This window comes from Cryptosporangium phraense, from assembly GCF_006912135.1.
GTDB classification, from domain to species: domain Bacteria; phylum Actinomycetota; class Actinomycetes; order Mycobacteriales; family Cryptosporangiaceae; genus Cryptosporangium; species Cryptosporangium phraense.
Genome location: NZ_VIRS01000045.1, coordinates 1 through 53,710, shown reverse-complemented (window position 1 = coordinate 53,710; position 53,710 = coordinate 1). Strand labels below are relative to the sequence as shown.

At 71.2% G+C, this 53,710-nt stretch carries 49 protein-coding genes and 2 pseudogenes; 25 read left to right on the top strand and 26 right to left on the bottom strand.

Annotated elements, in window-relative coordinates:
* Positions 1-87 precede the first annotated feature (87 nt).
* Genes FL583_RS36080 through FL583_RS36065 form a run of 4 tightly spaced genes read right to left on the bottom strand, consistent with a single transcriptional unit; the run spans position 88 to position 4,797 of the window.
* The gene (locus FL583_RS36080) at positions 88-1,092 is read right to left on the bottom strand and encodes an XdhC family protein (protein ID WP_142709393.1); all 1,005 of its coding nucleotides are present in this window, start codon (positions 1,090-1,092) and stop codon (positions 88-90) included.
* Positions 1,092-3,476, bottom strand: a complete 2,385-nt coding sequence (locus FL583_RS36075; protein WP_142709399.1) for an aerobic carbon-monoxide dehydrogenase large subunit — start codon at positions 3,474-3,476, stop codon at positions 1,092-1,094. Before FL583_RS36075 ends, FL583_RS36080 begins: the two co-directional genes overlap by 1 nt.
* Complete coding sequence (locus FL583_RS36070; RefSeq protein ID WP_142709392.1) at positions 3,473-3,928, bottom strand: (2Fe-2S)-binding protein; 456 nt, start codon at positions 3,926-3,928, stop codon at positions 3,473-3,475. The genes FL583_RS36075 and FL583_RS36070 overlap by 4 nt, the downstream gene beginning before the upstream one ends.
* A 2-nt stretch (positions 3,929-3,930) precedes the next feature.
* Positions 3,931-4,797: an FAD binding domain-containing protein gene (locus FL583_RS36065; RefSeq protein ID WP_142709391.1), complete on the bottom strand. Its 867-nt coding sequence runs from the start codon at positions 4,795-4,797 to the stop codon at positions 3,931-3,933.
* Positions 4,798-4,901: 104 nt separating this feature from the next.
* On the opposite strand from FL583_RS36065, the gene FL583_RS36060 reads away from it, so the two are divergent.
* Positions 4,902-5,864 (top strand): LysR family transcriptional regulator, encoded by a 963-nt coding sequence (locus FL583_RS36060; protein ID WP_142709390.1) that lies wholly within the window; start codon positions 4,902-4,904, stop codon positions 5,862-5,864.
* On the opposite strand, the pseudogene FL583_RS36055 reads toward FL583_RS36060, so the two are convergent.
* Positions 5,861-6,184: pseudogene (locus tag FL583_RS36055) on the bottom strand (SgcJ/EcaC family oxidoreductase); the annotation flags it as partial. The gene FL583_RS36060 and the pseudogene FL583_RS36055 overlap by 4 nt on opposite strands.
* 29 nt (positions 6,185-6,213) lie before the next feature.
* Between FL583_RS36055 and FL583_RS43235 the strand changes: the two are divergent.
* Positions 6,214-6,510, top strand: a pseudogene (locus FL583_RS43235) (MarR family winged helix-turn-helix transcriptional regulator); the annotation flags it as partial.
* Here FL583_RS43235 and FL583_RS36045 read toward each other — a convergent pair.
* Both FL583_RS36045 and FL583_RS36040 read right to left on the bottom strand, forming a co-directional pair.
* Entirely contained in the window at positions 6,439-7,203 is a 765-nt protein-coding gene (locus FL583_RS36045) for an ABC transporter permease (protein WP_142709388.1), read from the bottom strand. The pseudogene FL583_RS43235 and the gene FL583_RS36045 overlap by 72 nt on opposite strands.
* Positions 7,200-8,036: an ATP-binding cassette domain-containing protein gene (locus FL583_RS36040; protein WP_142709387.1), complete on the bottom strand. Its 837-nt coding sequence runs from the start codon at positions 8,034-8,036 to the stop codon at positions 7,200-7,202. Before FL583_RS36040 ends, FL583_RS36045 begins: the two co-directional genes overlap by 4 nt.
* 66 nt (positions 8,037-8,102) lie before the next feature.
* Here FL583_RS36040 and FL583_RS36035 point away from each other — a divergent pair, with 66 nt between their 5' ends.
* Positions 8,103-8,657, top strand: a complete 555-nt coding sequence (locus FL583_RS36035) for a TetR/AcrR family transcriptional regulator C-terminal domain-containing protein (protein ID WP_240746930.1) — start codon at positions 8,103-8,105, stop codon at positions 8,655-8,657.
* 33 nt (positions 8,658-8,690) lie between these two features.
* On the opposite strand, the gene FL583_RS36030 is transcribed toward FL583_RS36035, so the two are convergent.
* A complete protein-coding gene (locus tag FL583_RS36030) occupies positions 8,691-9,245 on the bottom strand; it encodes a DUF3558 family protein (RefSeq protein ID WP_142709385.1) in 555 nt (184 codons plus the stop codon).
* Between the two features lie 164 nt (positions 9,246-9,409).
* Positions 9,410-10,261: a dioxygenase family protein gene (locus tag FL583_RS36025; protein WP_142709397.1), complete on the bottom strand. Its 852-nt coding sequence runs from the start codon at positions 10,259-10,261 to the stop codon at positions 9,410-9,412.
* A 75-nt stretch (positions 10,262-10,336) separates the two neighbouring features.
* Between FL583_RS36025 and FL583_RS36020 the strand changes: the two genes are divergently transcribed.
* Positions 10,337-10,837, top strand: a complete 501-nt coding sequence (locus FL583_RS36020) for a MarR family winged helix-turn-helix transcriptional regulator (protein ID WP_142709384.1) — start codon at positions 10,337-10,339, stop codon at positions 10,835-10,837.
* On the opposite strand, the gene FL583_RS36015 is transcribed toward FL583_RS36020, so the two are convergent.
* The 5 genes from FL583_RS36015 to FL583_RS35995 form a co-directional block, all read right to left on the bottom strand.
* Positions 10,779-12,902: a heavy metal translocating P-type ATPase gene (locus FL583_RS36015; protein ID WP_240746928.1), complete on the bottom strand. Its 2,124-nt coding sequence runs from the start codon at positions 12,900-12,902 to the stop codon at positions 10,779-10,781. The genes FL583_RS36020 and FL583_RS36015 overlap by 59 nt on opposite strands.
* Entirely contained in the window at positions 12,895-13,101 is a 207-nt protein-coding gene (locus FL583_RS36010) for a heavy-metal-associated domain-containing protein (RefSeq protein ID WP_142709383.1), read from the bottom strand. Before FL583_RS36010 ends, FL583_RS36015 begins: the two co-directional genes overlap by 8 nt.
* Before the next feature lie 16 nt (positions 13,102-13,117).
* Positions 13,118-13,402: a metal-sensitive transcriptional regulator gene (locus tag FL583_RS36005; RefSeq protein ID WP_142709382.1), complete on the bottom strand. Its 285-nt coding sequence runs from the start codon at positions 13,400-13,402 to the stop codon at positions 13,118-13,120.
* A 43-nt stretch (positions 13,403-13,445) separates the two neighbouring features.
* Positions 13,446-14,354, bottom strand: a complete 909-nt coding sequence (locus tag FL583_RS36000; protein ID WP_205752760.1) for a peptidase associated/transthyretin-like domain-containing protein — start codon at positions 14,352-14,354, stop codon at positions 13,446-13,448.
* 107 nt (positions 14,355-14,461) lie between these two features.
* Positions 14,462-15,064 (bottom strand): molybdopterin-dependent oxidoreductase, encoded by a 603-nt coding sequence (locus tag FL583_RS35995; RefSeq protein WP_240746927.1) that lies wholly within the window; start codon positions 15,062-15,064, stop codon positions 14,462-14,464.
* Positions 15,065-15,138: 74 nt separating this feature from the next.
* Here FL583_RS35995 and FL583_RS35990 point away from each other — a divergent pair, with 74 nt between their 5' ends.
* Genes FL583_RS35990 through FL583_RS35980 form a run of 3 tightly spaced genes read left to right on the top strand, consistent with a single transcriptional unit; the run spans position 15,139 to position 18,068 of the window.
* Positions 15,139-15,435, top strand: a complete 297-nt coding sequence (locus FL583_RS35990; protein ID WP_142709380.1) for a hypothetical protein — start codon at positions 15,139-15,141, stop codon at positions 15,433-15,435.
* Positions 15,432-15,947, top strand: coding sequence for a GAF domain-containing protein (locus FL583_RS35985; protein ID WP_142709379.1), 516 nt, complete (start codon positions 15,432-15,434; stop codon positions 15,945-15,947). The genes FL583_RS35990 and FL583_RS35985 overlap by 4 nt, the downstream gene beginning before the upstream one ends.
* A gap of 27 nt (positions 15,948-15,974) precedes the next feature.
* Positions 15,975-18,068, top strand: a complete 2,094-nt coding sequence (locus tag FL583_RS35980) for a sensor histidine kinase (RefSeq protein WP_142709378.1) — start codon at positions 15,975-15,977, stop codon at positions 18,066-18,068.
* On the opposite strand, the gene FL583_RS35975 is transcribed toward FL583_RS35980, so the two are convergent.
* A complete protein-coding gene (locus FL583_RS35975; protein WP_142709377.1) occupies positions 18,028-19,194 on the bottom strand; it encodes a saccharopine dehydrogenase family protein in 1,167 nt (388 codons plus the stop codon). The two genes, FL583_RS35980 and FL583_RS35975, sit on opposite strands and share 41 nt — an antisense overlap.
* A 55-nt stretch (positions 19,195-19,249) precedes the next feature.
* The gene (locus tag FL583_RS35970) at positions 19,250-21,076 is read right to left on the bottom strand and encodes an MDR family MFS transporter (RefSeq protein WP_142709395.1); all 1,827 of its coding nucleotides are present in this window, start codon (positions 21,074-21,076) and stop codon (positions 19,250-19,252) included.
* A gap of 132 nt (positions 21,077-21,208) precedes the next feature.
* Here FL583_RS35970 and FL583_RS40580 point away from each other — a divergent pair, with 132 nt between their 5' ends.
* The 6 genes from FL583_RS40580 (at position 21,209) to FL583_RS35945 (ending at position 26,797) form a co-directional block, all read left to right on the top strand.
* The gene (locus FL583_RS40580) at positions 21,209-21,349 is read left to right on the top strand and encodes a hypothetical protein (protein WP_170324050.1); all 141 of its coding nucleotides are present in this window, start codon (positions 21,209-21,211) and stop codon (positions 21,347-21,349) included.
* A gap of 123 nt (positions 21,350-21,472) precedes the next feature.
* Positions 21,473-22,576, top strand: a complete 1,104-nt coding sequence (locus FL583_RS35965; protein ID WP_142709376.1) for a sugar ABC transporter substrate-binding protein — start codon at positions 21,473-21,475, stop codon at positions 22,574-22,576.
* A gap of 75 nt (positions 22,577-22,651) precedes the next feature.
* Positions 22,652-23,434 (top strand): ATP-binding cassette domain-containing protein, encoded by a 783-nt coding sequence (locus tag FL583_RS35960; RefSeq protein ID WP_142709375.1) that lies wholly within the window; start codon positions 22,652-22,654, stop codon positions 23,432-23,434.
* A 10-nt stretch (positions 23,435-23,444) separates the two neighbouring features.
* The gene (locus FL583_RS35955; RefSeq protein WP_142709374.1) at positions 23,445-24,893 is read left to right on the top strand and encodes a sugar ABC transporter permease; all 1,449 of its coding nucleotides are present in this window, start codon (positions 23,445-23,447) and stop codon (positions 24,891-24,893) included.
* A 7-nt stretch (positions 24,894-24,900) separates the two neighbouring features.
* Entirely contained in the window at positions 24,901-26,073 is a 1,173-nt protein-coding gene (locus FL583_RS35950; RefSeq protein ID WP_142709373.1) for an ROK family transcriptional regulator, read from the top strand.
* Positions 26,074-26,080: 7 nt separating this feature from the next.
* The gene (locus tag FL583_RS35945; protein ID WP_142709372.1) at positions 26,081-26,797 is read left to right on the top strand and encodes a GNAT family N-acetyltransferase; all 717 of its coding nucleotides are present in this window, start codon (positions 26,081-26,083) and stop codon (positions 26,795-26,797) included.
* Here FL583_RS35945 and FL583_RS35940 read toward each other — a convergent pair.
* On the bottom strand, positions 26,760-27,743 hold the full coding sequence (locus FL583_RS35940) for a sugar phosphate isomerase/epimerase family protein (RefSeq protein WP_205752758.1): 984 nt from the start codon (positions 27,741-27,743) through the stop codon (positions 26,760-26,762). The two genes, FL583_RS35945 and FL583_RS35940, sit on opposite strands and share 38 nt — an antisense overlap.
* A 168-nt stretch (positions 27,744-27,911) precedes the next feature.
* Between FL583_RS35940 and FL583_RS35935 the strand changes: the two genes are divergently transcribed.
* The 11 genes from FL583_RS35935 to FL583_RS35885 all read left to right on the top strand — a co-directional run bounded on the left by FL583_RS35935 (position 27,912) and on the right by FL583_RS35885 (position 41,367).
* The gene (locus FL583_RS35935; RefSeq protein ID WP_142709370.1) at positions 27,912-28,790 is read left to right on the top strand and encodes a transketolase; all 879 of its coding nucleotides are present in this window, start codon (positions 27,912-27,914) and stop codon (positions 28,788-28,790) included.
* Positions 28,787-29,734 (top strand): transketolase family protein, encoded by a 948-nt coding sequence (locus FL583_RS35930; protein WP_142709369.1) that lies wholly within the window; start codon positions 28,787-28,789, stop codon positions 29,732-29,734. Before FL583_RS35935 ends, FL583_RS35930 begins: the two co-directional genes overlap by 4 nt.
* Positions 29,718-31,292, top strand: a complete 1,575-nt coding sequence (locus FL583_RS35925; protein ID WP_142709368.1) for an FGGY-family carbohydrate kinase — start codon at positions 29,718-29,720, stop codon at positions 31,290-31,292. Before FL583_RS35930 ends, FL583_RS35925 begins: the two co-directional genes overlap by 17 nt.
* Positions 31,289-32,026, top strand: coding sequence for a DUF2291 family protein (locus tag FL583_RS35920; RefSeq protein ID WP_142709367.1), 738 nt, complete (start codon positions 31,289-31,291; stop codon positions 32,024-32,026). The genes FL583_RS35925 and FL583_RS35920 overlap by 4 nt, the downstream gene beginning before the upstream one ends.
* On the top strand, positions 32,023-33,555 hold the full coding sequence (locus FL583_RS35915; RefSeq protein ID WP_142709366.1) for a sugar ABC transporter ATP-binding protein: 1,533 nt from the start codon (positions 32,023-32,025) through the stop codon (positions 33,553-33,555). The genes FL583_RS35920 and FL583_RS35915 overlap by 4 nt, the downstream gene beginning before the upstream one ends.
* Positions 33,552-34,658 (top strand): ABC transporter permease, encoded by a 1,107-nt coding sequence (locus tag FL583_RS35910; RefSeq protein WP_142709365.1) that lies wholly within the window; start codon positions 33,552-33,554, stop codon positions 34,656-34,658. Before FL583_RS35915 ends, FL583_RS35910 begins: the two co-directional genes overlap by 4 nt.
* 48 nt (positions 34,659-34,706) lie before the next feature.
* The gene (locus FL583_RS35905) at positions 34,707-35,693 is read left to right on the top strand and encodes a D-ribose ABC transporter substrate-binding protein (RefSeq protein WP_142709364.1); all 987 of its coding nucleotides are present in this window, start codon (positions 34,707-34,709) and stop codon (positions 35,691-35,693) included.
* A gap of 82 nt (positions 35,694-35,775) precedes the next feature.
* On the top strand, positions 35,776-36,744 hold the full coding sequence (locus FL583_RS35900) for a sugar-binding transcriptional regulator (protein ID WP_142709363.1): 969 nt from the start codon (positions 35,776-35,778) through the stop codon (positions 36,742-36,744).
* A 61-nt stretch (positions 36,745-36,805) separates the two neighbouring features.
* Positions 36,806-37,999, top strand: a complete 1,194-nt coding sequence (locus FL583_RS35895) for a hypothetical protein (RefSeq protein ID WP_142709362.1) — start codon at positions 36,806-36,808, stop codon at positions 37,997-37,999.
* An 86-nt stretch (positions 38,000-38,085) separates the two neighbouring features.
* Complete coding sequence (locus FL583_RS35890) at positions 38,086-38,505, top strand: ATP-binding protein (RefSeq protein WP_142709361.1); 420 nt, start codon at positions 38,086-38,088, stop codon at positions 38,503-38,505.
* A 141-nt stretch (positions 38,506-38,646) separates the two neighbouring features.
* The gene (locus FL583_RS35885; RefSeq protein WP_142709360.1) at positions 38,647-41,367 is read left to right on the top strand and encodes a response regulator; all 2,721 of its coding nucleotides are present in this window, start codon (positions 38,647-38,649) and stop codon (positions 41,365-41,367) included.
* Here the strand turns inward: FL583_RS35885 and FL583_RS35880 are convergent.
* From FL583_RS35880 to FL583_RS35840, 9 genes are all read right to left on the bottom strand, one after another.
* The gene (locus FL583_RS35880; protein ID WP_142709359.1) at positions 41,364-41,720 is read right to left on the bottom strand and encodes a hypothetical protein; all 357 of its coding nucleotides are present in this window, start codon (positions 41,718-41,720) and stop codon (positions 41,364-41,366) included. The genes FL583_RS35885 and FL583_RS35880 overlap by 4 nt on opposite strands.
* 16 nt (positions 41,721-41,736) lie before the next feature.
* Positions 41,737-42,366 (bottom strand): nitroreductase family protein, encoded by a 630-nt coding sequence (locus FL583_RS35875; protein WP_142709358.1) that lies wholly within the window; start codon positions 42,364-42,366, stop codon positions 41,737-41,739.
* Entirely contained in the window at positions 42,367-43,449 is a 1,083-nt protein-coding gene (gene galT / locus FL583_RS35870) for a galactose-1-phosphate uridylyltransferase (protein WP_142709357.1), read from the bottom strand.
* Positions 43,450-43,528: 79 nt separating this feature from the next.
* Positions 43,529-44,350 carry a DeoR/GlpR family DNA-binding transcription regulator gene (locus FL583_RS35865; protein ID WP_142709356.1) on the bottom strand — a complete coding sequence of 274 codons (822 nt, stop codon included), beginning with the start codon at positions 44,348-44,350 and terminating at the stop codon, positions 43,529-43,531.
* On the bottom strand, positions 44,340-45,449 hold the full coding sequence (gene galK / locus FL583_RS35860) for a galactokinase (RefSeq protein ID WP_142709355.1): 1,110 nt from the start codon (positions 45,447-45,449) through the stop codon (positions 44,340-44,342). Before galK ends, FL583_RS35865 begins: the two co-directional genes overlap by 11 nt.
* A 16-nt stretch (positions 45,450-45,465) precedes the next feature.
* Complete coding sequence (locus FL583_RS35855; protein ID WP_142709354.1) at positions 45,466-47,481, bottom strand: beta-galactosidase; 2,016 nt, start codon at positions 47,479-47,481, stop codon at positions 45,466-45,468.
* Positions 47,478-48,410, bottom strand: a complete 933-nt coding sequence (locus FL583_RS35850) for a carbohydrate ABC transporter permease (RefSeq protein ID WP_205752757.1) — start codon at positions 48,408-48,410, stop codon at positions 47,478-47,480. The genes FL583_RS35855 and FL583_RS35850 overlap by 4 nt, the downstream gene beginning before the upstream one ends.
* A complete protein-coding gene (locus FL583_RS35845) occupies positions 48,407-49,360 on the bottom strand; it encodes a carbohydrate ABC transporter permease (protein WP_142709353.1) in 954 nt (317 codons plus the stop codon). The genes FL583_RS35850 and FL583_RS35845 overlap by 4 nt, the downstream gene beginning before the upstream one ends.
* A 10-nt stretch (positions 49,361-49,370) precedes the next feature.
* The gene (locus FL583_RS35840) at positions 49,371-50,687 is read right to left on the bottom strand and encodes an ABC transporter substrate-binding protein (RefSeq protein ID WP_142709352.1); all 1,317 of its coding nucleotides are present in this window, start codon (positions 50,685-50,687) and stop codon (positions 49,371-49,373) included.
* Between the two features lie 376 nt (positions 50,688-51,063).
* Between FL583_RS35840 and FL583_RS35835 the strand changes: the two genes are divergently transcribed.
* Positions 51,064-52,593: an AMP-binding protein gene (locus FL583_RS35835; protein WP_142709351.1), complete on the top strand. Its 1,530-nt coding sequence runs from the start codon at positions 51,064-51,066 to the stop codon at positions 52,591-52,593.
* Positions 52,594-53,710 lie beyond the last annotated feature (1,117 nt).

The window sequence follows — 53,710 nt, the reverse complement described above, 5'->3', positions numbered from 1 at the left end:
TGCCCGGCCCCGCCGCGTCCGGCTCTGCGGCCCGCGGCAGAGCCGCGCCCGGCCGCGCGGCCGCGTCCGGCCCCGGCGACGGGGACGTCACTCGCGGCCCGCGAGGTAGCGGCGGCGGCAGCCCTCGGCGCAGAAGTAGACGACCCCGCCGTCCGAGCCCGGCGCCTGGATCGCATCCTCGGTCATCGCGACCGTCATCCCGCAGATCGGATCGATCGCCACCTCCGGGCCGTCGTGCCGATACGCCGACCCCGGATGCGAGTCGATCACCGCGATCGGCCGGACCCCCGGCGGGATCACCGGCCCGCTGTCAGCCGGGCGGTCGGTCACGGAGGTCGGCTTCCGGGTGCCGGCCCGGTCGGATACCCCACCCACGGTGGTTCGCCGCTCATCGTCGATAGTGGAACGGAGAGCAACGATCTCGGCGAGGATCGAGAGCGCGGCCTCGGGGGCGGTCCGGCCGCCGAGGTCGAGTCCCGCGGGGTAGTGGACGCGCGCGCGGTCGGCGTCGGTGACCTCGAGCGAGGCGACGACCGCCGCACCGCGGCGGCGGCTCGCCACCAGTCCGACGTAGGGGACCCCGGCGCGGAGGGCCTCCTCGAGGACGGGCTCCTCGCCGTGGCCGTGGGACGCGACCACGACCGCGTCCGCCCCGGCGACCGCACCGCCCGACTCCACCAGGAAGCCCAGCGGCGCGCCCAGCGCGGCCAGCGCGGACCCGATCGGCGTGTCGCCCAGCACGACCAGACGTGGCTGCGGACGCTGGGGCTCCAGGAAGATCTCCAGGCTCCCGCCCGACAGGCACGGGTTCGCGACCGTGACCGCACCTTCTTCGACGACGGTCGACGGGGCGCCGGCCGAGATCCGGAGCAGCAGCGGGTCGCCGGTCCCCAGCGCGGCCAGCGCGTGCACGCGCACCGACGACTCCGCGCACGAGCCGCCGACGAAGCCCTCGATGACCCCGTCGGCGAGCACGAGCGCGGTGTCACCGGCGTGCGCGCTGGCGGGCTTGCCCGCGCGCACGACGGTGGCCTTCACGAACGGTTCGCGCGCCTGCACCAGCTCGGCGACGCGGTCGGTCAACGCAGCCATCAGATCGGCGGGGTGGCCCGGCCCTGCATGGCCGCCCACACTCGGTCGGGGGTGCACGGCATGTCGAGGTGGGTCACTCCGAACGGGGCGAGCGCGTCGACGACGGCGTTCACCACGGCCGGCGGGGAGCCGACGGTCGCGGACTCGCCGATGCCCTTGGCGCCGATCGGATGGTGCGGCGACGGGGTGACCGTGTAGTCGGTCTCCCAGTCCGGCACCTCCATCGCGGTGGGGATCAGGTAGTCCATGAACGAACCGCCGAGGCAGTTTCCCGACTCGTCGAAGCCGATGAACTCCATCAGCGCCATGCCGACGCCGTCGGTCAGGCCGCCGTGGACCTGGCCTTCGATGATCATCGGGTTGATCCGGGTGCCGCAGTCGTCGACGGCGATGAACCGGCGGACCTTGACGTGCCCGGTACCGGGATCGACGTCGACGACGCAGATGTAGGCGCCGTAGGGGAACGTCAGGTTCGGCGGGTTGTACGTGACCTCGGCGTCGAGGTTGCCGTCGATGCCGTCGGGCAGGTCGACGGTGCCGTGGGCGCCCATCGCGATCTCGGCGATCGTCTTGCCGGACGACGGGTCACCGGCGACGAACCAGCGGCCCTTCTCCCACTCCAGGTCTTCCGGGCGGACCTCGAGCATGGCCGCGGCGATCAGCTTGGCCTTCTCGCGGACCTTGCGGGTGGCCAGCGCGACCGCGCCGCCGCTGACCGGGGTCGAGCGGCTGCCGTAGGTGCCGAGGCCGAACGGGGTCTGGTCGGTGTCGCCGTGCACGACCTCGATGTCCTCGGGTGGGATGCCGATCTCCTCGGCGACGATCTGGGCGAACGTCGTCTCGTGGCCCTGGCCCTGGGTCTGGACGGAGAGGCGGACGACGGCTTTGCCGGTCGGATGGACGCGGACCTCGGCGCCGTCGGCCATGCCCAGGCCGAGGATGTCCATGTGACGGCGGGGCCCGGCGCCGACGGTCTCGGTGAAGAACGAGATGCCGATGCCCATGAGCTCGCCGTTCTGGCGTTTTTCGGCCTGCTCTTGACGCAGGTCGTCGTAGCCCGCTCGTTCCAACGCCAGGCGCATCGTCTTCTCGTACTCGCCCGAGTCGTACTCCCACCCGGTCTTGTTCGCGTACGGGAACTGGTCGGGCTGGATGAAGTTCTTGATCCTGAGCTGCGCCGGGTCGTGGCCCAGCTTCGCGGCCAGCACGTCGACCATGCGCTCGATCAGGTACACCGCCTCGGTGACCCGGAACGAGCACGCGTAGGCCACCCCGCCCGGCGCTTTGTTCGTGTAGACGCCGGTGACCTTGCAGTACGCGGCCTGCAGGTCGTAGGAGCCGGTGAAGATGTGGAAGAACCCGGCGGGGTACTTCGTCGGCTGGGCGGTGGCGTTGAACGCGCCGTGGTCGGCGATCACGTTGGTGCGCACGGCCAGGATGCGGCCGTCGCTCGTCGCGGCGATCTCGCCCTTCATGATGTAGTCGCGGGCGAACGACGTCGACATCAGGTTCTCCGACCGGTCCTCGACCCACTTGACCGGCTTGCCGGTCACGATCGAGCCGACCACGGCCAGGATGTACCCGGGGTAGATGCCGACCTTGTTGCCGAACCCGCCGCCGATGTCCGGGCTGATCACCCGGATCTTGTGCTCGGGCAGGCCGGCGACCAGCGCGAACAGCGTCCGGTGGGCGTGCGGGGCCTGGGTGGTCTCGTACAGCGTCAGCTTGCCGTCGATCGGGTCGTAGTCGGCGACCGCGCCGCAGGTCTCCATCGGGGCCGGGTGCACGCGCGGGTAGATGACCTCTTCGGTCACCACGACGTCGGCCCGGGCGAAGACCGCGTCGGTCTCGGCCGCGTCGCCGGCCTCCCAGTCGAAGATGTGGTTGTTCGTCTTGTCGGCCAGATCGTCCCGGATCACCGGGGCGTCGGAATCGAGGGCTTTGCGGACGTCGATGACCGGTTCGAGCACGTCGTAGTCGACGTCGATGAGCTCGAGCGCGTCGCGGGCCGCGTAGCGGTCCTCGGCGACGACGAACGCCACCTCCTGGCCCTGGAACCGGACCTTGTCGGTGGCCAGCACGGCCTGCACGTCGTAGGAGAGCGTCGGGGCCCAGGCCAGGTTGAGACCCTCGAGGTCCTTGCCGGTGATGACCGCGAGGACCTTCGGGTGGGCCAGCGCCTCGGTCGTGTCGATCGAGACGATCTTCGCGTGCGCGACCGGAGAGCGCAGGATCGCGCCGTGCAGCATCCCCGGCAGCACGATGTCGTCGACGTACCGGCCCTTGCCACGGACGAAGCGCGGGTCCTCCTTGCGCTGGAGGCGTCCGAAGCCGATCGGGCGGTTCTCGTCGGTGGCGGCGGGGTTGGTCTCGGTCACGGTCATTGTGCTGCCGCCCATCGGATCGATCGGACGATCGTCGCGTACCCCGTGCAGCGACAGATCTGGCCGGAGATCGCGGTCCGGATCTCGGTCTCGCTCGGGTCGGGGTTGCGGTCGAGGAGCGCTCGCGCGCTCATCATCATGCCCGGGGTGCAGAACCCGCACTGCAGGCCGTGCTCGGCCATGAAGCCTTTCTGGACGACGTCCAGCTCGCCGTTCTGGGCCAGTCCTTCGACGGTGCGGATCTCCCGACCGGCGGCCATCGCGGCCAGGACCGTGCAGGACTTGACCGGCTCGCCGTCCATCAAGAGGACGCAGGTGCCGCAGTTGCTGGTGTCGCAGCCCCAGTGCGTGCCGGTGAGCTTGAGCGTGTCGCGGACGAAGTGCACGAGCAACGTGCGGGGCTCGGCCTCGGCGGTGACCTCGGTGCCGTTGACCGTCATCGTGATCTGCATGGTTACCTGGCCCGTTCGACGGCGCGGCGGAGCACGCGTTTGGTGAGTTCGGCGGCGAGGTGGCGCTTGTAGTCGACCGGTCCGCGCTGGTCGGCGACCGGGTCGCAGTCCTGCTTGGCCAGTTCGGCGGCCGCGGTGAACGCTTCCTCGCTCGGGGGCGCGTTCCGGAGCGCGTCCTCGGCCCGGGTGGCGGTCCGTCCGTCCAGCCCGACCGACGTCAGCCCGATGGCGACGTCGGCGATCGTGCCGTCGTCGGCGAGCGTCACCGAGGCGCCGGCGGCGGCGACGGCCCAGTCGCCGACCCGGCGCTCGACCTTCTCGTACGCGCTGCCGGTGCGGGGCCTGATCGGGAACCGGATCTCGGTGAGCAGCTCGTCCTGCTCGACCGCGGTCTCGTACGGGCCGCGGTGCAGCTCCTCCATGGACACGACCCGCTCGCCGTCCAGGGACCGGATGACCACCTGGGCCCGGAGCACCTCGCAGACCGTGGAGAGGTCCTCGGCCGGGTCGGCCTGGCACAGCGACCCGCCGATCGTGCCCCGGTTGCGGACGACCGGGTCGGCGATCACGCGCTCGGCGTCGGTGACGATCGGCAGCTTCCCGGCGATCAGGTCGGAGCCGAGCAGGGTGGCGTGCCGGGTGAGCGCGCCGACCCGGAGGACGTCGCCGTCCTCGACCAGGTAGTCGAGCTCGAACAGGTCGTTGATGTCGATGAGCCACTCGGGCCGGGCCAGCCGCAGCTTCATCATCGGCAGCAGGCTGTGCCCACCGGCGATCACCCGGGACTCCGGGCCGTGTCGCTGTAACAGGGTCAGCGCGTCCTCGACGCTCTCCGCACGGGCGTAGTCAAAGGGAGCCGGAACTTGCACCAGCGGGCCTCCACATCGGCGGGATGTGATTGTGCGGCTGACCTTGTTACGGGCGTTCACGAGTGTCAAGGTCGTCATAAGCGAACGGTTAAGAGGTGTCACCGATGACCCTGAGCCAGCTGAGAACCTTCGCCCTGGTCGTGCGGCTGGGGTCGCTGCGCGCGGCCGCGAAGGAGCTGGGGATCAGCGAACCCGCGGTCTCGGCCGCGGTCGCGGCGCTGCGGGCCGAGCTCGGCGACCCGCTGTTCGTGCGGGCCGGTGGCGGGATCGAGTTCACGCCCGGCGGGCGGCGGCTGGCGGCGCACGCCGAGGAGATCGTCGGGCTGGCCGACCAGGCCCGCCGCGAGGTCGCGGAGACCGTGCTGGCCAGCACGTCGCTGCGGGTGGCGGCCGCGGCCGACTTCTCCGAGCACGCGGCCGACGCGTTGCTCAACGCGTTCACGCGACGGTTGCCGGACTGCCAGGTCGACCTGACGCTGGCCGAGGGCTCCGAGCTGGCCGACCTCCTGGTTCGCCGGACCGCGGACGTCGTGCTGGGCCCGCGTCCGACGGGCGGGGAGCCGGGGCCGCGCCCGGTCGGCGGGGAGCTGGACGTCGTGCCGTTCCTGCGGTACCAGCGCATCCTGGTCGCGGCGCCGGAGTTCCCGGTCGTGGTGCGCGAGGTCTTCCGGCACGTCTGGCTCACCGGGCCGGCCGGGCTGGAGGAACTGTCGGAGGAAGGGCGGTGGATCGCCCGCCAGCCGGTCTGGCCCGACCTGGTGCGGTTCCCGTCCGAGACCGACGCGGTGGCCGCGGCCCGGGCCGGCGACGGGCTGATGCTCGCGCTCGGGCACGTCGTGCGGGCGGACCTGCGGTCGGGGGCGCTGGTGCGGATCCCGGTGCCCGGCACGCCGGTGCAGGGGCTCTGGTACGCGACGGTGCTGGGTCGGGGGCGGGCCAGCGCGGCCGCCCGGGCGCTCCAGGAGTTCGTGACGACGCCGACCGCGACCGCCGCGATGCTCGCGCCGCCCGGGGTCGCCCCGCTGGTGCCGAGGCGTCCGCCCGTGCACGTCGCCCTGTGGAGCTAGCGCACCGCCGGGCCGGGTGCGAGTTTCGCGTCGCTCCGCGGCGCCAAATTGGCGTCGCTCCGCGACGCGATCCACTCGAAGAGCGGTTTGCGCTTGGTGTTCTGGAACGCGGTGAACTGCCAGCGCCCGTCGCGCTTCACCGCGACGAAGGTCTGGACCTTGTCGGGCTTCGTGCTGCCTCGCTTCGACGTCTGGACTGTCCCGACGCTGGTTACGACCGCGACGTCGGCGGTGACGAACCGGATGTCGGTGATCCGCCCGAGCAGCCGGCTGCCCTTCAGGTACTTCTTCCAGAGGACGTCGTGCACCTCGGCGATCGTCCGCCGGCCCCGCTACTGGGTGCCTCCTCGATCGGCTGGAGAAGCGCGGGTTCATCGAGCGGTATCGCGAGCCGGGGGACCGGCGGAAGGTGTTCGTGCGGTCCACCGGGCGTCACGAGGAGCAGCTCGCCGAGATCTACCGCCCGCTGGCCGAGGCGACCGACGCGGTGCTGGGCTCGTTCGACACGTCGTCGCTCGAGTCCGTGCGGGACCTCCTGGGGAAGCTCGCCGAAGTGAGCGAGTCGTTCGTCCGCTCATCGGGGGCGGGCGAAGCGGAGCGTGCCCAGGGGAGCGAAGACCGCCAGGATGACGCCCGCCCACGGTAGGGACGCGGCCACCGGGTGGTGCAGGGGCCAGGCGGAGGCCGGAGGGGCCGGGTTGCCGCACAGCTCCCGGACGGCCTGACCCAGGGCGCTGACCGGGTTCCAGTCGGCGATCGTGCGCAGCCAGGCCGGCATGCCGTCGGTCGGCACCATCAGATTCGACACCATCGAGACCGGCAGGACGACGATCGCGAGCTGCCCGGCCGCCTCCTGGCTGCGCAGCACGAGCCCGAGGTAGAGGCCGACCCAGGTCATCGCGAACTGCGTCAGCAATAACAAGCCCAAAGCCTCGAAAACGTCCAACGGCCCGGTCTCGATGCGCCAACCGACCAGAAGCCCCACCGCCCCCATCAACACGAAGTTGACGAACCCGTAGAGGCTGGTCGCGATCGCCTGCCCGAGTGGGATCGCGCTCCGGGTGATCGGCATCGAGCGGTACCGGTCGACGACGCCGAGCCGGTTGTCGCGGGACATCGTCACCAGCGCCGGGATGATGTTCACCGCGATCAGGACGAACAGGCCGGGCAGCAGGTATTCGCGGTAGTCGCCGCCCGGCACCGTGATCGCGCTGCCGACGATGTAGCCGAACGCGAGGACGAGGACGAGTGGCCCGGCGAGCGTGATCGCGATCCCGGACGGGTCGTGCCGCAGCCGGAGCAGCACGCGCAGGGCGGCGGCGGACGCGTCGGTGATCATGCTGGTTGCTCCGTCCGGTCGAGGAACACTTCGTCGAGGGTGGGGCGCCGTACCCGGACGTCCTCGACCCGGACGCCGTCGGCGTCCAGCGCCCGGACGACCTCGGGCAGGGAGACCGCGCGGGCGCCCACCGGCGCGGTGACGTGGTGATCGGTCACCTCGGGGGGCGCCGTGGCCCAGCGGGCGAGCACGGCCAGGGCGGCGTCGACATCGGACGGATCGGCGACCGCGACGTCGACCCGCGCGCCGAGCGTGTCCTTGAGCGCGTCGGGGCTGCCCTCGGCGACGACCCGGCCGCCGTCGATGATCACGACCTGGTCGGCGAGCCGGTCGGCCTCCTCGAGGTACTGCGTGGTGAGGAGGACGGTCGCGTCCGAGGGGGCGACGACGTCCCAGATCGCCCGCCGGCTGCGCGGGTCGAGGCCGGTGGTGGGCTCGTCCAGGACGAGCAGCGCGGGTTCGACGAGGAAGGCCGCGACCAGGTCGAGCCGTCGCCGCATCCCTCCGGACCAGGTCTTGACCAGCCGGTTCCCGGCTTCCGCGAGGCCGAACCGCGCCAGCAGGTCGTCGGCCGGCCGCCGGGCGGCCCGCCGGCCGAGGCGCAGCATCAGGCCGAGGATCACGAGGTTCTCGACCCCGGTGAGGTCGTCGTCGACCGCCGCGTGCTGCCCGGCCAGCCCGATCAATTCGCGGACGCTCCGCGGCCGGGCGACGACGTCGAAGCCCCCGACGGTGGCGTGGCCGGCGTCGGGGCGGGTGAGCGTGGTGAGGACGCGGACGGCGGTGGTCTTGCCCGCGCCGTTCGGGCCGAGGAGCGCGCGGCGCCGGAGCACAGCCGGGAGCGGATCGCGGCCGCGGCCGCTGCGCTGGCCGACGCCTCCGGGCTGCCCGCGGTGTCGATGCGGAAGGTCGCGACGGCGCTCGGCGCCGGCACCGCGTCGCTGTACCGGTACGTGACGACGCGGGACGAACTGGTCGCGCTGATGGTCGACGCGGTGAACGGTGAGCTCGGATACCCGCGGCCGACGACCGGCGACTGGCGGGCGGACGTCCTGGCGATCGGCGCCGATCTGCGGGCGTTGTACCGGCGGCACCCGTGGCTGCTCGACATCCAGCCGGGTGCGACCGGGATCGGCCCTAACGGCGTCGCCTACCTGGAGCAGGGGCTGGCCGCGCTGAGCCCGCTCGACCGGCCCGCCGGTACGAAACTCGAGGCGGTCGCGATGCTGTCCGGCGCCGTGAGCCTGTTCGCCCGGGACGAGGCCTCGGGGGCGTCCGGGGCGACGCCGGACGGGCGGGCGGCCACCGCGCGGTACCTGGCCGCGGTCGTGACCCCGGAGACGTACCCGCACCTGGCCGAGGCGCTGAGTTCACCGCCGCGGGACGCTCCGGCCGAGGACTTGTTCGAGCGGATGCTCGGGAATCTGCTGGCGGGTCTGCTGGGCGTCCGCTAGGGGCGGCCCGCACCGGGCCGCCCCGCGCCGGGTTCAGAGCTGGCTGATGACCTTCTCGGCCACGGCCTTCTCGACCGCGAGGTTCTCGGCGTCGTTGCCGCCACTGGTCGCGTAGACGTCGATCTGCAGGTTGCCCTTCAGGACGTACAGGTGCCCGCCTGCGGTGAAGGCCTTGTCGCCGACGCCGTCGTAGTCCTGCGCGGCCGGGTCGCGGACGTCGAAGTCACCGGGCGAGCTCGGGGAGAGGAACACCGCGAGCACGCCGGCCTCCAGCTGCCACTGGCAGTACCGGGTGCTGCCGGCCTCGGAGTTCGATCTGTCGATCTGGGTGATCTCTTTCTTCGTCAGCGAATTGACGTCGGCCGGCGTCAGCAGCTTGCACGGGTTCGGGGTCTCGCCGTCGCCGGCCGCGGTGCCGGTCTCGGTCGTCGCGGCCGAGCTGGGCTGCTTGGCGGCGCTGGCCGACGTGGGCGTGGGCGAGGCCGAGGCGTCGTCGGTCGAGATCGTGATCGTGCCGCATCCGGTGAGGGCGAACAGCCCGGCGGCGGCGACGGTGGCGAGCGTGCGGCGGAGGGTCCTGGCGGTCATCGTGCGTGCTCCTCGAATCGGTGACGGCCTTTGCGGATCCTCCGGCCGTGCTTCACAGGTTCCAGGAACAGACGTTGGGGGACGATCAGTGACGCGACGTCCAGACTGTTCGTCCGACGACAGAACTACCTGAACGTCGCTCCGTTATCAGTGTCACCACTGAATCACGCTGCCTGAAAGGACCGTTTGGCCAGGCCGAGGAAGAAGCCGTCGACGGTCGTCGTCACCGGGGCCTCGGGGTCGGTGGCCGCGCCGAGAGTCACGAACAGCGGCGTGAAGTGTTCCACGGTCGGGTGCGCGTACGGCATCCCCGGCGCGCGGCCGAGGTAGTTCGACAGCTCCTCGACGTCGCCGCGGGCCAGTGCGTCGGCCGCCCAGGCGTCGAACTCGGCCGACCAGCCGGGCGCCGCGGCGTCCAGACTGAACTCGCGGAGGTACCGCAGGCCATGGGTCATGAAGCCGGACCCGATCACCAGGACGCCCTGCTCGCGCAGCGGGCGGAGGCGCTCGCCGAGCGCGAGCAGGCGGGCCGGGTCGTGGGTCGGGATGCTCATCTGCAGCACCGGGATGTCGGCGTCCGGGTACATGACCTTCAGCGGCACCCAGGCACCGTGGTCGAGCCCGCGCTCGCGGTGCTCGTAGACGGTCTCGGTGTCGGGCAGGACCTTGAGCAGGTCGGCGGCGAGCGACGACGAGTCGGGGGTGTCGTAGCGCATCCGGTAGTAGCGCGGGTCGAAGCCGCCGAAGTCGTAGACCGGCGTGGTGTTGGCCTGCGTGCTGCTGACCGAGAGCGGCGCCATCTCCCAGTGCGCGGAGACGATCAGGATCGCGGTCGGCTTGGGCAGCGCGCGGGCCCAGGCGAACAGCTGGTCCATCCAGGTCGAGTCCTCGAACAGCGGCGGTGCGCCGTGGCTGAGGTAGAGCGAGGGGAGTGCGCCGTCGTCGGGCGTCCAGAGGCGGTGCGGCTCGGCCTGGGCGGTTTTCTGGACGTGGAGATCGAACGGGTGCACGGGGATCCCTCCGATTAGTTGACCGCTCAATAAAATACGGTATGAAACTTGAAGCGTCAACTTTTGGCGTACACTCGAACCATGACCGGCTCTCCTTCGCCCTGGCTGGACGCCGACCAGCAGCGCAGCTGGTTGCGGCTCGCGGGGCTGATGATCAAGCTCCCGGCCGCGCTCGACGCTCAGTTGCAGCGCGACGCCGGAATCAGCCATTTCGATTACATGGTGTTGTCGCGGCTGTCCGAAGCGCCCGACCGGGTGCTGCGGATGAGCCAGCTGGCCGAGTTCGCCAACGGGTCGCTCTCGCGGCTGTCACACGTGGTGAAGCGGCTCGAGCAGCGAGGCTGGGTCGAGCGGCGGCCGTGCCCGGAGGACGGCCGCGCGACCAACGCCGTGCTCACCGAGGCGGGCTGGGAGAAGGTCGTGGCGACCGCGCCCGGGCACGTCGCGACCGTCCGGTCGCTGGTCGTGGAACCGCTGACGACCGAGCAGCTCGAGGAGTTCGGGGACCTGGTGGGAGTGCTGCTCAGCCAGGTCGACCCGGAGTGGGGGTCGCCCGGAAGCCTCTCAGGCGGAGGCTGTTGAGCACCACGGCCACCGACGACAGCGCCATCGCGGCGCCCGCGATCATCGGGTTGAGCAGGCCCAGGCCGGCCAGCGGCAGCGCGGCGACGTTGTAGGCGAAGGCCCAGAACAGGTTGCCGCGGATGATCCCGAGCGTCGCGCGGGAGAGCCGGATCGCGGTCGGGGCCTTGGCCAGGTCGCCGCTGACCAGCGTGAGGTCGGCGGCGGCGATCGCGGCGTCGGTGCCGGTGCCCATGGCCAGGCCGAGGTCGGCCTGGGCCAGCGCGGCCGCGTCGTTGACGCCGTCGCCGGCGACCGCGACGATCCGGCCATCGGCCTGGAGCTTCTTGACGACGTCGACCTTGTCGGTGGGCAGCGCCCCGGCGATCGTGTGCTCGGGGTCGATGCCGACCAGGTCGGCGACGTGCCGGGCGGCACCCGGGCCGTCGCCGGTGACCAGCCACGGCGTGAGCCCGAGCTTCCGCAGCGCGCGCACCGCGTCCGGGCCGGACTCCCGGGGAGCGTCCGCGACGTCGAGCAGCGCCCAGGTCTCCCCGTCGACGACGACCGCCACCGTGGTGGTGCCGTTGGTCGGACCGGCCTCCGCCGGGCGGCCGACGTAGACGGTGTGGCCGTCGACCGTGCCCCGGGCGCCGTGGCCCGGCAGCGCCACGAAGTCCGTGACCGGCGGCGGGTCGTCCACCGCGGCGGCGATCGCGGCCGCGATCGGGTGCTCCGAGGCGCGCTCGACGCCGGCGGCCAGGCGCAGGGCTTCGTTGCCTCTGGTGACGGCCTGTACTGCCACCAGCGTCATGACCCCGGTCGTCAGCGTGCCGGTCTTGTCGAGGACGATCGTGTCGACCCGGCGCGTCGACTCCAGTACCTCCGGGCCGCGGATCAGGATCCCGAGCTGGGCCCCGCGGCCGGTACCGACCAGCAGCGCGGTCGGCGTCGCCAGGCCCAGCGCACACGGGCAGGCGATGATCAGCACGGCCACGGCCGCGGTGAACGCCGCCGTCGCCCCGGCCCCGGACGCCAGCCACCCGGCCAGCGTCGCCACCGCCAGCACCAGCACGACCGGCACGAAGATCGCCGAGATCTCGTCCGCGAGCCGCTGCACCGGCGCCTTGCCGTTCTGCGCCTCGGCGACGAGCTGGGCCATCCGGGCCAGCTGCGTCTCCCGCCCGACGCGGGTGGCGCGCACGGTCAGCCGCCCGGACGCGTTCACGCACCCGCCGACGACCGCGTCGCCCGGCCCGACCTCGGCCGGCACCGACTCCCCGGTCATCCGCGAGACGTCGACCGCCGAGCGCCCGTCCGCCACGACCCCGTCGGCGGCGATCGTCTCGCCCGGCCGGACGACGAAGACGTCGCCGACGGTTAGCTCCGACACCGGCACCCGCGATTCCCGCCCGTCCCGGAGCACGGCGACGTCCTTGGCCCCGAGCGCGAGCAGCTCACGCAGGGCCGAGCCCGCGGTGCGCTTGGCCCGGGCCTCGGCGTACCGCCCGGCCAGCAGGAACGCGGTGACGCCGGCCGCGGTCTCGAGGTAGATCGGGTCCCCGGCCGGGCCGGTGAACGAGAACGGATGCCTCATGCCGAGCTCGCCCGCCGACCCGAACACCAGCGCCCACACCGACCACAGGTACGCGGCCAGCGTCCCCAGCGAGATCAGCGTGTCCATCGTGGTGGCGCCGTGACGCAGGTTCTTCAGCGCGGCCGCGTGGAACGGCCAGCCGGAGTACGCGACGACCGGCGTGGCCAGGGCCAGCGACACCCACTGCCAGCCGTCGAACTGCCAGCCCGGCACCATGGCCAGCAGAATCACCGGCAGCCCGAGTACCACGGCGGCGACCAGGCGCCACGGGAAGGAGTCCGGCTCCGGCGCCTCGGCCGTGTAGCCGGCCGCCTCGACCTGCGCGACCAGGTCCGGCACCGACACCGCGTCCGGATACGTCACGGCCGCGGTCTCGGTGGCGTAGTTGACGGTCGCGCTGACGCCGTCGAGCTTGTTCAGCTTGCGCTCGACCCGGGCGGCACACGACCCGCAGGTCATACCCCCGATGTCGAGCGTGATCTCAGGCAAGCACGTACCCGGCCTCGTCGACGGCGGCGCGCAGCGCCTCCAGGTCGACCGGCGCCTCGCTGGTGACGGTCACCGCACCCGCGGCCAGATCGACGTCGACGCCGGTGACGCCGGCGACCCCGCTCACCTCGGACTCCACCGCGTTGACGCAGTGCTGGCAGGTCATCCCGGTCACCGGGTAGGTCTGCGTGACGGCCATGATGTTCCCCCTCTGACTAAGACCGGACGAGCCGCGCGATCGCCTCGGACGCCTCGCGCACCTTGGTCTCGGCCTCCGGGCCGCCCTCGCGGGCCGCGTCGACCACGCAGTGCGCGAGGTGCTCGTCGAGCAGCCCGAGCGCGACCGACTGCAACGCCTTCGTCGCGGCCGAGACCTGGGTGAGGATGTCGATGCAGTACTCCTCCTGCTCGACCATCCGTTGCAGCCCGCGGATCTGGCCCTCGATGCGACGCAGTCGCTTGAGGTAGGCGTCCTTGTCGCCGATGTACGCGTGCGCCACGGTTGCCTCCCGGGTCGGCTGCTCCGGCCGATACTGTACCCCCCTAGGGTAGGGAGCCTCCACCGGCCGCGGCCGGCACCCGCAGGAGATCGACGCCGAGGGTGATCGCGGCGATCTGCGCGTCGCCGAACGTCCGGACGGTGAGCTGCGCGGACGCGTCGAACTGCTCGTCGTCGGCGTTGCGGAGCGCGCCCGGGCGGTAGGGCGCCGACGCGTAGATCCGCGCGCTCGCCGCGTCGTCGAGGAACACCTGGGTGGCCAGCACCGTCCGCCGGTCGAGGTGCACCTTGACGTGGACGTGGGGCGCGCGTCCGACGTACCAGCCCGGGTAGATCGTCGCGAACCGCACGACGCCCTGGGCGTCGGCGATCTGCGCGCCGCGCAGGAACGTCCCGTCGTCGGTCGGCTGGGCCTCCGCGTCGCCCCGGCTGTACGAGCCGTCGGACGTCCGGGTCGCGTAGCCCATCGGGTCACCGGTCGGGTCGGCCGCGGGCGGCTCCGGGCCGAGGTCGTTCGGCCAGCCCGGAGGAGGGGCAGGCACAGCGACGCCGCCGGGCGTCTCGAAGCCGGAGTACCGCCCGGCCGCGTCGCAGTGCCACACCTCGACGACCGCGTCCGGCACCGGCCGGTCCGTGCACCCGGCCCCGTCGACGACCCGGAACACCAGCCGCAGCGGCGTCCCCGGCCGGTTCTCCCGGAGGTCGGTGCGCAGCCGGTCGACGTCGAACCAGTACGGGCCCTGGGCCGCCTGGACGGTCGGGCGGCAGACCCGGGACTCCCCGAGCAGCGCCAGCGCGGCCGCGTCGATCGACGTCGGTAGCTCGGCCCCGGCGCCACCCCGGCCGCCCTCCGGCCGGGACGACAACCCGGCCAGCGCGATGCCGGTCGCGCTGAGTCCCAGCGGGGCGCCGAGCGCCAGCGCCCGTCGTCTGCTCCACCGGCGCTGTTCCATGGTCGACCCCCACCCGGCGCGTCTCCGGTTAAAGGCCTCAATAGGGCCGATATCGCGCCTCGCCCGGGAAGTCTGGCGTATGGGTCGCCGTTCGCGCCGCCCCGAGCTCAGTCGCCGTCGTAGCGCTGCTCGCGCCAGGGATCGCCGTAGTTGTGGTAGCCGACCCGCTCCCAGAAGCCCTTCTTCTCGGTGGTGAGCAGCTCCACCCGGCGGACCCACTTCGCCGACTTCCAGAAGTACAGGTGCGGGACGAGCAGCCGGGCCGGGCCGCCGTGCTCCGGGTCGAGCGGCTTGCCGTCGAACGAGAAGACGATCCAGGCCTTGCCGCCGCGCAGGTCGGCCAGCGGCAGGTTCGTCGTGTAACCGCCGTAGCTGTGCACGAGCGCGTACGGCGCCGCGGTCTCGACGCCGTCCAGCAGCGTGTCGAACGAGACGCCTTCCCAGCTCGTGCCGAACTTCGACCACTTGGTGACGCAGTGGATGTCGACGGTCGGCGTCGCGTGCGGCAGCGCCTGCAGTTCGGCCCACGACCAGGTACGGCGGGTGCCGTCCTCGGTCGTCAGCGAGAACTCCCAGGCGTCCGGAAGGACGCGGGGCGTCGGACCGGCGGAGAGCACCGGGAAGCCGTCGGTCGGGTACTGGCCGGGCGGGAGCAGGCCAGTCGCGACCGGTCGGCGCCGGCCGTGGAATCCGGGGGAGAAGTTCGCCACCCCCACAGTCTGGACTGCTCAGATCGCGGCCGGAACGGCCGATCGGACCCCAGGAATCCCGGAGAGGCACTCCCATGACCACGAACGCCACCATGATCGCCGGCCTGGCCCGGCCCGATCTCGCGGAGGCGCACCGTGCCGTGCAGCGGATCTACGGCCCGCAGAGCGACGGCGTGTGGGCCGACCTGCTGTCGAGCGCGGGCCTCGACGGCGAGGAGACCGGGCCGGGCGCGATCGAACGCATGCTCGACGCGATGCGGGCCGGCGCGCCGGTGACCGCGCTCTGCGGCGAGGCGCTGGCGATCCGGGTCGCCAGCCACGACCGCCTCGCCCAGGCCCAGGCCCTGATCCAGGACGGCGCAGCGTCGTGAAGCAGCTGACCGAGGCCGACCGGGACGCGCTGGCCGCGTTCGACCGGCTGCAGGCGGTCGCGAACTACGACCTGACCGACCCGGCGCTGATCGCCGAGCTGGACGTGATCGCGGCCCGGACCGCCGAGAAGCTGGGCCAGCCGGTCGCGCTGACGAACCTGATGCTCGACTCGGCCGCGATGGTGCGCGGCAGCTACGGCGTGAGCCAGTACGGCGACGCGGTGAACGTGCCGATCGAGTGGTCGTTCTGCGTGCGCACGGTCCAGACCGGCGAGCTCAAGGTCATCCCGGACCTGACGCTCGACCCGGAGGAGCACGACAACCCGTTCGTCGTCCACCAGGGCGTCCGCAGCTACGCCGGGGCGCCGTTGAGCACGCCGGACGGCCAGGTCATCGGCACCCACTGCGTGTTCGGGATGCGGCCGCGCGAGTTCTCCGAGGCCGAGCTCGCGACGCTGACCGAGGCGGCCGGGCAGATCGTGACCACGCTGGAGCGGTATAGACGTAATTAGCACCTTTGGCGTGGTTAAGTTCCGGTAGTGAGGAACGGAACCTGGACCGGAGTGCGGGATCTCCTGCTGCCGGCCGCGATCTGGCTCGTCCTGTGCGTGGTCGGGGCCGGGGCGCTGTCCTGGGCCCAGCAGTCCAGCCGTACCGACCTGCTCGAGCGGTTCGACGCCCGGGTGTCGCTGGGCAGCCAGTTCGTGTCCAGCTACGTCCAGGACGTGCTGGCTCGGGAACGCACCCAGGCCGAGCGGTTCCTCTCCGGGAAGACGGTCAGCGACGAGGACTTCCGCCGGTCGGTGACGACGTTCGGCTACCCGGCGGCCGTCCTCGTCGACTCCCGGGGCCGGGTGCTGCACGTCGAGCCCCGGAACCCGGCGCTGATCGGGAAGAACCTGCTCGGCGGCTACGCCCACCTGCGCACCGCGGTCCTCAACGGGACGCCGGCCGTCTCTGCCGTCGTGCCCTCGGCCAGCCGTCACGTCGCGGTGACCGCGTTCGCGATGCCGTACGAGACGGCCTACGGACGGCGGGTGTTCTCCGGTGCCGTCGAGGTGGCTCGCAGCCCGCTCTCGTCCTATCTCACGAAGGCGCTCTCGATCCCCGGCAACCGGGTCTACCTGGTCGACGGCGCGGGCCGGACGGTGGCCGCCAACCGCGCGGTGACCAGCCGGACCGGCGCGTTGAGCACCGCCGAGCCGGCGCTCGCGGCGAAGCTCCGCGCGTCCGGCCGGGTCGCCGGGACGTACACGTCCGGCGGGGCGGGCTGGACGTTCAGCGCCTATCCGGTCAGCGGCACCGGCTGGCGGCTGATCGCGACCGTGCCCGATTCCGCGCTCTACGCCCCGCTCTCCGGCGCGACCACGGCCGGCCGGGTCGGGCTGGCCACCGCGGCCACCGTCGGCCTGATCGCGGTCGCGGTCGCGGCCCGCGGGGCCCGCAGCCGCCGCGAGCTGCGCCTGTCCGAACAGCGGTTCCGCACGGTCTTCGACCGGTCGCTGGTCGGCATGGCGATCGTCGATCTCACCGGCCGGTTCCGCCAGGCCAACCAGGCGTTCTGCACCATGCTCGGCTATTCGCCGGACGCGTTGCTGCAGCTCACGTCCGCCGACGTGACCCACCCGGACGACCGCTCGGCCACCGACGACCCGGTCCGCGAGGCGCTGGCCGGCACCACGCCCGGCTTCACGCTGGAGAAGCGGTACCTGCGGGCCGACGGGCACGTCGTCCACGGGGCGACGACCGCCACGCTGCTCCGCGACCTGGAGAACCAACCGGCCCAGTTCACCGTCCAGGTCGTCGACATCACCGAGCGGAAGCGGCTGGAGGCCGAGGAGGCCGCGGCCCGCACCCAGCTCGCCGAGCACGCCGACGAGCTCGAGCGCACGAACGACGACCTCACCGACGCCCGCGACCGGATGGCCGACTTCGTCGCGATGCTCTCGCACGACGTCCGGCAGCCGATCACCGGCATCCTCGGGTACGCCGAGACGCTGGCCGACGACTGGGAGCACCTGCCCGAGCCGCGGAAGAAGCAGTACCTGCTCGGGATCGCCGGCGCCGGGCACCGGCTGAACGGGCTGGTCGAGGACATCCTCACGGTCGCGCAGCTGGACGCCGGGGTGCTGACCCCGAAGGCCGTGCCGGTCGAGCTGCGAGCCGCCCTGCACGACGCGGTGCTCACGCTGCCGCCGGACGAGGCCCTGGACGTGACGGTGTCGGTTCCGGACGGCACGTACGTCCGCGCCGACCCCGGGCACCTCCAACAGATCGTGACGAACCTGCTGGGCAACGCGGTGAAGTACGGCGCGCCGCCGTTCGACCTGACCGCGGCGGCCCGCGGGGCGATCGTCGAGCTCTGTGTGTGCGACCACGGCGAGGGCGTGCCGCCGGAGTTCGTCCCTCAGCTGTTCGACCGGTTCAGCCGGGCCGAGACCGGGGTCGCGACGACGAAGCGGGGCACCGGGCTGGGCCTGTACATCGTCCGGACGCTGGCCGACGCCGGGCGGATCGGGCTGGGCTACCGCCCCAACCGCCCGACCGGCGCCTGTTTCGTGGTCGAGCTGGCCGCGTCCTCGCCGGACGCGGTCACGACGGCAGCGTCCGCCGTCCGAGAACGCGGAACGTGATGCCGGCCGCGTCCAGCCGGGCGATCAGCGCGTCGCCCATCGCGACCGCGGTCGTCAGCTGGCCGGCGGCCGGCGGGAGGTCGTCGAGCGCGAGGGACAGCGTCGCCTCGCCGAGCATGATCGCGGTGGACGCGTAGCCCGGGTCGCGGTCGCTGTACACCTCGGTGAGCACGCCCTGACCACCGCCGACGCCGGTGCAGCGGACCGACATCCAGCCCGCCTCGCGCTGCTCCGGGGTCGGTCCGGAGCCGGACGGGAAGCGGCGCAGGATGCCGTTGCGGACGGGCCGGATCTGCGCGGCGGCGGCCACCGCCCCGGCGCCGACCACGGCGGCCGCGGCCGCGGCCGGTGACGGCATCACCGCGTACTGCCCGTAGCGGAATTCGGGGCCGTAGCGGTCGAGTGCGGCCGCCGACCGGGCCACGATCTGCGGGTCGAGCGTCGGCAGCGGCACCGTCCACGGGCCGAGCGGATGGGTGCGGGGGAGCGGCCCGGTGAACCCGATCCGCCGTCCGTCCGGCGTCCCCTCGCGGCGACGGCGCTCGCGGTGGGCGCGCCGGGCCGGTAGCGCGTCGGCCACCGCGCCGATCAGCGAGTGCACGGTGCCCGCCGACGCCTGCCCGGCGACCCGGTAGAAGCTCTCGACCTGCAGCGGGACGCCCTCGGGCAGGTGCTGGACGGTGAAGTACGCGCCCAGGTCGGCCGGGATCGAGTCGAACCCGCAGGCGTGGACGAGCTTGGCGCCCGAGCCGACCGCGGTGTCGTGGTGGCGCAGGTACATCTCGTCGACGAAGCGCGGTTCGCCGGTGAGGTCGGTGTAGTGGGTGCCGGACTCGGCGCACGCGGCCACGAGCGGCTCACCGAACTTCACGTACGGGCCGACGGTGCTGGCCACCACCCGCGTCGACTCGGCGACCTCGCGCACTGATCGGGCGTCGGTCGCGTCCGCGTGGAGGACGTCGGGAGCGGATTCGAGGCGGTCGCGGACCGCGGCGAGTTTGGCCGCGTTGCGGCCGGCCAGCGCCCAGCGGAGCCCGGGTGGCGCGTGCCCGGCCAGGTACTCGGCCGTCAGGCCGCCGGTGAAGCCGGTGGCTCCGAACAGGACCAGGTCGTACGGGCGCACCATCGGCGCAGGTTAACAAAAGGCCGACCCCACGGGGTCGGCCTTTTGTTAACCGGGATTAGCTACGGTCGTGCTCCGCCTTGCGGCGGGCGCCACGGCGGGTGGCCTCGTGCCGACCGGCCTCGTGCCGGCCGGGGTGGTGCCGCGTCCGCCGCGGAGCGGCACCGGCCGGGACCGCGTCGGCCGGGACCGCCTCGGTCTCGGGCGCGGTCAGGACCGCGGCCGGGACCGGCTGACGGTCGGCTTCCTCGTCGGCCGGCTGGACCGCGACCCCGTCGATGGCGACGCGGGCCGAACCGGTGTCGACCGCCCGGTCGATCGGCTCGGCCGCCGCGTCCGGGCCGCCCACGGCCGACGCCGACACCGACGGCGACGCCGGGGTCGCGGCCGGGGTGTCGCCGGTCGTCGTGCGGAGCGCGACCTCGCGAATGAACAGCACCGCGACGAACGCCAGCAGCGCAAACGGAGCCGCCACCAGGAAGACGTCACCCGCGCCGTGGCCGTAGGCGTCCATCACCACGGTCCGGACCGGGGCCGGCAGCGTGTCCAGGTCGGGCAGCGCGTCGCCACCGCCGGAGCCGGCCTTGACGCCGATCGCGGCCAGGCCGGAGGCCAGGTAGTCCGAGACCCGGTGTCCGAGCACCGCACCCAGGGCCGACACGCCCACCGCGCCACCGAGGCTGCGGAAGAACGCGACGGTCGAGGACGACGTCCCGAGCTCGCTGGTCTTGACCGTGTTCTGCACGGCCAGCACCAGGTTCTGCATCGTCATACCGAGCCCGACACCGATCAGCGCCATGAAGAGCGCGAGCCGCCAGTACGGCGTCTCGGCGCGGGCGGTGCCCATCAGCGCGAAGCCCGCGGTGGTCAGGAACGCACCGGCGACCAGGAACCGCTTCCACCGGCCGGTCGTGGTGATGATCCGTCCGGAGATCGTCGACGAGAGGAACAGACCGCCGATCATCGGCAGCGTCAGCAGGCCGGACACCGTCGGCGACTCGCCCCGGGCGATCTGGAAGTACTGCGACAGGAACACCGTGGCCCCGAACAGCGCCACCCCGACGAACAGCGACGCGACCGTGGCCAGCGCGACCGTCCGGTTGCGGAACAGCGCCAGCGGGATGATCGGCTCCGACGCCCGCGTCTCGGCGAACACGAACAGCAGGCCCAGCACCAGCGCGCCCGGCACCATGACCGCGGTCGGCCAGGACAGCCAGTCGAACTGGTTACCGCCCAGCGAGACCCAGATCAGCAACAGCGAGACCGCGGCCGTGATCAGCGTCGCGCCGAGGTAGTCGATCTTGACCTTCCGCCGGATCACCGGCAGCTTCAGCGTCCGCTGCAGGACGACGAGCGCGATCGCGGCGATCGGAACGCCGACGTAGAAGCACCAGCGCCAGCCCAGCCAGGACGTGTCGACGATGACGCCACCGATCAGCGGTCCGCTGACGGTCGCGACCGCGAACACCGCACCGAGGTAGCCGGAGTACCGGCCGCGCTCGCGGGGCGCGATCATCGCGGCCATGATCACCTGGGTCAGCGCGGTGAGGCCGCCGACGCCGATGCCCTGGAACGTGCGGGCGGCGATCAGTTCGCCGATGTTCTGCGAGAGGCCGGCGACCGCCGACCCGGCCACGTAGATCACGATCGCGATCTGGACCAGCAGCTTCTTGCTGGTCAGGTCGGCGAGCTTGCCCCAGATCGGGGTGGTGGCGGTCGTGGCCAGCAGCGTGCTGGTGACCACCCAGGTGTACGCCGACTCGCCGCCCTCGAGGTCGGTCAGGATCGTCGGCAGCGCGTTGGACACGATCGTGGACGACAGGATCGCCACGAACATGCCGAGCAGGAGCCCGGTCAGGGCCTCCAGGATCTGACGGTGCGACATCGGCTCCGCGGTCGGTGGCGCACCGGCGGCGGATCGCGCCTCGGTAGCAGTCGTCATCTTCATCCTTAGTGAGTGCTTGACGAGTACAACCTTATCTCGGAGGTTGTTTGATGCAACTTTATAAGTTGTGACGTGTCCGACGTATTCCGGCTCGACAGCCGGTTGGGGGACTGGGATACTGCCGACCCGGCTGACCGGGCCCCGCTCGATCGGGCCATCGACGCCCTGGCCGATCGGCTCATCAATGAGGATGCGGTCACGGCGAAACACTGACGCGGTAACGCTTCCGTAACAGGGCTTCCGCAGGTGAGGCACGTCTCGATATGTTCCCGCCCACAACAATTAACCGCGGTCCGCCCTGGACCCGGTCCCTTCAACGGGGAAGGCGGGAAGACCATGCGCATTCGTGCGCTCACGATGGTCGCGCTCAGCGCCGTCACGGCCCTCACGCTGGCGGCGTGCGGAAATAGTGACTCTGGCTCGGACAACAAGAGCTCCGACTCCGGCTCGTCCGCCACCAAGGGCAAGGTCGGCGTGATCCTGCCGGACACGCAGTCCTCCGCCCGGTGGGAGAGCTTCGACAAGCCTCTGCTGACCAAGGCGTTCAAGGAGGCCGGCGTCGAGGCCGACATCCAGAACGCGCTCGGCGACAAGAGCAAGTTCGTCTCGATCGCCGACGGCATGATCCAGGAGGGCGTCTCGGTCCTCGCGATCGTCAACCTGGACTCCGCCACCGGCGCCCAGGTCGAGTCGAAGGCCAAGGCCGCCGGCGTCAAGACGATCGACTACGACCGGCTGACCCTCGGCGGGCAGGCCGACTACTACGTGTCGTTCGACAACGTGCAGGTCGGCAAGCTGCAGGGCCAGGGCCTGGTCGACGGCCTCACCGCGGCCAAGAAGACCAACCCGTCGATCATCGAGCTGAACGGCTCGCCGACGGACAACAACGCCACGCTGTTCAAGCAGGGCTACGACTCCGTGCTCGACCCGAAGTACAAGGCGGGCTGGAAGAAGGCCGGCGACCAGAGCGTCCCGGACTGGGACAACGCGAAGGCCGTCACGATCTTCGAGCAGCTGCTCACCGCGGCCGGCGGTAAGGTCGACGGCGTTCTCGCGGCCAACGACGGTCTCGGCAACTCGGCGATCACCGTGCTGAAGAAGAACGGCCTGAAGGTGCCGGTCACCGGTCAGGACGCGACCGTCGGCGGTCTGCAGAACATCCTCGCCGGCGACCAGTACATGACCGTCTACAAGCCGATCGCGGACGAGGCCAACGGTCTGGTCAAGCTGGCCGTCGCGCTCCTCAAGGGCGAGAAGGCCGAGACCACCGGTACGGTCGAGGACACCGAGGGCAAGCGCCAGGTCCCGGCGCTGCTGCTCCCGCCGAAGGCCATCACCAAGGACACGGTCAAGGACGTCGTCGCCGACGGCTTCGTGACCAAGGCCGACCTGTGCAAGGACAAGTACGCCGCGCTCTGCACCGCTGCCGGCATCTCCTGACGCAAGTCCTTTCAGCCGGTGGACGGCCCGCTACGGCGGGTCGTCCACCGGCGTTCCGCCGCTGAAGGAGCTGCGATGGCTGACAAGCCACTCCTGGAACTGCGCAAGATCAACAAGAGCTTCGGCCCGGTCCAGGTCCTGCACGACATCGACTTCGCCGTCTACCCCGGCGAGGTCACCGCACTGGTCGGCGACAACGGCGCCGGCAAGTCGACGATGATCAAATGCATCGCCGGAATCCACCACATCGACTCGGGTGAGTTCCTGTTCGACGGCCAGCAGGTCACGCTGAACTCTCCGCGTGACGCGGCCGCGCTGGGCATCGAGATCGTCTATCAGGACCTCGCGCTGGCCGACAACCTCGACATCGTCGAGAACATGTTCCTGGGCCGCGAGTCCAAGAACAAGCTGCGCTGGCTCGACGAGGGCGAGATGGAGAAGAAGGCGCGCGAGACGCTCGCCAGCCTCTCGGTCCGCACGGTCAAGTCGGTACGCCAGCCGGTCAGCAGCCTCTCCGGAGGCCAGCGCCAGACCGTCGCGATCGCCAAGGCCGTGCTCTGGAACTCGCGGATCGTGATCCTCGACGAGCCGACCGCCGCGCTGGGCGTCGCCCAGACCCGGCAGGTGCTCGACCTGGTCCGCCGCCTGGCCGACCGCGGGCTCGGCGTCGTGCTGATCTCGCACAACATGAACGACGTGATCGAGGTCTCCGACCGGATCGACGCCCTCTACCTCGGCCGCATCGCCGCCGAGGTCAAGGCCAAGGACGCCACCGTGGCTCAGGTCGTGGAGCTGATCACCACCGGCCGCTCGGGTGACCTCGGTCTCTCCCGCGCCACCGCGGACGCGAACCTCTGAGGGACTGGGAATGACTACTGACAAGGGTTACAGCGTCGCGACCGACGACTCGGCGCTGGGCAGCACCAAGGAAGCGGACGCGGCGGCCTTCTCCTCGGACGCCGGCCCGAGCAACCTGAGCGAGGCGTTCCGCGCCTTCGTCCAGCGGGTGAAGGGCGGCGACGCCGGCGCACTGCCGGCCGTGCTGGGCGCGGTGGTGCTGGTCATCATCTTCGCCAGCGCCAGCGACGTCTTCCTGAGCAAGGGCAACTTCGCCAACCTGCTCCAGCAGGCCGCGCAGATCTCGGTCCTGGGCATGGGCATGGTCTTCGTGCTCCTGATCGGCGAGATCGACCTGTCCGCCGGTACGGCGGGCGGTGTCTGTGCCGCCGGCATGGCGCTCGCGCTGAACCGGGGCGGCGACCTGCAGGCGGCCCTCGGCACCGGCGTGTTCGTCACGCTGATGCTGATCATGGTGGCCACCGTCGTGATGGCGGCGTTCGCCCGGCTGTGGATCCCGGTGGCGATCATCGCCGTCGGTATCGTCATCGCGGTCGCGCAGCTCGGCTCGAACCAGCTGCTCGCGATGTTCCTCTCGGTCGCGATCGGCACCTCGATCGGCACGCTGATCGGCTTCCTCGTCGCGCGGATCGGCATCCCGTCGTTCATCGTGACGCTGGCGCTGTTCCTGGCCTGGCAGGGCGCACTGCTGAAGTTCATCGGCACCGGGGCCGCGATCCCGACCCGCAGCTACGACGTGATCGACAAGATCGACAACGCGTACATGCCGGTCATCGTCGCGTGGGTGCTGTGGGCGGCCGCCGTGCTGATCTACCTGGGCACGAGCACGTACCGCTCGATCAGCCGCCGGCGCGAAGGGCTGTCGGCCGAGCCGCTGATCCTGGTGTTCGTCCGGGGCGGAGCGATCGCGCTGATCACCGGTATCGCGGTCTACGTCCTCAACCAGGACCGTTCCCGCACGGTGTTCGCGAAGATCCAGGGCGTGCCGTGGGCGGTGCTCGTCGTCGCCGTGGTGTTCGTGTTCTGGACGCTGATCCTCACCAAGACCCAGTACGGCCGCTTCCTCTACGCGGTCGGTGGCAACCGTGAGGCGGCCAAGCGGGCCGGTGTGGACACCAAGCGCATCCGGATGTCCGCGTTCATCATCTGCTCGGGCATGGCCGGTCTGGCCGGCATCATCGGTGCGTCGTACCTGGGCGGTGTTCCGTCCGACTTCGGTAAGAACACCGACGTCCTGTACGCGGTGGGCGCGGCCGTCATCGGCGGTACGTCGCTCTTCGGCGGACGGGGCAAGGTCCGGGACGCGATCATCGGCGCGATCGTGATCGCGATGATCCCGAACGGCCTGAACCTGATCAAGAACATCAGCTCGGCGTACGTCTTCCTCGTCACCGGTCTGGTGCTGCTGGTGGCCGCCGGTGCCGACGCGCTGTCCCGCAGGGCTCCGCAGGAGGACTGATCCTCCGGTGTCCCGAGCCACGGTCGTGCGTCCGGAGGAGATCCGGCGACACAACCTCAGCCAGGTCCTCCAGCAGATCCACGTGCACGGAGAGATGAGCCGGGCGGAGCTCACCGCTTCGCTCGGCCTCAACCGGAGCACGATCGGCGATCTGGTGGCGGACCTGGTGCGGCGCGGCATGGTCGACGAGCACGTCCCGGCCGGTGGTGACAAGGCCGGGCGTCCGTCGCACGTGGTGGCTCCCCGCCGGGACGGTCCGTACGTCCTCGCCGTCGAGGTCGAGGTCGAGCGGATGGTGACGGCGGCGGTCGGCCTCGGCGGCCGGGTGCACGTCCGCCGGGAGACTCCATTAGCCTCCCCGCTGTCGCCCTCCGGCGCCTGCACGCAGATCGCCCGCGACGCGCGGTGGCTCGCCGCCCGCATGCCGGGGGACGCTCGGCTGGTGGGCGTCGGCGTGTCGGTGCCGGGGACGGTCAGCCGTCTGGACGGGCTGGTCGTGCACGCCCCGAACCTCGGCTGGCGGAGCGTCCCGTTCGGGGCGACGTTGCGGCAGCGGCTCGGGTCGGACGTTCGGATCGGTAACAACGCGAACCTCGGCGCGGTCGCCGAGCACCAGCGCGGGGCGGCCCGTCAGCTCCGTGACGTCGTCTACGTGACCGGCTCGGTCGGCGTCGGCGGCGGGGTGATCGTCGACGGGGCCGAGATTCTCGGGGCCGGCGGATACGCCGGCGAGATCGGGCACATCATGCTCGACCCCGACGGGCCGGCCTGCCACTGCGGCAGCAACGGGTGCCTCGAGACGTTCCTGGGCGAGCACGCGCTGCTGCGGGCGGCCGGGTGCGCCGGGTCGCCGGGCTCGGGCGCGGTCGCGTCGGTGTTCTCGGACGCGAGGCTGGGACGGCAACCCGCGGCCGGTGCGGTGGCGCAGCTGGCCGTGGTGCTGGGGCGGGCGCTCGGGATCCTGATAAACGTCTTCAACCCCGAGGCGATCATCGTCCACGACATGCTCGAGGAAATCGTTCGCCTGCAGCGGCCGGCGGTCGAGGCGGAGATCGCCCGCCGCTCCAAGCCCGAGTCCCGCGGGACGCTGCGGCTCCTGACGCCCGAGCTGGGCCGGGACAGCGCCCTCATCGGCGCGAGTGAACTGGCGTTCCAGGCCGTGGTCAGCGGAATCGAATAGCTCGCCGGTGGCCGCCGACGTCCTTCTCGGCCGTGCCGAGAGCCTCTGGACCGGCCTGGCCGATGCGCCGGTCGCGTTCCGCGACGGGGCGTTCGACGTGGCCGTGTCACCCGGCTCGGGGCTCTGCCCGCGGGGCTGGGCCGGCGTCGTCCGGCTCGGGAACGCAGCGATCGGCACCGCACCGGACGCGTCGACCGCCGAGCTGTTGAGCCGCGGCTTCTCGCTGACCACCGGACTCGTGGTCGGGAGCCGGGTACCGACGCTGGGGCCGGCGACCCTCGCCTACTGCGACCCGGCCGACTTCCGCCCGCCGGATTCCGGCGCGGTCGAGACGCTTCCGGCCGGTCATCCCGACGTCGTCGCTTTCCTGGCCGGGGCGCCGGCCGACGACGTCGACGAATCGGGGCTGGCCGAGATCACCTCGCCGGCGTTCGTACGGCGCGCCGGGGCCGACGTCGTGGCGGCCGCGGGTTACCGGGTCTGGCCCGGTGGGGCCGGGCACCTCAGCGTTCTGACGGCTCCGGGCGCACGCGGGCGCGGGCTGGCGCGCGACGTCGCCGGTACCGCCGTCGCCCGCGTGCTGGACCTCGGGTTGCTGCCCCAGTGGCGGGCCCGCCCGGAGGCCTCCCGCCGGGTGGCCCGGGCACTGGGGTTCCGTGAGCTGGGCTTCCAGGTGAGCGTCCGGCTCAGTCCGGGAGCGTCGAGAGCAGCGCCTTGCGGATGATGCGCTGGGCGGCCAGCGCGTCCTGAGCCTTCTGGGCCGCGGCCAGCGCGTCCTCGTCGATCAGGTCGATCGCCCGGTAGATCGCCCTCATCACCTCGATACCGTCCCGCGCCGCCTGCACCTGATCCTCCCGGAACGGGAACTGATCGAGCTGCCAGACGCCCTCCCAGCCGAGCCTGCGCAGCGTCCAGAAGAACTCGACCGTCTCGGTGAGGTGCACCGACCCGACGACCATGTCGTCGTCCCAGCCCCGGAAGTTGTCGTTCACGTCGATCGCGAACAGCCGGCCGCGGGAGATCGCCAGCTGCGCCGCGTCGGCCGGTGACTCGCCGCCGTAGAGCGAGTGACCGAAGTCGAGCAGGATGCCGACGTTCGGCTGCCCCATCTCCTCGATCGCCAGCAGCGTCCGGGCGACGCCGGAGAACACCATGCGGTTGCGCGGCTCGCGGGGCTTGTACTCGATCGCGAACTTGAGGTCGGGGAACGCCACGGCCAGCTCGCGCACGCCCTCGACCGAGTACTTCCAGATCTCGGCGTAGTCGGCCTGGAACGGGTAGTCCCACCCGTCCTGCCCCGGCCACAGCTTGATGTAGTCGACGCCCAGCTCGCGGCCCACTTCGGCCGCGGCCGAGATCAACGCCAGAGCCTCCCGCCGCACCGACTCGGAAGGGTTCGTGAACGCGCCCTTGACGAACGTCCGGGTGTAGATCTCCGGCGTGATCGCGATGGCCCGCAGGTCGTTGCGCTTCAACGCGTCCGCGACCTCGGAGACCGGCAGCTCGGCGGGCGCGAACGGGAACGTCAGGTCGACGACCGACAGCGACCCGACCTGACCGGCGCGGTCGATCGCCTCGAGCGTGGAGACCGGGGGACCGTATCCGTCCGTCGCGTACCGGTCGACGTATTGCCCGAAGTGCCAGATGCCGGCACCGAATAACGGTTCCATTGGAATATCCATTCATAGCCGAATGGGCGTTTCGGCCAACGTAGTTTCCGGCCGGTTACGTGTCAACGGTCGTCCGAGCCAGCGGGATCACGAATTGGCTCTTGACGAAAGCCGCGGTGCGCCCCCAGGGTAGCCGTATGCACATTCGAGCCGGAATAGATATTCGCCATGTTAGTGGCTGACCCACCACTCGCGGCCGAGTACCAGGATCTGCGCCGGCGGCTGGCCGGGGCGGACATCGCGGAAAAAGCAACCGAGCTGGCGAAGATCTCGCTCGCCGTGCGCCGCAGCGTCGTCGAGATGATCGCGTCGGCGAAGCTGGGCCACATCGGCGGCGACTTCTCGGTCACCGACATCCTGGTGACCTGCTTCGCCGGCGTGCTGAACCTCGATCCGACCCGTCCGGACTGGGCCGACCGCGACCGGTTCGTGCTCTCGAAGGGCCACTGCGCCGCGTCGCTCTACTCCACGCTCGCGTTCTGCGGCTTCTTCCCGCGCGCCGAGCTCACGACGTTCATGGCCCCGCTGTCGGCGCTCAACGGCCACCCGAACCGCGTGAAGGTGCCCGGCGTCGAGACGAACAGCGGCCCGCTCGGCCACGGCTTCCCGGTCGCGACCGGGGCGGCGCTGGCGGCCAAGCTCGGCGGCCAGCCCTGGCGCACGGTCGTCGTCCTCGGCGACGGCGAGATGCAGGAGGGCAGCAACTGGGAGGCGGCGATGACCGCGTCCCACTACGAGCTCGCGAACCTCACCGCGATCGTCGACCGCAACCGGCTCCAGCAGGGCGCCCGCACCGAGGACACCAAGGCGCTCGAACCGCTCGGCGACAAGTGGCGCAGCTTCGGCTTCGAGCTGCGCGAGGTCGACGGGCACGACCACGCGGCCCTGCTGCAGGCGCTGGAGCCGTCCACCACCGGCAAGCCGGTCGCGATCGTCGCCCACACGATCAAGGGCAAGGGCGTGTCGTTCATGGAGGACCGCGTCGAGTGGCACCACAAGGTGCCCTCGCCCGAGCAGGTCCGTCTCGCTCTCGAGGAACTCGTGTGACCACCACCTACGACTGCCGGCAGGACTTCGCCGACGAGCTGATCAAGCTCGCCGAGGCCGACGAGCGCATCGTCGCGGTCTGCAACGACTCGGTCGGCTCGAGCAACCTCGTCGGGTTCCGCGAGCGCTTCCCGGACCGCCTGATCAACGTCGGCATCGCCGAGCAGGACCTGGTCGGCGTGGGCGCCGGGCTGGCCAACGGCGGGAAGATCCCGTTCGTCAGCGCGGCCGCGCCGTTCCTCACCGGGCGCGCGCTCGAGCAGATCAAGGCCGACGCCGCCTACAGCAACACCCACGTCGTCCTGTGCGGCCAGAGCCCGGGCATGGCCTACGGCGAGCTCGGCCCGACCCACCACTCGATCGAGGACCTGTCGTGGATGCGGGCGGTCGCGAACCTCCCGGTCGTCGTCCCGGCCGACCCGGAGCAGACCCGCGCCGCGGTCCGCTGGGCGATCGAGAACCCCGGCCCGTCGTTCATCCGGATCCCGAGATTCAAGGTCCCCGCCGTCACCCCGGACGGTGCGCCGTTCGGGCCGGGCCGGAGCAACCAGCTCACCGACGGCGACGACGTCACGGTGATCGCGATCGGCACGCTGGTGTCACGGGCGCTGGAGGCGGCCGAGCGGTTACGCGCCGAGGGCATCGGCCTGCGGGTGATCAACATGCCGTTCGTCGACCCGTTCGACGTGGGCGCGGTCCTCGCCGCGGCCCGCGAGACCGGCGGCATCATCACCGCCGAGGAGGCCACGGTCAGCGGCGGCCTCGGGGCCGCGGTCGCGTCGCTGGTCGCGGCCGAGCACCCGGTCCGGATGCGCATCCTCGGCATCCCGAACGTGTTCGCCCCCACCGGCAGCGCCGGCTTCCTGCTGGAGCACTTCGGCCTGACCGCCGACGGCATCGTCGCCGCCGCCAGAGAGCTGCTGGGACATGGCCTCCACCGCTGACCTGATCCTGGCGATCGACCAGGGCACCAGCTCCACCAAGGCTCTGCTGGTCTCCGCCGACGGCTCGGTCGTCCGCTCCGCGTCCGCGCCGCTGGGTGCTGCGCACCCGCGTCCGGGCTGGGTCGAACAGGACGCGCTCGAGGTCTGGGAGAGCGTCCGCCTCGCGGTCGGGTCCTGCCTTTCTTCGGACGACGCTCCGCGGATCGTCGCGGTCGGGCTGACGAATCAGCGCGAGTCGCTGGTGCTGTGGGATCGGGCGACCGGCGAGCCGCTCGGGCCAGTGCTCGGCTGGCAGGACCGGCGGACCGCTGAGCGCTGCGCGATGCTGGTCGCGGCCGGGGCGGGTGAGCTGGTCGCGGAGGTCAGCGGGCTACCGCTGGACCCGATGTTCTCGGCGCTGAAGGCCCAGTGGCTGCTCGACGAGTACGACCCGGACCGGCGACGCAGCGAAGCCGGGGAGCTGTGCCTCGGGACGATCGACTCCTGGCTGCTGTCGCGGTTCGGCGGAGAGCACGTCACCGAGATCGGGAACGCGTCGCGGACGCAATTGCTGGACGCGCGGCGCGGGGTGTGGGATCCGCGGCTGCTGGCGCTGTTCGGGGTGCCGTCGGCGGTGCTGGGCACGGTCGTCGCGTCCGACGGGCCGTTCCCGGCCGTGCGCGGTCTCGACCCGCTGCCCGACGGGGTACCGGTGCTCGCCGTGCTCGGTGACTCGCATGCGGCGCTGTTCGCGCACGCGGGCTGGCGGCCGGGCGTCGTGAAGGCCACCTACGGCACCGGGTCGTCGGTGATGGCGGCGCTGTCCGGGCCGGCCGGCAGCGCGGCCGGGCTGTGCCTGACGGTCGCCTGGCAGCTCGGGGGAGCGGCGCCGACGCTCGCGCTGGAGGGGAACATCCGGTCGTCCGGGCGGACGCTCACCTGGCTGGCCGAGCTGTTGGGCGTCGGCGTGGACGAGCTGTTGTCGACGGCCGGGCCGAGTTCGGAGGGCGTGGCCCTGGTGCCGGCGTTCGGCGGGCTCGGCGCGCCCTGGTGGGACGCTTCCGCGGTCGCGACGGTCAGTGGGCTGACGCTCGGGTCCGGGCGTCCGGCGCTGGCCCGGGCGGCGATCGAGTCGGTGGCGCTCCAGGTCGAGGACGTCGTGGCGGCGGTCGAGTCGGTCGGCGGGCCGGTCGGGACGTTGCTGGCCGACGGGGGTCTGTCGCGGAGCACCGCGGTCATGCAGGCCCAGGCCGACGTCTCCGGCCGCGAGGTCCGCCGGGCCGACGAAGCCGACCTGTCCGCCCTGGGCGCAGCCCAGCTCGCCGGGGTGGGCGCCGGCTTCTGGACCGTGGACCAGCTCGCCGAGCGCCCCCGCGAGACGGAGCTGTTCCTACCGACGCTGACCGCCGACGACCGCCGCGCCGCACGTACCGCGTGGCGCGCCGCGGTAGCGCGCGCCCGAGGCAAGACCGTCCCCGACGCGCCACCCGCGCCAGCGGGCGCGGCGTCCGCCGAGTTCGGAGTGGAGGCCGTTGCGGCCTCGCCAACCAACCCCATTGCACCGAGGAGGCTCACGTGACGTCGTCGTCGCCGACCGAGTCACAAGCCGCGACACAAGCCCCCGCCACCGAGGCCGCTCCGGCGGCGACGCGGGCCGCCCGGGGGCGGGTGGTCAATACGCGGCCTCGCGGACGGGTGCGGGCGATCCAGGCCGCCGTGGTCGTGATCGTGCTGGCCGCGATGGGCCTCTCCACCGAGTGGCGCGACGCCGACGCCCCCCAGACGACCTCCGAAGCCGAGCGGACGTTCGACCCGGCCGCCTACGGCCAGGAGACGTTCCCCAAGGTCGTCCCGCTCGTCGAGAAGGAGGCCCAGCCGATCACCGAGCTGGTCCCCGCGCTCGTCGCCGACGCGGACGCGGCCGGCGCGAAGTTCGGCCACCGCGAAGGCACCAGCCCATACAGCTTCGCGGCCACCGCCGAGGGCACCGCGGGCGCCCCGAACGGCAGCCTCCTCCCGCTCACCGTCGAGGGCCTCCCGAAGGACACTCAGATCTGGGTCCAGGTCGGCCCGGCGATCACCGGCACCTCGCTCCGCGACGCGACCGGCACGATCACGTTCGGCCAGTTCCTCAACCAGGTCCAGTACGCCGACGCCGGCACCGCGTTGAACAACGAGGTCCGCAGCCAGGTCCTGAAGGGCGTCACCCCGGCCACCCTCAAAGGCAAGAAGGTGACGCTCACCGGCACGTTCACGTTCCTGACCCCGCAGGTCGTGACGCTGACCCCGGTGAAGTTCGAGGTAGTGCCGTGAGCGTCCTCAGCGCTTCGCAGATCACCAAGGTGTTCGGCGGCACCCACGCGCTGAAGGGCGTCGATTTCGCGGCCGCGGCCGGACGCGTCACCGCGCTGTTCGGCGAGAACGGCGCGGGCAAGTCGACGCTGATGAAGATCCTGGCCGGGATCGAGACGCCCACCACCGGGCACATCGCGGTCGACGGCGAACCGGTCACGTTCGGCTCGGCCCGCGAAGCCGCCGACCTCGGCATCGTCATCATTCACCAGGAGCTCAGCCTCTGCGCGAACCTCTCGGTCGAGGACAACCTGTTCCTCGGCCGGGAGCGGGTCACCGGCGCCGGTGCCGTCGACCGCAAGACCGAACGCGGTCTCGCGGCCGACATCCTGCGCCGGCTGGAGGAGGAGATCGACCCCCGGACGCTCGTCGGCGAGCTGCGCCTGGGTCAGCAGCAGCTGGTCGAGATCGCCCGCGCGCTGCTGCAGGACGCCCGGGTGCTGATCATGGACGAGCCGACGTCCGCTCTGTCGGAGCCCGAGGTCGAGGTCCTGTTCCGGCTGATCCGGGAGCTCACCGCCGACGGCGTCGCCGTCGTCTACATCTCGCACCACCTCGACGAGGCACTGTCGATCGCCGACGACGTCGTCGTGCTGCGGGACGGCTCGCTGGTCGCCACGTCCGCGGCGAAGGACGTCGACCTGGGGTGGATCGTCCGGCAGATGGTCGGCCGGGACCAGGACTCGCTGTTCCCGGAGCGGGACACGGTCCTCGGCGACGAGTTGCTGAGCGTCACCGACCTGGTCGTGCCGGACCCGTCCAACAACGACCGGCTGGCGATCGACGGCCTGACCGTGCGGGTCCGGGCCGGGGAGATCGTCGGGCTCTACGGGCTGATGGGTGCCGGCCGCACCGAGCTGCTCGAGGCGCTGGCCGGACGGATCCCGATCCAGTCCGGGGAGGTCCGGCTGGACGGCGAGCCGCTCGGCGGCGAGGGCATCCGGGACCGGATCTCCCGCGGGCTGATGCTGGTGCCCGAGGACCGGCAGCGCGACGGCCTGGTGCAGACGATGACCGTGGGGGAGAACCTCTCGCTGGCCGGTCTGCTGGCGTTCGCGAAGCGGATCTTCCTGTCGCGTTCGCGGGAGGACGCGGCCGTTCAGCGCACGATCACCGACGTCACGGTGAAGACGTCGAGCCCGAAGTCGCCGATCGGGGCGCTGTCCGGCGGCAACCAGCAGAAGGTCGTCATCGGCAAGGCGCTGCTCACCGAGCCGCGCGTCCTGCTGCTGGATGAGCCCAGCCGGGGCGTCGACGTCGGCGCCAAGGCCGACGTGTTCGCGCTGATGGCCGAGCAGGCCCGGCGCGGCCTGGCCGTGCTGTTCACCACCTCGGAGGCCGAGGAGGCCCTGCACATCCCCGACCGGCTGCTGGTGCTGGCCCGCGGCCGCATCGTCGGCGAGTTCCGGCGCGGCGAGCTGACCCGAGAAGACCTGATGAGTGCGTCCGGCGGCGCAGCGTCCGCAAAACAGACCGGAGAAGCGTCATGAGCACCGCAACCGCTCAACCACCCTCTACCGAACGGCGCGAAGCGGCGGCCGAGGCCGCCTCGCAGGCCAAACGCCTGCGGATGCTGGACGTGGTGTTCGAGGCGCGCGCGTTCATCGCGCTCGCGGTGCTGATCATCGTCTTCACGCTGCTGTCGGACACGTTCCTGACCGTGACGAACGTGATCACGATGACCAAGCACGTCGCGATCAACGGGATCCTCGCGCTGGGCATGCTGCTGGTGATCCTGAAGGGCGGGATCGACCTGTCGGTCGGCTCGATCGTCGGGCTGTCCGGCGTGGTGGCCGGTGAGCTGCTCGGCGGCGTGACGCTGTTCGGGGTCATCGCGTACCCGCCGGTGTGGGTCGTCATCCTGGTCGCGATCGCGGTCGGGACGTTCGTCGGCGCGATCAACGGCATCCTCGTGACGCGGTTCAACGTGGCGCCGTTCATCGCCACGCTCGGCATGTTGTACGTGGCCCGCGGGGCCGCGCTGCTGATCTCCGACGGCGAGACGTACCCGAACCTCGGCGGAGACGAGGAACTGGGCAACACCGGATTCGACTGGCTCGGTACCGGCAAGGTGCTCGGGATCCCGGTCTCGATCTACCTGCTGGTGATCCTGGCCGCGGTGATCACGGTGCTGATCCGGAAGGCGCCGTTCGGCCGCTGGCTCTACGCGACCGGAGGCAACGAGCGGGCCGCCGAGCTCTCCGGGGTGCCGGTGCGGTCGGTCAAGGCCCGCGTCTACATGATCTCCGGCGCCTGTGCGGCGCTGTCCGGGCTGATCATCGCGTCCGAGCTGACGTCGGCCGCGCCGCAGGCCGGGGAGACGTTCGAGCTGAACGCGATCGCGGCCGTCGTCATCGGCGGGGCGGCGCTGTCCGGCGGTCGCGGGAACGTCCGCGGGACGCTCGTCGGCGCGTTCGTCATCGGCTTCCTCGCCGACGGTCTGGTCAACCTCGGCGTCTCGACGTTCTGGCAGATCGCGATCAAGGGCGCGGTCATCGTGCTCGCGGTCGTCCTCGACCAGGGCCAGCAGCGCTTCAAGAAGCGCGGTGCGGCCGCCGCGGCGGCCGCCCAGACCGCGCCACCGAAGGCCTGAGTTTCCACCCAACCCCCGAGAAACCCTCACTGTGGAGGTATCACCCCCATGTCTCTCAGACTGCGTCGTCTGGCCACGGCCGGCCTCGCTCTCTCCCTCGGCGTCTTCGCCCTCGCCGGGTGCGGTGGCTCCGACGACGACGCCACCTCGGGCTCGTCGTCGGACGCCGGCGGGCTGATCGCGATCATCACCCCGTCGCCCGACAACCCGTTCTTCAAGGCCGAGGCCGACGCCGCGGCGGCGAAGGCCAAGTCGCTCGGCTACGAGACCTCGGTCGCGTCCCACGACGACGACCCGAACAAGCAGTCCGAGCTGATCGACGCGGCGATCTCGCGCAAGGCCAAGGCGATCGTGCTCGACAACGCGGGCGCCGACGCCTCGATCGGCCCGGTGCAGAAGGCCAAGGACGCCGGCATCCCGGTCTTCCTCATCGACCGCGAGATCAACAAGACGGGCGTCGCCACCGCCCAGATCGTCTCCAACAACGCCCAGGGCGCCCAGCTGGCCGCGCAGGAGTTCGTCAAGGGCATGCAGAGCAAGGGCAACTACGTCGAGCTCACCGGTAAGGAGTCCGACACCAACGCGGGCGTCCGCTCCAAGGGCTACGCCGACGTGATCTCGCAGTACCCGGCGATGAAGAAGGTCGCCAGCGTGAGCGCCAACTGGGACCAGCAGGAGGCGTTCACCAAGATGGAGACGATCATCCAGAAGAACAAGGACATCCAGGGCGTCATCGCCGGCAACGACACGATGGCGCTCGGCGCGGTGGCCGCGCTCAAGGGCGCCGGCCTGCTGAACAAGGTCGTCGTCGTCGGCTTCGACGGCAGCCCGGACGCGATCGCGGCGATCAAGGCCGGCGAGATGCTGGCCACCGCGCTCCAGCCGGCCGCGCTGGCCGCCGAGAACGCGGTGACGCAGGCCGACAAGACGATCAAGGACGGCAAGTCCGGCGAGCCGGAGAAGCAGTCGATCGACTGCGAGATCGTCACCAAGGCCAACGCCGACGACTTCGGCGTCTTCGCCCGCAAGTCCTGAATTCGCGCGGGGTGGGGCTCGCTCTCCGGGGCCCCGCCCCGCATCGCTAGACTTTCGGTGAATAGATATGAGGGAGACGCCGATGCCGGTCACCGGCGTGCGCACGGTGGGCGCCGAGCAGCTGCGGATGCTGGCCAAGGTCGCCCGCATGTACCACGAGCAGGGCATGCGCCAGCCCGAGATCGCGGCCCAGCTGAACATCTCGCAGCCCCGCGTCTCCCGGCTGCTCAAGGAGGCGACGACCCGGGGCATCGTCCGGACCGTCGTCGTGCTGCCCCCGGGCGTCCACACCGAGCTGGAGGAACAGCTCCAGACGCGCTACGGCCTGCGTGACGCGGTCGTGGTCGACACCGACGGCTCGAACGGCGACGTGATCCCGGCCCTGGGCGCGGCCGCCGCCGTGTACCTGGACGCCACCCTCAAGGGCGGTGACGTCATCGGCATCTCGTCCTGGAGCGAGTCGCTGCTGGCGGCCGTCGACGCGATGCACCCCAAGCACACGCAGGTCGCCGACCGTGTCGTCCAGATCGTGGGGGGCGTCGGGAGCCCGGAGGCGCAGGTGCAGGCGACCCGGCTGACCGGGCGCCTGGCCGAGCTGACCGGCGCGAGGCCGGTGTTCGTGCCGTCACCCGGCCTGGTCGGGACGCCGGCCATCCGCCGGGCGCTGACCCAGGACGACGCCGTGGCCGCGGTGATGGCGCAGTGGAAGGAGCTGACGGTCGCGCTGGTCGGCATCGGCAGCCTGGAGCCGTCGCCGTTGCTCCTGCAGTCGGGCAACGCGGTCGCCGAGTCGGACCAGGACGAGCTGCGCGCGCTCGGCGCGGTCGGAGACGTCTGCCTGAGGTTCTTCGACGACGGCGGGCGGCCGGTGAAGTCGCGGCTCGACCAGCGGGTCGTCGGCATCACCGGTAACGACCTGCGGACGATCGAGCGGCGGGTGGCGGTGGCGGGCGGAGAACGCAAGTTCTCGGCGATCCGCGCCGCGCTGCTCAACGACTGGGTGAACGTGTTGATCACCGACGTGACGACCGCCGAGCGCCTCGTCGCGTGAACCCTCGGTAGCGCTCCGCCGTCACCATGGACAGGGGGCGGGGGAGTACTGGGGGAAGGCGATGGCAGGTTTTCTGCTGTTCTTACCGTTCGCCGCGGCGATCGGGTTCGGGGCGTCCTGGGCGGCGTTCGCGTGGCGCCTCGACCGCGAGGCGAATCCGCTGATCAGCGAGATCGCGCTGAGCCGCACGGTGGTCGGCTTCGCGTTCGTCGTCGCGGTCTCGCTTCCGTACCGCGCGACCGACGACACGGTCGACGACGTGGTCGGGAAGTTCGACGAGAGCGTCGTCGTCGCGCTCGCGGTGATGGGCGTCAGCTTCGCGGTGCTGTACGTCGCGGTCGTCGGGACGGCCGGGGACCGGATGCGGGAGGAGATGGGGCCGGTCCTGTGGCGGGCCGGGACCGCGGTCGCCGGATTCTTCGTCTGGTGGTTCTCGGCGCAGCAGCTGCGCCTGTCGAGCAACGCCGGCTGGCCGCTGATCTGGGTCGCGGCCACCGTGTTCTTCTTCTCCAGCCTGTGGTTCATCGCCCGGTACTGGTTCGGGATCAACCGGGTCCACCCGTTGCTCGGACCGGCCGTCACCGCGATCACCACGGTCGTGCTGAGCGTGCGCGAGCTCGGGTTCGAGGGGCCGCCCGCCGGGTTTCCGGTGCGGATCTGGTTGCTGATCAACGTCGGCGGGCTCGGGACGGCGCTCAGCGTCTGCGCGTGGGAGTTCCTCGAGACGGTCGTCGCCGAACGGCGGGATCTGTCCTGGGTGCCGCGGACGATCGCGATCGTCGGCGCCATCGGGACGGTCGCGGCCGTCGGGCTGGTCGTCTCCGGTGCCGTGGAGCGGGCCGCCTGCGGCAGCCTGGTGCGCTGCACCCCAGAACCGGAGGACGGGGGCACGGCCGGAGAGACCACCGTCGTGACCGTCCCGATGCTGGGCGGCGTCGACCTGGACGCGCGTCCGCCGGCGGTGGCCTCGATCGCGGACCCGGCCGTGGACCTCGCCTACGACAACTCGTACGCGCTCGGCAGCCGCCTGCACCCGACGACCGGCCGGGCGTCGCTCTGGACCGGGGCCGCGGCGCCCGGCCCGGACGACTGCGTCGCGCTGCTCCGGAGCAGCCCCGGCCTCGGCTCGGCCGGCGTCGTGCCGCAGCCGGGCCTGGTGCTGTGCGTCGGGACGCCGGGCGGTGCGGTGACTCGCGTGCTGGTGCGCCGGGCCGCGTACGACGGCGTCGCGCTGGAGACCACCGTCTGGCGGTGATCGGGCCGCCCGGACGTGACGATTCGGCGCGTGGATCGTTTCGCATCCGCGGGGCGCGGTAAACCAGGGACAGATGAGGAGGGGTCGTGCGAACGGTGGAGGTGGTCCGTCCGATGAACATCGAGTGTGACCCTGTCGTCGAGCTCGATGGCGCACATGATCCCACCCCGGCGGCGACGGTCGAGATCCGCGGCGCGGTGCGCGCGCTGCTCGACCAGTGGCACATCGTCGGCACCGCGGCCGAGGACGTGCTGCTCGTCGTGCACGAGCTCGTCGCGAACGTCGTCGACCACGCGAAGACGCCGTTCCGGCTCGCGATCAAGCTGTGCGGCTCGGTCGTCCAGGTGTGGGTCCGCGACCAGAGCCGGCGGCCGATCGTCGTCCGTCCGCTCGACCCGGAGTCCCTGCGCGGACGCGGGCTGCCGCTGATCGCGGCGATCGCCGACAACTGGGGCTGCCAGGAGTGCTCGGACGGCAAGACGGTCTGGGCCGCTATCCCTGTCTAGGCCCTGTCCTGCGAATCTCGCTCGCAGCGGAGCCGCAGCCGAGCACGGATTCGCAGGACAGGGCCTAAAAGCCCTTGAAGACGCGAGGCCTCGGCCGATCTGTTTCGGGTGCAGTTCAGGAGTGACGGTCCGAGGCTCCCCGTGTTCCGGGCGCGCCTCACCGTGGGCCGCCTCCTGGCGATCGGCTACCTGCTCGCGCTGGTCGCGCTGGCCGTCGTCGGGGCCAGCGCGTACCTGCGGATCGGGACGATGCTCGCCGACCGGGCCCCGGTCGACCACTCGTACGACGTCCTGCACCGGATCGAGGTCGTCCGCGAGGACTTCCTGGACGCCGACCGGGGCGCCCGGGGCTACGTCGTCACCGGCAAGGCCAGCTACCTCTATCCGTACCAGCAGGCGATCGCCCACGTCGGCGGCGACATCGCCGGGCTGCGGACCGCGACCAGCGACAACCCGCGCCAGCAGATGCTGCTCGACCAGCTCGACCCACCGGTCCAGGTCAAGCTCGCGGTGATGGCCGAGACCGTGGCCCTGCGGGAGTCGAGCGGGTTCGAGGCGGCCCAGAACTTCACGCTGACCGGCCAGGGGTCGGCGTCGATGATCCAGATCGCCGGCGGCCTGGACGAGATGCGGGGCGAGGAGCTACAGCTGCTCGCCGCCCGTCAGCAGGCCAGCCGGGCGAGCGCCCTGCACACCCGCGCGCTGATCCTGTGGGGGTCGATCGGCGCGCTGCTCATCGTCGGACTGGGCGCCTGGTGGGTGACGCGGCGGATCACCCGGCCGGTGCGGGAGGTGACCGAGGCGGCGGACCGCATCACGGCCGGGGACCTGAGCCATCCGGCGACGGTCTCCGGGCCGGTGGAACTGGAGCGGATGGGCTATGCGGTCAACCAGTCGATCGAGGTCATCTCGACCGCCCGGGACACCGCGCTCGCGGCCGCGGCGGCCAAGTCCGCGTTCCTGGCCACGATGAGCCACGAGATCCGGACGCCGATGAACGCGGTGATCGGCATGACCGGGCTGCTGATGGACACCGACCTCGACACCGACCAGCGGGAGTTCGTGAAGACCGTCCGCGACTCGGGCGAGGCGCTGCTCGGGATCATCAACGACATCCTCGACTTCTCGAAGATCGAGTCCGGCGAGCTCGAGCTCGACGACGAGCCGTTCGACCTGCGCGAGTGCATGGACAGCGCGCTCGCGCTGGTGGCCCTGGACGCCGAGCGCAAGCACCTCGAGCTGGTCGGCAGCCTGGCCCCGGGCACCCCGGGCGTGCTGCGCGGTGACGTCACCCGGCTGCGTCAGATCATGGTCAACCTGCTGTCGAACGCGGTGAAGTTCACCGCGGTCGGCGAGGTCGTGCTCACCGTCGGCGGGCGAACCACCGGCGAGCACGTCGGACTGACCGTCGAGGTGCGGGACACCGGGCCGGGCATCCCGGCCGACCGCATGGACCGGGTGTTCCGCTCGTTCGCGCAGGTCGACTCCTCGACCACCCGGGTCTACGGCGGCACCGGGCTGGGCCTGGCGATCAGCCGGCGGCTGGCCAACGCGATGGGTGGCGACATCGCGGTGGAGAGCGAGGTCGGGGTCGGGTCCACGTTCACGCTCACCGCGCAGCTGCGGGCCTGCGCCGACTGCGACGTCCGGCCGCCGGAGTCGGTCGCGCTCTCCGGCGCGCGGGCGCTGATCGTCGACGACAACGCGACGAACCGCCGGGTGCTGAGCCTGCAGCTGGACGGGTGGGGGATGGAGTGCCTGGTCGCGTCGTCCGGGGCCGAGGCGCTGGCTCTGGCCCGGGAGTCCGGCCCGCTCGACGTCGGGATCCTCGACATGCACATGCCGGAGATGGACGGCGCTCAGCTCGCGGCCGCACTGCGCGCCCTACCGCAGACCGCGGACCTCCCGCTGATCCTCCTGACCAGCGTCGCCTGGCGGCCGGGCCCCGATCAGCAGCGGCTGTTCGAGGCGATACTCACGAAGCCGGCCCGGGGTGGCGCGCTGCAGACCGCGGTCTCCCGGATGGTGGCGCGGACCCAGCCGGCCCGCGAGGAGGAGGTGCCGTTCGCGGCTCCGGCGGCCGTCTCGCTGCGGATCCTGCTCGCCGAGGACAACCCGGTGAACCAGAAGGTCGCGCAGCTGATGCTGTCCAAGCAGGGGCACCTGGTCGACACCGCCGCCGACGGCGCCGAGGCCGTCGCCGCCGTGCACCGCGCGCCCTACGACGTCGTGCTGATGGACGTCCAGATGCCGAACATGGACGGCCTGGAGGCCACCCGGCGGATCCGGGCCGAGCTGCCACCGGACCGGCAGCCGCACATCATCGCGATGACCGCGAGCGTCCTCGTCGAGGACAAGGCGGCCTGCCGGGCCGCCGGCATGGACAGCTACCTGCCGAAACCCGTCCGGGCCGACGACCTGCGGGCGGCTCTCGACGCGGTCGAGGTGGCCCCGGCCGCGGCCGCCTCCGACGACGAGGTCGAGGCGGACGAGACGGTGGCCGGCATCCGCACCCGGTTCGCGGACATCGCCGGACCGGCCCCGACGGAGTCGGAGAAGGAGTTGCTGGCCGAGCTGGTCGACTCGTTCGTCCAGAACGCCCCGGAGACGCTCGCCGCGCTGGGCGACGCCGTGCACACCGGCGACGCCTCGGTCGCCGCCGAGAAGGCGCACAAGCTGAAGGGGTCGGCCGCCAACATCGGCGCGATGGCGCTGGCCGACGTGTGCGCGAGCTTCGAGGAGATGGCTCGGCTGGGGGAGTTGGTGGCGACCACCGAGCTCGATCCGGAGTTGTCGCGGGCGGCCGAGGAACTGGATCTCGCCAAGCGGGTGCTCACCGACCTGATCGCCGAGCTGGCCTAGAAGGCGAACTCGGCTTCGGGGGTGTGTTGGCGGAAGACCAGCGCCCACTCGCCGCCCTCCCAGGTGTACATCGACGTGATGTAGGCCTTGTAGTCGGGCAGCCAGGAGCCGTCGGCGGTGACCCGGTAGTGCACGAGGACGTTCCCGTCGACGAGCAGCAGACGGGGCTCGGAGAGCTCGTAGGTGAGCGGCTCGTGCTGCTCCCAGCGGACGATCAGGTCGTCGCGCTCGACGACGCCGCTGGGCAGGACGACATAGCCGTCGGACGTCATGTGACGGGCGTAGAACCCGGCTGCCCGGCCCTCGTTCAGCTCTTCCCAGAAGTGCTGCTCCAGCTTCCAGGCTTGATCCATGCGCCGATTTTAGGCGTCACCACGACTCGATGTGCAGGACCTCGTCGAGCGGTTGGCGGGACGCGGGCTTGAACGTGTCGCCGGTGTAGTACGCGGTCGGGATCAGCGCGGCCTGGGCGATTCCGTCGGGGATGCCGAGCAGGTCGGAGATCTCCCGTTCGTGGCGCAGGTGCAGCGTCGTCCAGGCGGTGCCGAGGCCGCGGGCCCGCCCGGCGAGCATGAAGCTCCACACCGCCGGGAGGATCGAGCCCCACAGGCCGGCCTGGTTGCCCGCGCCCAGAGACGTCGCCCGGATGCACGGGATCACCAGCACCGGCACCTCGTTCATGTGATCGGCGAGGTACTGGCCCGAGTCGCCGATCCGCCGCTGCACCGCGGCCCGGGACGGGTCGTCCGCGTACAGCGCGCCGGCCGAGTGGCCGGACGCGATGTACCGGGCCCAGGCGTCCGCGTAGTAGTCGGCGATGACCTTCCGCTTGGCCGGGTCGGTGACCACGACCCAGTGCCAGTCCTGCCGGTTCGACCCGGACGGGGCCTGCAGAGCGATCTCCAGGCATTCCTTCACGAGATCGAACGGCACCGGCCGGGTCAGATCCAGTCGCTTCCGGACACTGCGGGTCGTGGTCAACAGCTCATCTGGGGTCATCTATACAGTCTCGCCGCGCAACGCGGCCGCCGCCTTCTCGGGGGCTATGTCGTTGATCCAGACCGCCGCGCCCGACTCCGATCCGGCCAGGTACTTGAGCTTCCCGGGCGCCCGCCGGATCGAGAACACCTGCAGGGCCAGGTGCCACAGGTCCCGGTCGAACCGCACCGGCGCCTGCTGCCAGCCCGCGATGTACGGCGCCGGCCCGTCGAACAGCCCGTCGAACCGCTTCAACACCGCCGGGTACAGCTCGGCCAGTTCGGCCAGCTCGGCTTCGTCCAAGGCCGGCAGGTCGGGCACGTGCCGGTGCGGGACGATCATCACCTCGTACGGCCAGCGGGCCGCGAACGGTACGTACGCGGTGAAGTGCGACCCCTTCTCGACGATCCGGACGCCGTCGCCGTGCTCGGCCTCGAGCAGGTTGCACTGCAGGCACTCGCCGGTCGCGTCGTGGTGCTCGCGCAGCGACTGCCGGGTCCGCTCCATCCGCGGCGGAACGAACGGGTACGCGTAGATCTGCCCGTGCGGGTGCGAGAGCGTGACCCCGATCTCCTCGCCCCGGTTCTCGAACGCGAAGACGTACTCGACCCCGTCCAGGCGACCCAGCTCGACGGTCCGGTTGATCAGCGCGTCGAGGACGGTCCGGACCCGGGGGACCGGCAGCGACGCGAACGACCCGGAGTGGTCCGACGTGAAGCAGACGACCTCGCAGCGGCCCTGGCCCGGTTCGATGTGGAAGAGGCCGTGCAGCGACGACTCCACCGGCGTCGACGTCGACAGCGAGGGGAACCGGTTCTCGAACACGACGACGTCGTAGTCGTGCGCGGGGATCTCGGTGAGGTGGTCGGCGTCGCGGGTCGGGTCGAGCGGGCACTGGTCGGCGGGCGGCAGGAACGTGCGCGACTGCCGGTGCCCGGCGATCACCACCCACTCGCCGGCCAGCGAGTCCCAGCGTCGCTCGGACACGTTCGTCACTTCGGGCAGGCCGCGGAGATCGGCCGCCGACCGGTCCTTGCCGGGTGCGTCGTCGAAGTAGAAGAGCTCCCGTCCATCGCTCAGATGGATCTGCTGGCGGGCGGTCATGAGCCGATCTCCGAAGTGAGCATCGTAGGGAGCCCTAGCGACCGAGGAGCGGAGCGGAGGACGTCGGCGGGCGGTGGAGTCATGTGCGGTCTCCGACGGAAGGCGCGGAAGGTAGGCCGGAGTCGGCGGCGTCCACCACGATGAGGTCGCCGACACTCTCGGCCAGGATGTCGTGCGCGGCCGGAGGTAGGCCGTTGTCGGTGATGAGGACGTCGGCCGTGGACAGCGGACCGAAGTCGGCGAGCCCGACGATGCCCCACTTCGTGGAGTCGGCCAGCACGACGACCTCCTTGGCACTGTTGATCAGCGCCCGGTTCGTCTGCGCCTCGGCGAGGTTCGGCGTCGTCAGCCCGGCGACGGCGTCCATGCCGTGCATGCCGATGAACAGCTGGTCGACGTGGAGCGACGAGATCGACTGGTCGGCGACCGGCCCCACCAGCGCGGCGCTGGGCGTCCGGACCCCGCCGGTGAGGATCACGGTGAACCCGGCCCGGGGCGCCTGGGCCTCCAGGATGTCGGCCACCGTCGTCGAGTTCGTGACCACGGTGAGCTCGGGGATCGCGGTGATGTGCCGGGCCAGGTTCCACGTCGTGGTGCCGGCCGAGAGCGCGATCGCGGTGCCGGGCGTGATCAGCTCGGCGGCCCGGGCGGCGATCGCCTCCTTGGCCGGCTGCTGCAGCGCGCTCTTGGCCGCGAATCCCGGCTCGTCGGTGCGCCGCGAGGTCGCCAGCACCGCGCCGCCGTGCACCTTGTGCAGCACGCCGGCCCTGGCCAGCACCTCCAGGTCGCGGCGGACCGTCATGTCGGAGACCCCGAGCAGCTCGGTGAGGTCGCTGACCCGCACCCCGCCGCCGCGGCGGAGCTCCTCGACGATCCGGGCCTGCCGCTGGCTAGCCAGCATTGGATCCGTCCAGCGCGTGGGCTCCGGCCGCCGGGGACGTGACGAACGCGTGCGGCGCGGCGAAGCCCCGGGCGCCGGCCGCCTCGGCCACGGCGCGCGACGCGGCGTCCACCGCGTCGGCGTCGAGAAGAGCGATGACGCACCCGCCGAAACCACCACCGGTCATCCGGGCGCCGTAGGCGCCCGCGCCCAGCAGGGCCTCGACCAGCACGTCGACCTCGGGGACGGTGATCTCGAAGTCGTCACGCATCGACGCGTGCGAAGCGGTCAGCAGCGGGCCGATCTCCCGGACCCGGCCCGAGTCCAGCAGCGCGACGACGTCCTGCACCCGCTGGTTCTCGGTGATGATGTGCCGGGCCCGCTTGACCAGCTCCTCGCCCTCGGAGTCGGTCGCCAGCTTGTCGAGATCGGACAGCGTCGCGTCCCGCAGGGCGGTGACGCCCAGCACGTGCGCGGCCCGCTCGCACGATCGGCGCCGGGCGGCGTACTCGCCGTCCGCGTGCTTGTGCGGTGCCTTGGAGTCGACGACGAGGAGCGCGAGCCCGTCGGCGTCCAGAGTGAACGGAACGGGACGCACGTCGAGCGTCCGCATGTCGCAGAACAGGACCGATCCGGCCTTGCCGAGCATCGAGATCAGCTGGTCCATGCCGCCGGTCGGCGCGCCGACGAAGCCGTTCTCGGCCCTCCGGGCCACCGCGACGAGTTCGCGGGGCGAGAGCCCCAGCTCCAGCAGGTCGTTCGCGGCCCCGGCGACCGAGCAGGTCAGCGCGGCCGACGACGACAGACCCGCACCCAGCGGCACGTCGGAGTCGACGGTGATGGTGAGCCCGGGCAGGTCCACGTCGAGGGCCCACAGGACCCCGGCCGGGTAGGCGGCCCAGCCGGTGACCCGCTCGGGCTGGAGCGCCGGGATGCGGATGTCGACCGGGTCGGACTCCTGCGCGGACACGAACCGCAGGACCCCGTCCGGGCCGGGAGAGATCGACGCTCTGCAGCCGTACTCGATGGCCAGCGGCAGCACGAAGCCGTCGTTGTAGTCGGTGTGCTCGCCGATCAGGTTCACCCGACCCGGCGCCAGCCAGCTGGCTGATTCGCGCATACCCACCGCTCCTCCTTCAGGCTCGGATGACCACGACGTCGCCCGGCCCGACTTCGTCGCCCTCGGCCCAGTCCGTGGCCGTGAGCAGGTTGTGCCCACGCAGCGGCAGGGCTACCGGCGTGTCGGCGTGGTTCACCGCGAACACGTACCGGGCGTCGGGACCGACCCGCTCCACCACATCCAAGCCCACCGGCCACTCGTCGAACGACAGGACCGGCGCAACTCCGGCCGTGCGCAGCAGACGCCCGACGACCTCGGCGTGGCTCGCCTCGTCGAGGCGGGTGCCGAGGTACCAGGCCTCACCGTTCCCGACCGCGTTCCGGGTCAGGACCGGCCGGCCCGCGAGCGGGCCGTCGCCGTAGGTGGCGAGCGTCTCCGCGGTGGTCGCGGTCGCCGATTCGGTCCAGAGGGTGCCTCGTCCACCGTTCAAGCCACTGATTTGGACGCTCGCGCCGCCGAGCAGCGGGTTGAACTCCTCCACGCGGACGCCGAGCAGGTCGCGGAAGGCGCCCGGGTAGCCACCGAGCCGGACGTGGTCGTGGTGGTCGACGATCCCGGAGAAGTACGTGACCAGCGCGGTACCGCCGGCCTCGACGAACTCGGTCAGGTTCGGGCCCGCCTCGCCGCCGGTGAGGTACAGCGTCGGCACGATGACCAGCCGGTAGGCCGAGAGGTCATGGTCGGGGTGGACGAAGTCGGCGGTCACCCCGCGGTCCCACAGCGCCCGGTGGAAGCGGCGCAGCTCACCGAGGCCGGTGACGTCGGCGGTGGGGTGCGAGTCGAGCTCGATCGCCCACCAGGACTCCCAGTCGACGGTGATCGCGACCTCGGGCCGGACCGTGGAGCCGGCGAGTTCTTTCAGGCTCTCCAGGTCGGTGCCGAGCTGCACGACGTCGCGCCACAGCTGGGAGTCGGTGCCGGCGTGGGGGACCAGCGCGGAGTGGAACTTCTCCGCTCCGGCCTTGGACTGGCGCCACTGGAAGAACAGCGCGCCGTCCGCGCCCCGGGCGGTGTGGGTGAGGCTGTCCCGGCGCAGCTGGCCGGGGAGTTTGGCCGGGTTGCGGGGCTGCCAGTTCACCGCGCTCGTCGAGTGTTCCATCAACAGCCACGGCCGGCCGCCGGCCAGCGATCGGACGAGGTCGCCGGACATCGCCAGGTCGTGGGTCGCGCCGTTCGGGCCCAGGCCCTCGACGATCCGGTAGTGGTCGTTCGAGATCAGGTCCTGCTCGGCCGCCCAGGCCCAGTAGTCCAGCGGCTTGAAGAACGTCATGAAGTTCGTCGTGACGGGTGCGTCCGAGACCTCGCGGAGGATCTCCGCCTCGGCGCGGAAGCAGTCCAGCAGCTCGTCGGAGGAGAACCGCCAGAAGTCCAGCTGCTGGGTGGGGTTGGCGAACGTGTTGTAGGCCGGGGTGCGGGGCGGGATGACCTCGGCCCAGTCGTAGTAACGCTGGCTCCAGAACGCGGTGCCCCAGGCCTCGTTGAGGCTCTCCACCGTCGAGTAGCGGTCGCGCAGCCAGGTGCGGAAGGCCTCGGCCGAGGTGTCGCAGTAGCAGTGCCAGTTGTGGCAGCCGTACTCGTTGTGGACGTGCCACATGCTGACCGCGGGGTGGTTCGTGTACCGCTCACCGATCGCCCGGGTCAGCCGCGCGGCCGCGGTCCGGTAGTCGGCCGACGACGGGCAGAACGCCTGCCGGGCTCCGTACCAGCGCTTCTGACCGTCGACGTCGACCGGGAGCGAGTCCGGGTAGCGGCGCGAGAACCACGGCGGCGGGGTCGCGGACGCGTTGGCCAGGTCGACCGCGATCCCGTTGTCGTGCAGCAGGTCGAGGACCCGGTCGAGCCAGCCGAAGTCGTACTCCTTCTCGGCCGGCTCGAGCTTGGCCCAGGAGAAGATCCCGACCGAGACCAGGTTGACCCTGGCCTCTTTCATCAGCGCGACGTCCTCGAGCCAGACCGACTCCGGCCACTGTTCGGGGTTGTAGTCGCCGCCGAAGGCCAGCTTGCCGCCGAGGCGGGCGGTGACGGACCTCATCCCTTGCTACCGCCGAGGGTGAGACCCGCGACGAACTGCCGCTGCAGGGCCACGTAGATCGCCAGCACCGGGATCGCGGTCATGATCGCGCCGGCCGCGATCAGGTTGTCGTTCTGCGCGTACTGCCCGAACAGGTTGTTGATACCGGTCGTGATCGGGAGCCGGTCGCCGGTCTGGATGAACAGCAACGCCCAGAAGAAGTCGTTGTAGATCCAGATGACTTCCAGCGTCCCGAGCGCGGCCAGCGCCGGACGGCAGAGCGGAAGGATGATCTTCCAGTACTGCGTCCACACGCCGGCGCCGTCGACCATCGCGGCCTCGGTGAGCTCGCCTGGCAGCGCCTTCATGTAGTTGGACAGCACGAACGTGCAGAACCCGACCTGGAACGCGATGTTCGCCGCGATCACGCCGTAGTACGTGTTGAGCAGCGAGCCCGAGTCACTGACCGAGTACGGCAACTCGAAGTGCTTGTACAGCTGGAACAGCGGCGCGGCCAGGATCTGCTGGGGGAGCAGGTTGCCCGCGGTGAACAGGATCAGCAGCGTGACGTTGAACTTCCACTTGAACCGGGACACCGCGAACGCCACCATCGACGCCATCACGAGCGTCAGGATGACGGCCGGAACGGTGATGATCGCGGAGTTGGCGAAGTACTTGGAAAAGCCACCCTGGTTCCAGGCGTCGGCGTAGTTCTGGAAGTTGAACGACCCGCCGGTGCTCAGGTACCCGTATTTCTGGGTGTCTTTTTCTGGCCTTAATGACGTGTAGATCGCCCAGACCAGCGGCACGAGCCAGATCACCGCGGTGATCGTCAGGAACGAGTAGCTGAAGATCCGTCCGCCCCGGCTGATCTTCGGACCGCCTTCGGCGGTCTTGGCCGGCGCCATCGGGGTCGTGGTCTCGCCGGCGGGTTCGCTGAGGACCGTCATGCCTCGTCCTCCTTCCGGAAGGTCTGCCACAGATACGTGACGATCGGGACCAGCGAGATCACCAGCAGGACGGTCGCGATCGCCGCGCCGACGCCGATCTGGGTGCCCTCGCCGACGAGGTTCTGGACGACGAGCGCGGACAACAGCTCGAGGCCGTTGGTCCCGCGGTTGATCACGTAGACGATGTCGAACGCGCGCAGCGCCTCGATGACCGTGATGACGACGACCACGATGTTGATCGGGCGCATCGCCGGGAACACGACCCGGAAGAACGTCTGGACGGCGTTCGCGCCGTCGATCGCCGCGGCTTCGCGCAGCGACGGGTCGACGCCCTTCAGGCCGGCCAGGTACAGCACCATGATGTACCCGACGTGTTTCCAGGAGGCCGCGACCAGCGCCGCCCAGAGGTTGATGCTGGAGTCGCCGAACCAGTCGATCTGGTCCTTGGTGCCCGCGGTGCCGAGGATGCTGTTCAGCAGACCGGCGTCGGGGCTGTAGATCAGGTGCCAGATGATGCCGACCAGGGCCAGCGAGAGCATCACCGGGATGAAGAAGATGCTCTGGTAGATCCGCGAGCCCTTGAGGTTCTGGTCGAGCAGCACCGCGATGAACAGGCCGGCCGGCGTCGCGATGACCGCGAGGAACACCAGCCAGATGATGTTGTGCTCGACGGCCGGCCAGAACGGCGGGTAGTCGCTGGTGATGAACTTGTAGTTGTCCAGCCCGGCGAAGTGGGTTCCGCCGGGCTGGTCGATGTCGGTCCGCGCGTCGGTGAACCCGAGCAGGACCGAGAACAGCGCGGGCCCCCAGACCAGCACCAGCTCGATCAGCGTCGGGATACCGACCATGAGCCCGAGAACGAGCTTGTCTCTGCCCGTGAGGCGCCGGAGCTTTCCTCGCTTGTGTGTCGGTTTGCTGTGCGTGGCCACTGTGGCCTGGGGGGTCGTCATCGCGGTCTTCTCAGCTGCCGTAGATCTGCTTGGCCTGGGCCTCGAGGTTCTTCGTCACCGCGGCGACGTCGCCGTCCTTGATGAACTGCTGGAAGGCCGGCAGCGCCGCGTTGTTCGCGAACGCGGGCTCGGCGTCCCGGTCGAGGAACTGCGAGATGTTCTTCGCCGCGCCGATGACCTGGGCGGCCTTCTTCTGCAGCGCGTTGTACTTGTCGGTCGTGGCGTCCTTGGCCGCGGCGACGTCGTTGGTGTCGGTCGCGAGGTAGACGTCCTCGGCCTTGCCGGTGGCCAGGTACTCCATGAGCTTCTTGGCGCTGGCGTTCTGGCCGCCCTTCTTGCTCATCATGAACCCGTCGATCGGGGCCTCGATGGCGTCCGCACCGATCGTCGAGTCGACCGCCGGGAACTCGAAGAAGTCGATGTCGGTGTCGCCGGTCGGCCACTGCTGACCGACGAACGAGCCGAGCAGGTACATGCCCGAGGTCTTCTTGACGACGGTCTGGGCCGCCTCCTGCCAGGTCCGGCCCAGCGAGTCGGCCGACTGGTAGGGGAAGATCGCCTTCCAGGTGTCGAACACCTTGGAGACCTTCGGGTCGGCCCAGCTCTCCTTGTGCGCCATCAGGTCGACGTGGAACTGGTAGCCGTTGATGCGCATGTTCAGGTAGTCGAACGTGCCGAACGCCGGCCAGCCGTCCTTGTCCGCGAACGCGATCGGGTTGAGCCCGTCGGCCTTCATCTTCTTGGCCAGCGTGAGCAGCTCGTCCCAGGTCTTGGGCTCGGTGTACCCCTTCTCCTTCCACACGCTCGGCCGGTAGAACCAGCCCCACGGGTAGTTGTAGAGCGGGATGAAGTACTGCTTGCCGTCGTCGCCGGTGGACGCGGTCTTGAACGCGTCGGAGAAGTTGCTGCCGGCCTTCTCCCAGATGTCGCTGATGTCGGCGACCAGGCCCTGCTTCGCGTACGACTTCATGCGGTAGCCGGCGAACCACGTGAAGACGTCGTCCGGGCTGCCCTTGAGGTAGTTGTTGATGTTGTTCTGGAAGTCGTTGTGCGCGACCGTGTTGATCTTGACGGTCAGGTTCTCCGACGTCTTGGCGGCGGCCATGAGGTCCGCGTACGCCTTCTTCGGCACCTCGTCCGAGCCGTTAGAGCCGAACGTGACCGTGCCGGTGCCGGAGCTTCCGGAGTCGCTGCTGTCGGAGCCGGTGCAGGCAGCGAGCAGCGGGGCGGCCGCGAACACACCGGCGCCGAGGCCGGCGGCACGAAGGATCGACCGGCGGCTCACGCCGTTGTGGCTCAGCAGTGAGTCAAGCGAAGGGGTGGGCATCAGTGCGCCTCCTTGCCGTGTGGATCACGACCGGATCCAACATTAGTGCGCACACTTCACCAGAACCGATCGGGCTTTGCAACGGTGCTCGGTAACGGTTACGCAACACGTGGTAGCTGGCAGTAAACCTGTGATGACCAGGAGATTGCAACCGGGGTGAACTGCCTCACTGGAACGCGCAACGTCGCGAATGTCCGTTGTCGTTTTTTGGGTGGTTGTAGTGGGCGTCACGTCGGCTCGGTGTGCGCTGGCGTGTGTGCTTTGTCGGGGGCCAGCGTGTTGCGGCTCGGGTGCAAAGCGGGGGCAGTTTCGGGTGCGGCACGGTTGCAGACGGATAACCTTTCTGCACCTGCTCGACGTGCGCGGAGGTGGCCGGGTGTTTTATCCCCTCAACGTGAAGGACTTTCTCGATCGGGCCGAGACGGTCTATCCCGACCGCGTCGGGGTCACCGACGAGCCCTCGCAGCCGGCTCCGTCCCTCGGGGACGTGTCCTACCGGGCTCTGGCGTCGGCCGCGCGGCAGCAGGCCGCGTGGCTGGACTCGCTGGGCGTGCCGGTGGGTGGCCGGGTGGCGATGGTGTCGCACAACGCCGGGCGGATGCTCACGTCGTTCTTCGGCGTGTCCGGGTGGGGGCGGATCTTCGTCCCGATCAACTTCCGGCTGAGCGCGGCCGAGATCTCGTACATCGTCGAGCACTGCTCGGCCGACGTGTTGCTGGTGGACCCGGAGTTGTCGGGGTTGCTGTCGTCGGTGACCGCAAAGCACACGTACGTGCTGGGGTCGTCGTCGGACGCGGAGATCTTCGGCGGGGGCGGGTCGCCGGTTCCCTGGGCCGGGGACGAGGCCGCGACCTGCACGCTGAACTACACCTCGGGGACGACCGCGCGGCCGAAGGGTGTGCAGCTGACGCACCGCGCGAACTGGCTCAACGCCACGGTCTTCGCGCTGCACGCCGGAGTGTCCGATCGGGACGTCTACCTGCACACGCTGCCGATGTTCCACGCCAACGGCTGGGGCATGCCGTACGCGATGACCGGGCTAGGCGTCCACCAGGTGGTGCTGCGCAAGGTGGACGGAGCGGAGATTCTCCGTCGGGTCGCTTCTCACGGGGTGACCGTCATGTGCGCGGCGCCGGCCGTGCTGAACGCGGTGCTGGACGCCGCGTCTTCGTGGGAGGGCGAGATCCCGGGGCGGGACCGGGTGCGGGTGATCCTGGCCGGTGCGCCGCCGCCGACCCGGACGATCGAGCGGATCCGGTCGGATCTCGGGTGGGAGTTCATCCAGATCTACGGGCTGACCGAGACCGCGCCGATCCTCACCGTGAACCGGATGCGGTCCGAGTGGGACGATCTGCCGGCTTCGGAGCAGGCCCGCCTGCTCGGACGCGCCGGTGCCCCGGCGCTCGGCGTCCGTCTTTCGGTCGACGGTTCCGGCGAGGTGCTGGCCCAGGCGAACCACAATCTGGACGCCTACTGGGAGAACCCGTCGGCGACGGCCGAGGCGCAGGAGGGGAACTGGTTCCACACCGGCGACGGCGGCGAGTTCTCGGACGGGTACCTGTCGATCACCGACCGGAAGAAGGACGTGATCATCTCGGGCGGCGAGAACGTGTCGTCGATCGAGGTCGAGGATGTGTTGAACTCGTTCCCGGCCGTGCGTGAGGTCGCGGTGATCGGGATTCCCGATGAGAAGTGGGGCGAGTTGGTGACCGCGCTGGTGGTCACCGATGGATCGGACGTTTCGGCGGACGAGGTGATCGCGTTCTGCCGGACGAAGTTGGCGGGGTACAAGTGTCCTAAGCGGGTGGAGTTTGTGGGGGAGTTGCCTCGGACGGCGACCGGGAAGTTGCAGAAATTCAAGCTCCGGGAGCCGTTCTGGGAGGGGCGGACTCGCCAGGTGAATTAGGGGCGCTGTTCGGCTCGAGTGAGAGTGTCGAGTGGCCAGGCGGTTCTGGTGTGCGGGGTCTTGATGGGGGGCTAGCTGCGCGATCCTGGTGCTCGTGCTGTGGGCGGCCCGTTGGGCTCGGGTGGGGGCCGGAGCCCCGGCTGGCCTCTCCGGCTTTCCGGCTTTCCGGCTTTCTGGCGGCGCGTGTCGCGGGCGAGCCTGGCTCGTGGGGGGCCGGTCGGGCCCGGAGGCGCTCTTCGCGTGTCCTGAGCGTGGACGCACGCTTGCGTTCAGGTCGGCCGACTTCACTCGGACTCCCGGCCGTCGGGCCCAGGTAGCCGGTCGCTTGCTCGCCCGATGCCCTAAGCCCAGCACGGGGTGGAGCGGCGCGGGAGTTCAGCGCGCCGCGCGGGGGTTCAGCGCGCGGTGGGGTGGTTCAGCGGGGCGTAGGACGGCGCGAAAGGGCGCGGCGCGGGTGGGGCAGCACGCCGCGGCGCGCGTGGCGCTGGGTCACGCGGCGCGGGGCGGTCCGGGTGGCGCGGCGCGGGACGGCGTGGCGCGGGTGGCGCTGGATCACGCGGCGCGGGTGGCGCGGATTGGCGCGGCGCGGGGCGGTCCGGGGCGGCGCGGCGCGGGACGACGCGGCGCGGGTGGCGCGGGTCGGCGTGACGCGGGACGGCGTGACGCGGGTGGTGCGGGACGGGGTGGCGCGGGACGGCGTGATTCGGGTGGCGCGGCTGGGGACGGCGGGGTCGGGGCCGGATGGGCCGGGGCCGGATGGGCCGGGGCGGGCAGGAACGGCGCGGCGCGGGTGTCGCGGGGTGGCGCGGCGCGGCCCTGGTTCTCGGTGGCCCCGAGCTCGGCTTCCGTGGGCTGGCGGTCTCTAGCTCGGCTGACTTTGGCCTCGCGGAGCCGGGCCTCGCGAGACCAATCGACCGGCGGCCTCAGCTTTGCGGTGCGGCCTCAGCCGCAGGCGCCCTCGCAGCCGGCACTTGATCTCCGGGGCCCCTCGGGGCCCACCCCTGACGGACCTGAGCCACCCGACTGCCCCGGCCTCGCGATCCGGCCTCAGCCCACAGGATCGACACGAGCTCACCCCACTTGGCCTCGGTCCAACCCCGGCCCGCCCCGCCCGCAG

What these genes read in the sequence shown, in the direction of transcription:
- FL583_RS36080 (WP_142709393.1), bottom strand. Translation starts at nt 1,092, where the DNA reads ATGGCTGCGTTGACCGACCGCGTCGCCGAGCTGGTGCAGGCGCGCGAA.
- FL583_RS36075 (WP_142709399.1), bottom strand. Translation starts at nt 3,476, where the DNA reads ATGACCGTGACCGAGACCAACCCCGCCGCCACCGACGAGAACCGCCCG.
- FL583_RS36070 (WP_142709392.1), bottom strand. Translation starts at nt 3,928, where the DNA reads ATGCAGATCACGATGACGGTCAACGGCACCGAGGTCACCGCCGAGGCC.
- FL583_RS36060 (WP_142709390.1), top strand. Translation starts at nt 4,902, where the DNA reads ATGACCCTGAGCCAGCTGAGAACCTTCGCCCTGGTCGTGCGGCTGGGG.
- FL583_RS36045 (WP_142709388.1), bottom strand. Translation starts at nt 7,203, where the DNA reads ATGATCACCGACGCGTCCGCCGCCGCCCTGCGCGTGCTGCTCCGGCTG.
- FL583_RS36035 (WP_240746930.1), top strand. Translation starts at nt 8,103, where the DNA reads ATGCGGAAGGTCGCGACGGCGCTCGGCGCCGGCACCGCGTCGCTGTAC.
- FL583_RS36030 (WP_142709385.1), bottom strand. Translation starts at nt 9,245, where the DNA reads ATGACCGCCAGGACCCTCCGCCGCACGCTCGCCACCGTCGCCGCCGCC.
- FL583_RS36020 (WP_142709384.1), top strand. Translation starts at nt 10,337, where the DNA reads ATGACCGGCTCTCCTTCGCCCTGGCTGGACGCCGACCAGCAGCGCAGC.
- FL583_RS36010 (WP_142709383.1), bottom strand. Translation starts at nt 13,101, where the DNA reads ATGGCCGTCACGCAGACCTACCCGGTGACCGGGATGACCTGCCAGCAC.
- FL583_RS36000 (WP_205752760.1), bottom strand. Translation starts at nt 14,354, where the DNA reads ATGGAACAGCGCCGGTGGAGCAGACGACGGGCGCTGGCGCTCGGCGCC.
- FL583_RS35990 (WP_142709380.1), top strand. Translation starts at nt 15,139, where the DNA reads ATGACCACGAACGCCACCATGATCGCCGGCCTGGCCCGGCCCGATCTC.
- FL583_RS35975 (WP_142709377.1), bottom strand. Translation starts at nt 19,194, where the DNA reads ATGGTGCGCCCGTACGACCTGGTCCTGTTCGGAGCCACCGGCTTCACC.
- FL583_RS35970 (WP_142709395.1), bottom strand. Translation starts at nt 21,076, where the DNA reads ATGTCGCACCGTCAGATCCTGGAGGCCCTGACCGGGCTCCTGCTCGGC.
- FL583_RS35965 (WP_142709376.1), top strand. Translation starts at nt 21,473, where the DNA reads ATGCGCATTCGTGCGCTCACGATGGTCGCGCTCAGCGCCGTCACGGCC.
- FL583_RS35960 (WP_142709375.1), top strand. Translation starts at nt 22,652, where the DNA reads ATGGCTGACAAGCCACTCCTGGAACTGCGCAAGATCAACAAGAGCTTC.
- FL583_RS35955 (WP_142709374.1), top strand. Translation starts at nt 23,445, where the DNA reads ATGACTACTGACAAGGGTTACAGCGTCGCGACCGACGACTCGGCGCTG.
- FL583_RS35940 (WP_205752758.1), bottom strand. Translation starts at nt 27,743, where the DNA reads ATGGAACCGTTATTCGGTGCCGGCATCTGGCACTTCGGGCAATACGTC.
- FL583_RS35935 (WP_142709370.1), top strand. Translation starts at nt 27,912, where the DNA reads ATGTTAGTGGCTGACCCACCACTCGCGGCCGAGTACCAGGATCTGCGC.
- FL583_RS35925 (WP_142709368.1), top strand. Translation starts at nt 29,718, where the DNA reads ATGGCCTCCACCGCTGACCTGATCCTGGCGATCGACCAGGGCACCAGC.
- FL583_RS35910 (WP_142709365.1), top strand. Translation starts at nt 33,552, where the DNA reads ATGAGCACCGCAACCGCTCAACCACCCTCTACCGAACGGCGCGAAGCG.
- FL583_RS35905 (WP_142709364.1), top strand. Translation starts at nt 34,707, where the DNA reads ATGTCTCTCAGACTGCGTCGTCTGGCCACGGCCGGCCTCGCTCTCTCC.
- FL583_RS35900 (WP_142709363.1), top strand. Translation starts at nt 35,776, where the DNA reads ATGCCGGTCACCGGCGTGCGCACGGTGGGCGCCGAGCAGCTGCGGATG.
- FL583_RS35895 (WP_142709362.1), top strand. Translation starts at nt 36,806, where the DNA reads ATGGCAGGTTTTCTGCTGTTCTTACCGTTCGCCGCGGCGATCGGGTTC.
- FL583_RS35880 (WP_142709359.1), bottom strand. Translation starts at nt 41,720, where the DNA reads ATGGATCAAGCCTGGAAGCTGGAGCAGCACTTCTGGGAAGAGCTGAAC.
- FL583_RS35875 (WP_142709358.1), bottom strand. Translation starts at nt 42,366, where the DNA reads ATGACCCCAGATGAGCTGTTGACCACGACCCGCAGTGTCCGGAAGCGA.
- galT (WP_142709357.1), bottom strand. Translation starts at nt 43,449, where the DNA reads ATGACCGCCCGCCAGCAGATCCATCTGAGCGATGGACGGGAGCTCTTC.
- FL583_RS35865 (WP_142709356.1), bottom strand. Translation starts at nt 44,350, where the DNA reads ATGCTGGCTAGCCAGCGGCAGGCCCGGATCGTCGAGGAGCTCCGCCGC.
- galK (WP_142709355.1), bottom strand. Translation starts at nt 45,449, where the DNA reads ATGCGCGAATCAGCCAGCTGGCTGGCGCCGGGTCGGGTGAACCTGATC.
- FL583_RS35855 (WP_142709354.1), bottom strand. Translation starts at nt 47,481, where the DNA reads ATGAGGTCCGTCACCGCCCGCCTCGGCGGCAAGCTGGCCTTCGGCGGC.
- FL583_RS35850 (WP_205752757.1), bottom strand. Translation starts at nt 48,410, where the DNA reads ATGACGGTCCTCAGCGAACCCGCCGGCGAGACCACGACCCCGATGGCG.
- FL583_RS35845 (WP_142709353.1), bottom strand. Translation starts at nt 49,360, where the DNA reads ATGACGACCCCCCAGGCCACAGTGGCCACGCACAGCAAACCGACACAC.
- FL583_RS35840 (WP_142709352.1), bottom strand. Translation starts at nt 50,687, where the DNA reads ATGCCCACCCCTTCGCTTGACTCACTGCTGAGCCACAACGGCGTGAGC.